Annotated in this window: 61 protein-coding genes (2 of these 61 only partly in view); 19 read left to right on the top strand and 42 right to left on the bottom strand. The window is 67.6% G+C overall.

Features of this window, described 5'->3' with window-relative positions; translation table 11 throughout:
• The 4 genes from ABGB19_RS05345 to ABGB19_RS05360 all read right to left on the bottom strand — a co-directional run.
• Positions 1-177, bottom strand: partial view of a hemophore-related protein gene (locus ABGB19_RS05345; RefSeq protein WP_347684859.1) — the beginning only. It extends 291 nt beyond the left edge of the window; only the first 177 of its 468 coding nucleotides appear in the window; the start codon lies at positions 175-177; its stop codon lies off the left edge, out of view.
• Positions 178-279: 102 nt separating this feature from the next.
• Entirely contained in the window at positions 280-594 is a 315-nt protein-coding gene (locus ABGB19_RS05350) for a rhodanese-like domain-containing protein (protein WP_347684860.1), read from the bottom strand.
• Between the two features lie 93 nt (positions 595-687).
• Positions 688-882, bottom strand: coding sequence for a DUF5302 domain-containing protein (locus ABGB19_RS05355; RefSeq protein ID WP_347684861.1), 195 nt, complete (start codon positions 880-882; stop codon positions 688-690).
• A 9-nt stretch (positions 883-891) separates the two neighbouring features.
• The gene (locus ABGB19_RS05360) at positions 892-1,335 is read right to left on the bottom strand and encodes a PPOX class F420-dependent oxidoreductase (protein WP_347684862.1); all 444 of its coding nucleotides are present in this window, start codon (positions 1,333-1,335) and stop codon (positions 892-894) included.
• A gap of 30 nt (positions 1,336-1,365) precedes the next feature.
• On the opposite strand from ABGB19_RS05360, the gene ABGB19_RS05365 reads away from it, so the two are divergent.
• Genes ABGB19_RS05365 through ABGB19_RS05375 form a run of 3 tightly spaced genes read left to right on the top strand, consistent with a single transcriptional unit; the run spans position 1,366 to position 3,580 of the window.
• Positions 1,366-2,202, top strand: a complete 837-nt coding sequence (locus ABGB19_RS05365) for a class I SAM-dependent methyltransferase (RefSeq protein WP_347684863.1) — start codon at positions 1,366-1,368, stop codon at positions 2,200-2,202.
• Positions 2,202-2,723 (top strand): DUF1697 domain-containing protein, encoded by a 522-nt coding sequence (locus ABGB19_RS05370; RefSeq protein WP_347684864.1) that lies wholly within the window; start codon positions 2,202-2,204, stop codon positions 2,721-2,723. The genes ABGB19_RS05365 and ABGB19_RS05370 overlap by 1 nt, the downstream gene beginning before the upstream one ends.
• Positions 2,724-2,737: 14 nt before the next feature.
• The gene (locus ABGB19_RS05375) at positions 2,738-3,580 is read left to right on the top strand and encodes a class I SAM-dependent methyltransferase (RefSeq protein ID WP_347684865.1); all 843 of its coding nucleotides are present in this window, start codon (positions 2,738-2,740) and stop codon (positions 3,578-3,580) included.
• A 61-nt stretch (positions 3,581-3,641) separates the two neighbouring features.
• Here ABGB19_RS05375 and ABGB19_RS05380 read toward each other — a convergent pair whose 3' ends face one another.
• Complete coding sequence (locus ABGB19_RS05380) at positions 3,642-4,007, bottom strand: GntR family transcriptional regulator (RefSeq protein ID WP_347684866.1); 366 nt, start codon at positions 4,005-4,007, stop codon at positions 3,642-3,644.
• A gap of 36 nt (positions 4,008-4,043) precedes the next feature.
• Between ABGB19_RS05380 and ABGB19_RS05385 the strand changes: the two genes are divergently transcribed.
• Positions 4,044-4,757 (top strand): NAD-dependent deacylase, encoded by a 714-nt coding sequence (locus ABGB19_RS05385; protein WP_347684867.1) that lies wholly within the window; start codon positions 4,044-4,046, stop codon positions 4,755-4,757.
• 54 nt (positions 4,758-4,811) lie between these two features.
• Here ABGB19_RS05385 and ABGB19_RS05390 read toward each other — a convergent pair whose 3' ends face one another.
• From ABGB19_RS05390 to ABGB19_RS05400, 3 genes are read right to left on the bottom strand one after another with little or no spacing between them, the layout of a single operon-like run.
• Complete coding sequence (locus ABGB19_RS05390) at positions 4,812-5,438, bottom strand: class I SAM-dependent methyltransferase (protein WP_347684868.1); 627 nt, start codon at positions 5,436-5,438, stop codon at positions 4,812-4,814.
• Entirely contained in the window at positions 5,419-6,114 is a 696-nt protein-coding gene (locus ABGB19_RS05395; RefSeq protein WP_347684869.1) for a TetR/AcrR family transcriptional regulator, read from the bottom strand. The genes ABGB19_RS05390 and ABGB19_RS05395 overlap by 20 nt, the downstream gene beginning before the upstream one ends.
• Positions 6,111-8,393, bottom strand: a complete 2,283-nt coding sequence (locus ABGB19_RS05400; RefSeq protein WP_347684870.1) for an MMPL family transporter — start codon at positions 8,391-8,393, stop codon at positions 6,111-6,113. The genes ABGB19_RS05395 and ABGB19_RS05400 overlap by 4 nt, the downstream gene beginning before the upstream one ends.
• 159 nt (positions 8,394-8,552) lie before the next feature.
• On the opposite strand from ABGB19_RS05400, the gene ABGB19_RS05405 reads away from it, so the two are divergent.
• Together ABGB19_RS05405 and ABGB19_RS05410 are read left to right on the top strand one after the other, a co-directional pair.
• On the top strand, positions 8,553-9,086 hold the full coding sequence (locus tag ABGB19_RS05405) for a DoxX family protein (protein ID WP_347684871.1): 534 nt from the start codon (positions 8,553-8,555) through the stop codon (positions 9,084-9,086).
• A gap of 92 nt (positions 9,087-9,178) precedes the next feature.
• Positions 9,179-9,334: a hypothetical protein gene (locus tag ABGB19_RS05410; RefSeq protein WP_347685684.1), complete on the top strand. Its 156-nt coding sequence runs from the start codon at positions 9,179-9,181 to the stop codon at positions 9,332-9,334.
• An 81-nt stretch (positions 9,335-9,415) separates the two neighbouring features.
• Here the strand turns inward: ABGB19_RS05410 and ABGB19_RS05415 are convergent, their stop codons facing one another.
• From ABGB19_RS05415 to ABGB19_RS05425, 3 genes are read right to left on the bottom strand one after another with little or no spacing between them, the layout of a single operon-like run.
• Positions 9,416-10,414: a nitronate monooxygenase family protein gene (locus tag ABGB19_RS05415; protein WP_347684872.1), complete on the bottom strand. Its 999-nt coding sequence runs from the start codon at positions 10,412-10,414 to the stop codon at positions 9,416-9,418.
• Between the two features lie 28 nt (positions 10,415-10,442).
• Entirely contained in the window at positions 10,443-11,195 is a 753-nt protein-coding gene (locus ABGB19_RS05420; protein ID WP_347684873.1) for a 3-hydroxyacyl-CoA dehydrogenase, read from the bottom strand.
• An 18-nt stretch (positions 11,196-11,213) separates the two neighbouring features.
• Positions 11,214-12,305, bottom strand: a complete 1,092-nt coding sequence (locus ABGB19_RS05425) for a CaiB/BaiF CoA-transferase family protein (protein ID WP_347684874.1) — start codon at positions 12,303-12,305, stop codon at positions 11,214-11,216.
• 88 nt (positions 12,306-12,393) lie between these two features.
• On the opposite strand from ABGB19_RS05425, the gene ABGB19_RS05430 reads away from it, so the two are divergent.
• Entirely contained in the window at positions 12,394-13,215 is an 822-nt protein-coding gene (locus tag ABGB19_RS05430; protein ID WP_347684875.1) for an enoyl-CoA hydratase, read from the top strand.
• Positions 13,216-13,365: 150 nt separating this feature from the next.
• Positions 13,366-14,619 carry a tetracycline efflux MFS transporter Tet(V) gene (tet(V), locus tag ABGB19_RS05435; protein ID WP_347685629.1) on the top strand — a complete coding sequence of 418 codons (1,254 nt, stop codon included), beginning with the start codon at positions 13,366-13,368 and terminating at the stop codon, positions 14,617-14,619.
• Here the strand turns inward: tet(V) and ABGB19_RS05440 are convergent.
• The 3 genes from ABGB19_RS05440 to ABGB19_RS05450 all read right to left on the bottom strand — a co-directional run bounded on the left by ABGB19_RS05440 (position 14,616) and on the right by ABGB19_RS05450 (position 17,082).
• Positions 14,616-15,320 (bottom strand): type II CAAX endopeptidase family protein, encoded by a 705-nt coding sequence (locus ABGB19_RS05440; RefSeq protein WP_347685630.1) that lies wholly within the window; start codon positions 15,318-15,320, stop codon positions 14,616-14,618. The genes tet(V) and ABGB19_RS05440 overlap by 4 nt on opposite strands.
• A 25-nt stretch (positions 15,321-15,345) precedes the next feature.
• Positions 15,346-16,485 (bottom strand): NAD(P)H-binding protein, encoded by a 1,140-nt coding sequence (locus tag ABGB19_RS05445; RefSeq protein WP_347684876.1) that lies wholly within the window; start codon positions 16,483-16,485, stop codon positions 15,346-15,348.
• A gap of 63 nt (positions 16,486-16,548) precedes the next feature.
• Positions 16,549-17,082 (bottom strand): gamma carbonic anhydrase family protein, encoded by a 534-nt coding sequence (locus tag ABGB19_RS05450; RefSeq protein ID WP_347684877.1) that lies wholly within the window; start codon positions 17,080-17,082, stop codon positions 16,549-16,551.
• Between the two features lie 71 nt (positions 17,083-17,153).
• Between ABGB19_RS05450 and ABGB19_RS05455 the strand changes: the two genes are divergently transcribed.
• Entirely contained in the window at positions 17,154-17,723 is a 570-nt protein-coding gene (locus ABGB19_RS05455) for a helix-turn-helix domain-containing protein (RefSeq protein ID WP_347684878.1), read from the top strand.
• A gap of 157 nt (positions 17,724-17,880) precedes the next feature.
• A complete protein-coding gene (locus ABGB19_RS05460) occupies positions 17,881-18,600 on the top strand; it encodes a fasciclin domain-containing protein (protein ID WP_347684879.1) in 720 nt (239 codons plus the stop codon).
• Between the two features lie 44 nt (positions 18,601-18,644).
• Here the strand turns inward: ABGB19_RS05460 and ABGB19_RS05465 are convergent, their stop codons facing one another.
• The 3 genes from ABGB19_RS05465 to ABGB19_RS05475 are packed head-to-tail and all read right to left on the bottom strand — an operon-like array spanning position 18,645 to position 21,747.
• The gene (locus ABGB19_RS05465; protein ID WP_347684880.1) at positions 18,645-19,787 is read right to left on the bottom strand and encodes an acyl-CoA dehydrogenase family protein; all 1,143 of its coding nucleotides are present in this window, start codon (positions 19,785-19,787) and stop codon (positions 18,645-18,647) included.
• An 11-nt stretch (positions 19,788-19,798) separates the two neighbouring features.
• Positions 19,799-20,596 carry a crotonase/enoyl-CoA hydratase family protein gene (locus tag ABGB19_RS05470; RefSeq protein WP_347684881.1) on the bottom strand — a complete coding sequence of 266 codons (798 nt, stop codon included), beginning with the start codon at positions 20,594-20,596 and terminating at the stop codon, positions 19,799-19,801.
• Positions 20,593-21,747, bottom strand: a complete 1,155-nt coding sequence (locus ABGB19_RS05475; RefSeq protein ID WP_347684882.1) for a thiolase family protein — start codon at positions 21,745-21,747, stop codon at positions 20,593-20,595. The genes ABGB19_RS05470 and ABGB19_RS05475 overlap by 4 nt, the downstream gene beginning before the upstream one ends.
• A 196-nt stretch (positions 21,748-21,943) precedes the next feature.
• On the opposite strand from ABGB19_RS05475, the gene ABGB19_RS05480 reads away from it, so the two are divergent.
• Positions 21,944-22,735: a FadR/GntR family transcriptional regulator gene (locus ABGB19_RS05480; RefSeq protein ID WP_347684883.1), complete on the top strand. Its 792-nt coding sequence runs from the start codon at positions 21,944-21,946 to the stop codon at positions 22,733-22,735.
• A gap of 8 nt (positions 22,736-22,743) precedes the next feature.
• Here the strand turns inward: ABGB19_RS05480 and ABGB19_RS05485 are convergent, their stop codons facing one another.
• Positions 22,744-24,486, bottom strand: a complete 1,743-nt coding sequence (locus tag ABGB19_RS05485; protein WP_347684884.1) for a DUF3556 domain-containing protein — start codon at positions 24,484-24,486, stop codon at positions 22,744-22,746.
• A gap of 59 nt (positions 24,487-24,545) precedes the next feature.
• Positions 24,546-25,067, bottom strand: coding sequence for a DoxX family protein (locus tag ABGB19_RS05490; protein WP_347684885.1), 522 nt, complete (start codon positions 25,065-25,067; stop codon positions 24,546-24,548).
• Between the two features lie 246 nt (positions 25,068-25,313).
• Here ABGB19_RS05490 and ABGB19_RS05495 point away from each other — a divergent pair, with 246 nt between their 5' ends.
• On the top strand, positions 25,314-25,523 hold the full coding sequence (locus ABGB19_RS05495) for a dodecin family protein (RefSeq protein WP_347684886.1): 210 nt from the start codon (positions 25,314-25,316) through the stop codon (positions 25,521-25,523).
• 11 nt (positions 25,524-25,534) lie between these two features.
• Here ABGB19_RS05495 and ABGB19_RS05500 read toward each other — a convergent pair whose 3' ends face one another.
• The 14 genes from ABGB19_RS05500 to ABGB19_RS05565 all read right to left on the bottom strand — a co-directional run bounded on the left by ABGB19_RS05500 (position 25,535) and on the right by ABGB19_RS05565 (position 39,903).
• Entirely contained in the window at positions 25,535-26,818 is a 1,284-nt protein-coding gene (locus ABGB19_RS05500; protein WP_347684887.1) for a WS/DGAT domain-containing protein, read from the bottom strand.
• Positions 26,819-26,823: 5 nt separating this feature from the next.
• On the bottom strand, positions 26,824-27,726 hold the full coding sequence (locus ABGB19_RS05505; protein ID WP_347684888.1) for an alpha/beta fold hydrolase: 903 nt from the start codon (positions 27,724-27,726) through the stop codon (positions 26,824-26,826).
• Positions 27,726-28,448, bottom strand: coding sequence for a hypothetical protein (locus tag ABGB19_RS05510; RefSeq protein WP_347684889.1), 723 nt, complete (start codon positions 28,446-28,448; stop codon positions 27,726-27,728). Before ABGB19_RS05510 ends, ABGB19_RS05505 begins: the two co-directional genes overlap by 1 nt.
• Positions 28,445-29,146 carry an Mce protein gene (locus ABGB19_RS05515; protein ID WP_347684890.1) on the bottom strand — a complete coding sequence of 234 codons (702 nt, stop codon included), beginning with the start codon at positions 29,144-29,146 and terminating at the stop codon, positions 28,445-28,447. Before ABGB19_RS05515 ends, ABGB19_RS05510 begins: the two co-directional genes overlap by 4 nt.
• Positions 29,110-30,612, bottom strand: coding sequence for an MlaD family protein (locus ABGB19_RS05520; RefSeq protein WP_347684891.1), 1,503 nt, complete (start codon positions 30,610-30,612; stop codon positions 29,110-29,112). Before ABGB19_RS05520 ends, ABGB19_RS05515 begins: the two co-directional genes overlap by 37 nt.
• A gap of 1 nt (position 30,613) precedes the next feature.
• The gene (locus ABGB19_RS05525) at positions 30,614-31,768 is read right to left on the bottom strand and encodes an MCE family protein (protein ID WP_347684892.1); all 1,155 of its coding nucleotides are present in this window, start codon (positions 31,766-31,768) and stop codon (positions 30,614-30,616) included.
• On the bottom strand, positions 31,765-33,090 hold the full coding sequence (locus tag ABGB19_RS05530; protein WP_347684893.1) for a virulence factor Mce family protein: 1,326 nt from the start codon (positions 33,088-33,090) through the stop codon (positions 31,765-31,767). Before ABGB19_RS05530 ends, ABGB19_RS05525 begins: the two co-directional genes overlap by 4 nt.
• A complete protein-coding gene (locus tag ABGB19_RS05535) occupies positions 33,087-34,442 on the bottom strand; it encodes an MCE family protein (RefSeq protein WP_347684894.1) in 1,356 nt (451 codons plus the stop codon). Before ABGB19_RS05535 ends, ABGB19_RS05530 begins: the two co-directional genes overlap by 4 nt.
• Positions 34,439-35,470 carry a virulence factor Mce family protein gene (locus ABGB19_RS05540; RefSeq protein WP_347685631.1) on the bottom strand — a complete coding sequence of 344 codons (1,032 nt, stop codon included), beginning with the start codon at positions 35,468-35,470 and terminating at the stop codon, positions 34,439-34,441. Before ABGB19_RS05540 ends, ABGB19_RS05535 begins: the two co-directional genes overlap by 4 nt.
• A gap of 54 nt (positions 35,471-35,524) precedes the next feature.
• On the bottom strand, positions 35,525-36,982 hold the full coding sequence (locus ABGB19_RS05545) for an MCE family protein (protein ID WP_347685632.1): 1,458 nt from the start codon (positions 36,980-36,982) through the stop codon (positions 35,525-35,527).
• Positions 36,983-36,984: 2 nt separating this feature from the next.
• Complete coding sequence (locus tag ABGB19_RS05550; protein WP_347684895.1) at positions 36,985-37,839, bottom strand: ABC transporter permease; 855 nt, start codon at positions 37,837-37,839, stop codon at positions 36,985-36,987.
• Complete coding sequence (locus tag ABGB19_RS05555; RefSeq protein ID WP_347684896.1) at positions 37,836-38,603, bottom strand: ABC transporter permease; 768 nt, start codon at positions 38,601-38,603, stop codon at positions 37,836-37,838. Before ABGB19_RS05555 ends, ABGB19_RS05550 begins: the two co-directional genes overlap by 4 nt.
• Positions 38,604-38,791: 188 nt before the next feature.
• Positions 38,792-39,265: a VOC family protein gene (locus ABGB19_RS05560; protein ID WP_347684897.1), complete on the bottom strand. Its 474-nt coding sequence runs from the start codon at positions 39,263-39,265 to the stop codon at positions 38,792-38,794.
• A 29-nt stretch (positions 39,266-39,294) separates the two neighbouring features.
• Positions 39,295-39,903, bottom strand: coding sequence for a TetR/AcrR family transcriptional regulator (locus ABGB19_RS05565; RefSeq protein WP_347684898.1), 609 nt, complete (start codon positions 39,901-39,903; stop codon positions 39,295-39,297).
• 100 nt (positions 39,904-40,003) lie between these two features.
• On the opposite strand from ABGB19_RS05565, the gene ABGB19_RS05570 reads away from it, so the two are divergent.
• The gene (locus ABGB19_RS05570; protein WP_347684899.1) at positions 40,004-40,867 is read left to right on the top strand and encodes an alpha/beta hydrolase; all 864 of its coding nucleotides are present in this window, start codon (positions 40,004-40,006) and stop codon (positions 40,865-40,867) included.
• A gap of 30 nt (positions 40,868-40,897) precedes the next feature.
• Entirely contained in the window at positions 40,898-43,783 is a 2,886-nt protein-coding gene (locus ABGB19_RS05575) for an aminotransferase (RefSeq protein WP_347684900.1), read from the top strand.
• Positions 43,784-43,844: 61 nt separating this feature from the next.
• Here the strand turns inward: ABGB19_RS05575 and ABGB19_RS05580 are convergent, their stop codons facing one another.
• Together ABGB19_RS05580 and ABGB19_RS05585 are read right to left on the bottom strand one after the other, a co-directional pair.
• Positions 43,845-44,687: a hypothetical protein gene (locus ABGB19_RS05580; protein WP_347684901.1), complete on the bottom strand. Its 843-nt coding sequence runs from the start codon at positions 44,685-44,687 to the stop codon at positions 43,845-43,847.
• A 98-nt stretch (positions 44,688-44,785) separates the two neighbouring features.
• Positions 44,786-45,739, bottom strand: coding sequence for a hypothetical protein (locus ABGB19_RS05585; RefSeq protein ID WP_347685633.1), 954 nt, complete (start codon positions 45,737-45,739; stop codon positions 44,786-44,788).
• Between the two features lie 31 nt (positions 45,740-45,770).
• Here ABGB19_RS05585 and ABGB19_RS05590 point away from each other — a divergent pair, with 31 nt between their 5' ends.
• Positions 45,771-46,553, top strand: coding sequence for an adenylate/guanylate cyclase domain-containing protein (locus tag ABGB19_RS05590; protein ID WP_347685634.1), 783 nt, complete (start codon positions 45,771-45,773; stop codon positions 46,551-46,553).
• On the opposite strand, the gene ABGB19_RS05595 is transcribed toward ABGB19_RS05590, so the two are convergent.
• A complete protein-coding gene (locus ABGB19_RS05595) occupies positions 46,550-46,714 on the bottom strand; it encodes a hypothetical protein (RefSeq protein WP_347684902.1) in 165 nt (54 codons plus the stop codon). The genes ABGB19_RS05590 and ABGB19_RS05595 overlap by 4 nt on opposite strands.
• 42 nt (positions 46,715-46,756) lie before the next feature.
• Here ABGB19_RS05595 and ABGB19_RS05600 point away from each other — a divergent pair, with 42 nt between their 5' ends.
• Positions 46,757-47,434, top strand: a complete 678-nt coding sequence (locus ABGB19_RS05600) for a guanylate cyclase (protein WP_347685635.1) — start codon at positions 46,757-46,759, stop codon at positions 47,432-47,434.
• A 9-nt stretch (positions 47,435-47,443) separates the two neighbouring features.
• On the opposite strand, the gene ABGB19_RS05605 is transcribed toward ABGB19_RS05600, so the two are convergent.
• Both ABGB19_RS05605 and ABGB19_RS05610 read right to left on the bottom strand, forming a co-directional pair.
• On the bottom strand, positions 47,444-48,517 hold the full coding sequence (locus ABGB19_RS05605; RefSeq protein WP_347684903.1) for a DUF2993 domain-containing protein: 1,074 nt from the start codon (positions 48,515-48,517) through the stop codon (positions 47,444-47,446).
• Between the two features lie 29 nt (positions 48,518-48,546).
• On the bottom strand, positions 48,547-49,032 hold the full coding sequence (locus ABGB19_RS05610) for an SRPBCC family protein (RefSeq protein ID WP_347684904.1): 486 nt from the start codon (positions 49,030-49,032) through the stop codon (positions 48,547-48,549).
• Positions 49,033-49,145: 113 nt separating this feature from the next.
• Between ABGB19_RS05610 and ABGB19_RS05615 the strand changes: the two genes are divergently transcribed.
• Positions 49,146-49,919, top strand: coding sequence for a sulfite exporter TauE/SafE family protein (locus tag ABGB19_RS05615; protein WP_347684905.1), 774 nt, complete (start codon positions 49,146-49,148; stop codon positions 49,917-49,919).
• Between the two features lie 14 nt (positions 49,920-49,933).
• Entirely contained in the window at positions 49,934-51,280 is a 1,347-nt protein-coding gene (locus ABGB19_RS05620; protein WP_347684906.1) for an MBL fold metallo-hydrolase, read from the top strand.
• A 50-nt stretch (positions 51,281-51,330) separates the two neighbouring features.
• On the opposite strand, the gene ABGB19_RS05625 is transcribed toward ABGB19_RS05620, so the two are convergent.
• The 3 genes from ABGB19_RS05625 to ychF all read right to left on the bottom strand — a co-directional run bounded on the left by ABGB19_RS05625 (position 51,331) and on the right by ychF (position 53,335).
• Positions 51,331-51,672: a DUF1801 domain-containing protein gene (locus ABGB19_RS05625; RefSeq protein ID WP_347684907.1), complete on the bottom strand. Its 342-nt coding sequence runs from the start codon at positions 51,670-51,672 to the stop codon at positions 51,331-51,333.
• 107 nt (positions 51,673-51,779) lie between these two features.
• Complete coding sequence (locus tag ABGB19_RS05630) at positions 51,780-52,169, bottom strand: nuclear transport factor 2 family protein (protein WP_347684908.1); 390 nt, start codon at positions 52,167-52,169, stop codon at positions 51,780-51,782.
• A 92-nt stretch (positions 52,170-52,261) separates the two neighbouring features.
• Positions 52,262-53,335 (bottom strand): redox-regulated ATPase YchF, encoded by a 1,074-nt coding sequence (gene ychF, locus ABGB19_RS05635; RefSeq protein WP_347684909.1) that lies wholly within the window; start codon positions 53,333-53,335, stop codon positions 52,262-52,264.
• Positions 53,336-53,419: 84 nt separating this feature from the next.
• Here ychF and ABGB19_RS05640 point away from each other — a divergent pair, with 84 nt between their 5' ends.
• Positions 53,420-54,529: a DUF6542 domain-containing protein gene (locus ABGB19_RS05640; protein ID WP_347684910.1), complete on the top strand. Its 1,110-nt coding sequence runs from the start codon at positions 53,420-53,422 to the stop codon at positions 54,527-54,529.
• 28 nt (positions 54,530-54,557) lie between these two features.
• Here ABGB19_RS05640 and ABGB19_RS05645 read toward each other — a convergent pair whose 3' ends face one another.
• On the bottom strand, positions 54,558-54,694 hold the final stretch of the coding sequence (locus tag ABGB19_RS05645; RefSeq protein WP_347684911.1) for a 4-hydroxy-3-methylbut-2-enyl diphosphate reductase. It continues 865 nt past the right edge of the window; 137 of the gene's 1,002 nt are visible here — the last part of the coding sequence; the start codon falls outside the window, past its right edge; its stop codon occupies positions 54,558-54,560.

Raw genomic sequence — 54,694 nt, forward strand, 5'->3', positions numbered from 1 at the left:
ATAGTCGGCCATCTGCATCATCGCGGCGGCGTGGGCACGCATCATCGCCGCCGGAGAACACGGATCCGGTGGCGGCTGGGCGGCCGCGGCCCCCGCTGCCGCCAGCGACATCACTGTCGCGACGCCTGCGGCGGCCATGAAGCGTGGAACCCGTCCGCCCGCACGTCGTTGTGCCATTGTCATCACTCCTCCTCATCACTGCTACTGCTCGACGCCCATGGCTTTCCTGTGCACCGATGGTTCAAACGTCTTATGCAGCAAGCCTGTCGGTAGGCCCGCTCAGCCGGGTTCGGCCGGATGCCCGGCGCGAATCCACCCTTTGGTCCCCTCGGCGACCGATACGGCGCTGCGGCCGGACTCCTCGAGGATCTCCGCCCCGCGCTTGCTACGGTTCCCGGAAGCGCAGATGACATAGACGGTCGTGTCCGCAGGCACCTCGGCCACACGAGCGGGCAGATCGCCGAGCGGTATCCATTGCGCGCCCGGCACGTGCGCCTCTGCGAACTCGTGATCCTCGCGCACGTCGAGCACCGGCGCACCGGATTCCCAGGCGCGCGCCAGGGTGGTGATGTCGACTTCCTTGACTGCCGTCATGGCGACTCCTCGTAATCACCCGAAGCCTACCACGCATACCCATAGGGGTATAGGAACCCAACGCAGTGGTACACGGCGAGATCGTTTCTCCGACTATCCGCTCTTGCGGCGGAACTCCCGACGATTCTCGACCGGTCCGTGCGCCTTCGGCTGCTTGGCGCCGCCGTCCGTGTGGGCCGAGCCGCCGGCCGCCTTGGCGTTCTTGCGCTCCAGCGCTTCCCGGAACCTGCGCTTGGTGTCGTCTTCCGGTGCATCTGCCGAATTTCGGGCTGCGCCCTCAGGTGCCATGACGGGAGCCTACCGCTTCCCGGGAGGCATGCCGTAGACATGCGAAATCGGCAGCGTCATCACCACGCGCCGGTCGTCGACCATGGCCCGCCGGTAATCGTCCCAGTCGGGGTGCTCACCGGCGATGTTGCGATACAACGCAATCAACGCCTCGACGGTGTCGTCGCTCGGCGAAGCGGCCGGCGGGGTGAGTACCGCATCGCCTTCGGCGACCGCATAGGACCAGCCGTCGTCGGAGCTGACGTGAACCGACGCGCGCGGGTCGCGCCGGAGATTGCGCGTCTTGGCCCGCGGTTCGGTGATCGAGACCTGAATGGTCAACGCGCGCGGGTCGAAGTAGTAGGAGACGTTGGACAGCTGCGGTCTACCATCGCGCTTGATGGTGGCCAGGACGCCCAGCGAGTTACCGCCGATCAGCGCCAACAGCTTGTCGTCGAACACGTGACGTCCCATACGGCGAGCCTACGTCTCTACCATCGACATGTGACCAGTCCTGCCCTTCGAATCGACGGCAATGTTCTCGACGGCGTCTCGGCCACGACGCTGTGGACGCTGCACAACCGAGCCAGCGAGGCCAAGCGGTCCGACGGGGTGATCCGCGACCCGTGGGCCGTCACGCTGTTCGACACGATCGACTACGACTACCGCAAGTTCGGCAAGCCGAACCAGTCGCACGGCCTGCGCGCCGTGGCGTTCGACAGCGCCGCCCACGAGTACCTGCGCGCCCACCCGAGGGCGTCGGTGGTGGCGCTGGCAGAAGGACTGCAAACCAGTTTCTGGCGCCTGCAACGGCGCGGTGTCACCGACGAAATCACCTGGTATTCCGTCGATCTCGCGCCCGTGATGGCGCTGCGCGAGAAGCTGCTGCCCCACGACGACCGCATCGTCGCGCTGGCCCAGTCCGCGTTGGACCGCAGCTGGATGGACCGCGTCGACCCGTCGGACGGCGTGTTCATCACCGCCGAGGGACTGCTGATGTACCTCGATCCCGACGACGCGCTGGACCTGATCCACGACTGCGCCAATCGGTTTCCCGGCGGACAGATGATGTTCGACAGCGTCCCGCACTGGCTCAGCAGGCGCACGGTCAACGGCAAGCTCAAGCTCTCCGACCGCTACGTCACCCCGCCCATGCCATTCTCGCTCAGCGCCGACGAGGCAGTTGCGCTGGCGGGCCGGATCCCCGGCGTGCGGGCCGCCCACGACGTGGCCCACCTGCCCGGTCGCGGGTTGTTCAAGGTGCTCGCGTGGCCACCGCTGGACCGGGTCGGTTTGCACCGCCGCGGCCGGCCCAGCATGACGCTGCTGGAGTTCGGCTGATGACCCGCTATGCGGCGTTCCTGCGCGGCGTCAACGTCGGGGGTGTCAACCTCAAGATGGCCGAGGTCGCCAAGGCACTCGAGAGTGCCGGATTCACCTCTGTCCGCACGGTTCTCGCGAGCGGCAACGTCCTACTGGACAGCCGCGCCGGTGTCGACGCCGTTCGCAGGAAGGCCGAGCAGGCGCTGCGCGACGCGTTCGGATACGAGGCCTGGGTGCTGGCCTACCCGATCGACGCGGTGGCGGCGATCTCGGCGGCCTATCCGTTCGAGCGCGAGGTCGAGGGTCACCACTCCTACGTCACCTTCGTGACCGACGAGGCCGTGCTCGACGAACTCGCCGCCCTCGCCGCCGAGGCGAAACCGCAGGAGAAGATCGCGCGCGGCGAGGGCGTCGTCTACTGGCAGGTGCCCCGAACCGGCACGCTGGACTCCACCATCGGCAAGACGATGGGCAAGAAGCGCTACAAGTCCTCGACCACCACCCGAAACCTGCGCACGCTGGACAAAGTCCTGCGCTAGGTAGATTCGGTGACGTGAGTTCCACACCGACCGCTAAAGCCGACGGCACCGTGCTGACCGGCGTCTCCGAGACCGCGCTGATGACCCTGAAGGTGCGGGCCAACGAGGCCCGCCGACCGGACGCCATCATCGACGACCCGATGGCGATCCAACTGGCCGACTCCATCGAGTTCGACTACGCCAAGTTCGGGTTCACCCGCCGCCAGGACATGGCGGTGCGCGCGCTCGCCTTCGACCGGGAAGCCCGCCGCTACCTCGGCGACCACCCGCAGGCCACCGTGGTGGCGCTCGCCGAAGGCCTGCAGACCAGCTTCTACCGACTCGACGAAGCGTCGGTGGGCCACGAGTTCCATTGGCTGACAGTCGATCTCCCACCGATGATCGATCTGCGCCGCAAACTGCTGCCCGCCTCGGACCGGGTGACACTGCTGGCGCAGTCGGCGCTGGACTTCAGCTGGATGGACCGCGTCGACACCGAGCACGGGGTGTTCATCACCGCCGAGGGTCTGCTGATGTATCTGCAGCCGCACGAGGCACTGGGCCTGATCGCCGAATGCGCCGGGCGCTTCCCCGGCGGCCGGATGATGTTCGACCTGCCTCCGGCCTGGTTCGCCAGGGGAATCACCCGTGGTTTGCTGCGGCCGTCGCTGGGCTACCGGGTGCCGCCGATGCCGTTCAGCATGACGCCGTCCGAACTGGCCAACCTGCGCAACGACGTGCCCGGCATCCGCGCGGTCCACGACATCCCGCTGCCGCCCGGCCGCGGGCGGGTCTTCAACGCGGTGACGTGGGCCGTTCAGCGGCTACCGCTGTTCGATCCCGTGCGGCCGGTGCTGACGCTACTGGAGTTCGGCTGACCTAACCGAATCGTCGAACTCCTCAACGCGGCTCGTACCTCACCGCTAGATCGTCGTTCGACTAACCGAACGCCGTCTCGACGTAGCGCAGCGCGTCGGTCTTGTCGACGCCCAGCGCCTTGGCCGCCGAGACGAAGGCGTGCGCGGCCGAGGCCATCGCGGCGTCGGCGGGGTCGGCGCGGGCGACGAACGTGCCGAACCGGCCGCGCGTTTCAAGGATGCCCGCCGCCTCCAGTTCGCGATAGGCGCGCGCGACGGTGTTCACGGCCAGCCCGAGCTGTCCGGCCAGTTCGCGCACCGTCGGCAATCGGGTGCCCGGCGTCAGCCTGCCGTCGCGCACACCGGCGATGATCTGCGTTCTGAGCTGGTCGAACAGGGCCCCCGAAGCGTGCTGGTCGATGCGTACCCAATCCCCCAAATCGGCCACGTGCCTAGTATCGCCCACAGCGGCTAGTTTGGTCATGTGCAGGTAACAGTCGTCAGCGGCGCAGGCATCTCGGCCGAAAGCGGGGTGCCGACGTTCCGAGATGCCGAGACCGGGCTGTGGGCGAAGGTAGACCCCTACGAGATCTCCAGCTCGCAGGGGTGGCGGGCAAACCCGGACAAGGTGTGGGCGTGGTACCTGTGGCGCCACTACATGATGGGCTCGGTGCAGCCGAACAACGGCCATCTCGCCGTCGCGGCGTGGCAGGACTACGCCGAGGTGCACGTCGTCACCCAGAACGTCGACAATCTGCACGAGCGGGCCGGCAGCCGCAACGTCTACCACCTGCACGGCAGCTTGTTCGAATTCCGTTGCGATCACTGTCATTCCGCCTATGCCGGGGAGCTGCCCCCCATGCCGGAGCCGGTCGAGACAGTCGATCCGCCGCGGTGCCAGTGCGGCGGCATGATCCGGCCAAATGTCGTGTGGTTCGGCGAGGCACTGCCCGAGGATGCCTGGCAGCGCTCGGTCGAGGCGGTCACCAGGGCCGACGTCGTGATCGTCGTCGGCACCTCGTCGATCGTCTATCCCGCGGCGGGACTGCCCGAGTTGGCGTTGGCCAACGGCACCGTCGTCATCGAGGTCAATCCGGAGCCCACGCCTCTCTCCGACGCCGCGACCGTGTCACTGCGCGAGACGGCCGCCGGCGCGCTGCCGAACCTGCTGCAGCGGCTACCCGCCCTCCTCGACTAACCGTTCTTCGCCGACGTGAATTGCCGCTCGAATTTCCGGCGCGGTAATTCACGTTCAGCGCACCGCGCGGCCGATCGCGAATTCCGCCACCGGCACCGGCACCCACGACGGCATCGTCCACTCGCGGCGCGCACCGGCCACCCGGAACCCCGCGCCGACGATGGCCTCCTCGGTGTGGCGGTGCGTGTGACAGTTGCCGAGCAGCCGCGGCCACACCGTCGCGTCGGCGAACTTCTGCATGCGGGCTCGCGCCCCGCTGCCCGCGATGTGCTCGAGGTAACGCAGCTCGCCACCCGGACGCAACATCGAATGCAGTTGCCGCAGAACAGCATCGGGCTGTTCGACCGAGCACAGCACCAGCGAGCACACCACGGCGTCGAACGGTTCGCTGGCGGTGAAGCGTTCCACCTGGTCGGTGCTGACGGTGACGGGCACCCGAGCGGCGGCAGCGGCCTGCTGTGCGCGGTCGGCGAGCCGTCGTTCGGGCTCGACGGCGACCACTTCGGTCACCGTGTCGGGGTAGAACTCGAAGTTGGTCCCGGTGCCCGCACCGACTTCGAGCACCCGCCCGGTCAGGCCGGCCAGGTTCTCGCGCCGTAGCCGCTTCAGCGCCTCGGGTTCGTGGCCGGACATCACCGTCCACAACCGGGCGAAGAACGGGTTATCGACCTCGTTGCTCATCCAACAGTCCCTTCAGCCTCGCGACGGCATCCTGGGGGCTGATCGCCGGATCGATCGAGCCCGAGACGATCTGCCCGGTCACCACGGCCCGCAGCATCCGGTCTGCGAACTCCTCGGCGTCCCCCCAGGGTAGATAGGGCCGGGAGATCAGCATCGCGGCGATCCCATGGGCCGCGGTCCACAGCTCCAGCGCCGTCGCGGTCGAGTCACCCGGCGCGAAGACACCCTCGGCCATCAACTGCTCCACCGAGTTCCGCAGGTGCACGAAGGCCGAATTGTTGAGCATCATGTCAACATCGCTTCCCGGCCGGCCCTCCCCCATCGTCGCGATGCGGTACAGCTCAGGGGTTTTCAACGCGAATCGGACATACGCCAGTCCCTGCGCACGCAACACCTCGATCGCCGACCCGGCGTCGGCCGACACCGCCTGCATCTCCTCGTCGAGCTTCTCGAAGTACCGGGCGCACACCGCGTCCAGCAGCGCGTCCTTGTCGGCGAAGTGCAGATAGATCGACGGCGGCGTCACCCCGACCTGCTGCGCGACCGACCGGATCGACACGTCCTTGGCGTGCCCGGTCTTCAACAGCAGGTCGGTGGTCGCGTCGAGGATCTCCTCGCGCAGTTGCTCGCCCGATCCGCGTGGCGCCCGGCGCCGCTTCGAAGGCTCCGCTGTCACGCTGGTCCGTCCGCCACGGACGCCGTCGCTCGTTCGCGTCGGTCCGGTGCGGGCTCCTCACCGTCCCCGGATTCGCTGATCCCGATCCGCTCGTGCAACCGGGCCAGCGGTTTCGGCGCCCACCAGTTCCAGCGGCCGAGCAGATGCATGAACGCGGGCACCAACGCCATGCGCACCAGCGTCGCATCGACGAGGATCGCCAGCGTCAGCCCCACCCCGAACATCCGCATGAAGGCGACCTGTGCGGCGATCAGCGCGGCGAACGAGATCGACATCAGCAGTGCCGCCGCGGTGACGACGCGGCCGGTCTTGGCCAGGCCGAGCGCCACGCTCTCGTCGTTGTCCGCCCGGGTCTTGCCGGACTTCAGCCAGTACTCGCGGATGCGCGAGATCAGGAACACCTCGTAGTCCATCGACAGCCCGAACGCGATGCAGAACAACAGCACCGGCATGTTGGCCACCAGCGTCCCGGTCGGGGTGGTGCCCATCGCCGAGAGGTGGCCCTCCTGGAATATCCACACCAGCGCGCCGAAGGCGGCGGTCAGCGACAGCACGTTGAGCACAAGCGCTTTCAGCGGTAGCACGACGCTGCCGGTGAGCAGGAACAACAACACCATCGTGATCGCTGCGATCACCCCGAGCACCATCGGCAGCCGCGAAGTGATCGCCGACGAACTGTCTCTGTTGATCTGCGCGACGCCGGTCAGCTGCACCGGTACCCCGGCGGGGCTGGGCACCGCACGCAGCGCGTCGAGTTGAGCCTCGGAGGCGTCGCTGAACAACGGTGCGGTGCTGGCCACCGTCAGGAACGCGCTGCCGTCGGCGAAACCGGTCGCGGCCGACGGTGGACCGGCGGGCTCGCCGCCGACGAACGAGCCGCCCGGCGCCGACGCCGACGACACGTCGGCGACCCGGGACAAGTCGGCGGCGTAGCGGCTCAGGTCGGCGGGTGTGACGCCACCCGTGTCCGGTATGACGACGGTGACGTTGCGCGCGGAGTCCACGGCGAAGTTGGTGCGCAGGTCGTCGCCGACCTGGCGCGCCGACGCCGACTCGGGCAGCACCCGGTCGTCGGGGAAGCCCCACTTGGCGCCGAGGAACGGCGCGCCGAGAACGAGCAGCAGCGCCACAATGGCCAATCCAATCGGAATTGCTCGTCGCTCAACGTATTTCGTGGTCCGGTACCAGAACGACTGCTGCACCGGCCTACGCACCGGCTCCGGCCTGCCCAGTACCTTGCGGGCGAAGCGGCGCACGTCCAGCGAATCCAGACGGTCGCCCAGCAGGACGATCGCCGCGGGTGCCACCACGATGGCCGCGACCGCCGCGAACGTCACTACCGCCACACCGGCATAGGCAAACGACTGCAGGAAGTACATCGGGAAGAGCACCATCGCCACCATCGACAGCGCGACCGTGAGCGCCGAGAACAGCACGGTCCGCCCGGCCGTCGCCATGGTGCGCACCAAGGCGCGCTCGCGGTCCGCGCCGTCGGCGAGTTCGTCGCGGTAGCGGCTGATGATCAACAGCGTGTAGTCGATCGCCAACGCCAACCCCATCGCCACCGACAGGTTCAGCGCGAAGATCGACACGTCGGTGAAGAAGGTGATCGCGCGCAGCACCGCCATCGAGCCGAGGATGGCGAAACCGCCCACCGCCAGCGGCAGCGCCGCGGCCAACAACCCGCCGAACACCCACACGAGCACCACGAAGCTCAGTGGGATCGCGATGGCCTCCATCATCAGCAGGTCTTTCTCGCTCTGCCCGTTGATCTGGACGTAGGTCATCGCCTCACCGCCCGCGCGCACGGTGACTCCGTCGCGGTCGTGCACGAGCCGCGCCGTCAGCTCCTTGGCGTGGTCCTGCGCCCCGCTCTCCCCCCCGGTGATGCCGGCGACGATCAGCCCGGTCTTGCCGTCCTGACTGATCAGCGCCGGCGCCGCGGTGGGCGGCGCCGTCCATGCCGAGGTGACGTCGGCGACGTACGGCGCCGCTTGCAGTTGGGCGGCGATGTCGCTGCCGACCGCCCGCGCCGCGGCGCTCCGCGCGCTGTCCTCGGAGCGCACGCTGATCAGCAGCTCCATGTCGCCCTGGCCGAACTTGTCGACCAGCAGCTTGGTGGCCTGCGCCGACTCCGACGTCGGGTCCTGGAAGCCGCCCGCGGACAGATGCTTGGCGACGGGGACCCCGAAGACCCCGCACGCCACCATCACCAGCAGCGCGATGGCGACGATACGGCGAGGCGCCGCGAGGGCCAGGTATGCGATTCGCTGCAGCACGCTGCATCCTTCCGCCGGACCGTTGAGGTATCGCCGATAACTTATCAGCGATAAGTTATGGCGGTCAACACCCTGCCCATGACACGGCGGGGGGACCCGGATTCGTTCACCGACTTGATGCGTCGATGAGTTTCACCTCGTCTGGTAGTCGTATCTGTCATGACGACGACGGACGTGACGGTGTCTCCAGTAACCACCCGCACCACCACCGATATCGGACTGCTCATCCTGCGTATCGGTGTGGGCGCGACGATGCTGCAGGCCGGCCTGATCAAGGCCTTCGACTTCAACACCACCGCCGCCTTCATGGAGCAGGGCGGCTGGCGGTTGCCCAAGTTCGCGGCGTTCATGGTCACCGCCGCCGAGACGCTGGGCGGCATCGGCCTGCTGCTCGGGGTGCTCACACCGCTGGCGGCATGCGCGGTGATCGCCGCGATGATCGACGCCTGGGCGGTCAACGTCTCGGCGGGGGCGTTCTGGTCAGAGCCGTTCAACGTCCCGTTCATGGTCGCCATCGGCGCCACCGCGCTGCTCTTCGCGGGCGCGGGAAGTTACTCCGTGGACGCCCGGGTGCTGGGCCGGATCAACTGGCAGAGTCGCTTACTCACCGGGCTGTTGGTCCTGGCGATCGCGGCGGCGATCCTGACCTGGGTCGCACTCAACGGCAGCAACCCGATCCACATCACGGTTTAGACCAGCTGATCACCTACTGGCCGGTGGCCCGCCAACCTACTTGGCAGTAAGAATTGCCACCAATTTCCGAATCGTGACTCAAAGATTCCTTAATGGTGATCCCTACTGTCGAGTACATGTGGATCGACGACACCAGTGCCGATGTCATCAAGGTTGACTTCGACGCGCTCTACCACGGCGATGTCCTGGTAGAGGGCGACACCTCCGAGCAACTCGACGACGAGCACACGCTGCCAACCGCGGTCTGACCGAACGCGCGCCGAGGGGCCGCGCGTTCGACCGCGACTGTTTGCCCGCAACCGGGCACCCGTCGATGCCCCCGTTAGCTGCTAGGCCACGTTCTCCTCTTCATCCGCGGTGATCATCCCGTTGAGCCGCCCGGTGATGATCTCCTCGGCCTCGTCGACCATCCGCGACACCAGTTCGCCACAGGTCGGGATGTCGTTGATCAGGCCCATGGCCGTTCCGACGCTCCAGATCCCGGCGTCGAGATCGCCGACCTCGTAGACCTTCACCCCGCGCTTGCCCGCGACGAGGTCCTTGACGTCGGAGAACTGGCCACCCTTGTTGAGGATCTCCACCACGTCACGCGACACCGCGTTGCTCGCGACGCGGGCGGTGTTGCGCAGCGGGCGGAAGATCAGCTCGGTGTCGAGTTCGCTGCCCGCGACGATCGCTTCCTTGACGTTCTGGTGGATGGCCGACTCCACCGTGCACATGAAGCGGCTGCCCATGTTGATGCCGTCGGCGCCCAGCGCCAGCGCCGCGACCAGGCCGCGCGCGTCGGCGAAGCCGCCCGAGGCGATCATCGGGATGTCGACCTTTGCCGCCGCGGCCGGGATCAGCACCAGGCCCGGGATGTCGTCCTCGCCGGGGTGACCGGCGCACTCGAACCCGTCGATGCTGATGCCGTCGACCCCGAGGCTCTGGGCCTTAACCGCGTGCCGCACCGAGGTGCACTTGTGCAGCACCTTGATGCCGTTCTCGTGGAACATCGGCAGGTGCGGCGCCGGGTTGGAGCCCGCGGTCTCGACGATCTTGATCCCGGAGTCCACGATCACCTGGCGGTACTCGTCATACGGCGGCGGGTTGATGGTCGGCAGGATCGTCAGGTTGACGCCGAACGGCTTGTCGGTCAGATCGCGGCACTTCGCGATCTCCCTGGCCAGGTCGGCCGGCGTCGGCTGGGTCAGCGCGGTGATGAAACCCAGCGCACCCGCATTGGCAACGGCCGCAACGAGTTCGGCACGGCCGACCCACTGCATGCCGCCCTGCACGATCGGGTGCTCGATCCCGAACGTCTCGGTGAACTTCGTCGTCAGAGTCATCGGTTTTCCTTGCTCTTCGCGCAAGCGCTCATCGCGGGGCCATCCTGATCGCGCCGTCCAGACGGATGACCTCACCGTTGAGCATCGGGTTCTCGACGATGTGCACCGCCAGGGCGCCGTACTCGTCGGGATCGCCCAGCCGCGCGGGATGGGGCACCTGCTTGCCCAGCGAGGCCTGCGCCTCCTCGGGCAGCGAACCCAGCAGCGGGGTCTTGAACAGGCCCGGCGCGATGGTCACCACGCGGATGAACTCGCGGCTCAGGTCGCGCGCGATCGGCAGCGTCATGCCGACCACACCGCCCTTGGACGCCGAGTAAGCGGCCTGACCGATCTGGCCCTCGAACGCCGCGACCGACGCGGTGTTGATGATGACGCCGCGCTCCCCGTTGATGGGCTCGGTCTTGGCGATCCGCTCGGCGCTCAGCCGCAGCACATTGAACGTGCCGATCAAGTTCACCTCGACGACCTTGCGGAACCCGTCGAGCGGGAACGGGCCGTCCTTGGAGAGCGTCTTGATCGCGTTGCCGACGCCGGCGCAGTTGACGTTGATGCGCAGCGGGCCCATCTTCTCGGCCGCGTCCAGCGCCGCGCTGACGGCGTCGGGGTCGGTCACGTTGGCCTCGACGAACTGCGCGCGATCGCCGAGCTCGGCGACGGCGTCGGCACCCTTGAGGTCGATGACGACCACCGATGCGCCCCTGTCGAGCAGCCGCTTGGTGGTCGCCAGGCCGAGGCCCGACGCACCACCCGTGACGACGGCTACGGCGTCCTTGATCTCCACTTGAAGGTGTTCCTTTCTCTAGGCCCAGTCTCGTAAGACGGCTTCGGTGTCGGCCCCGGCTTGACCGGGCGGTGTCGGCGTGGGCGGCTGGCTGCGGGAGAACCGCGGCGCGGGCATGGGCTGCAGGTAGTCGCCGTCGCGATAGAACGTGTCGCGCTCGGTGATGTGCGGCTCGGATTCGACCTCGCCGAAGGACAGCACGGGCGTCACGCACGCGTCGCTGGTCTCGAAGACCTTGGCCCAGTGGTCGCGGTCCTTGGCCGCGATGACCTCCGACAGCCGGGCGCGCAGTTCCGGCCACCGGCTCATGTCGTTCTGGTCGGGCAGGTCCGCGCCCTCGAGGCCCAGTCCCTTGAGGAACTCGGCGTAGAACTGCGGCTCGATGCAACCCACCGCGATGTGGCGGCCGTCGGCGCAGGTGTAGGTGTCGTAGTAGGGCGCGCCGCCGTCGAGCATGTTGACCCCGCGCTCGTCGGACCACAAACCGTCCTGCCGGAAGCCCCAGATCATCTGGGCCAGCACGCTGGCACCGTCGACCATCGCCGCGTCGATGACCTGGCCCTTGCCCGACGTCTGCCGTTCCCACAACGCCGACAGGATGCCGACGAGCAGGAACATCGACCCGCCACCGAAGTCGCCGGTCAGGTTCAGCGGCGGCACTGGCCGCTCACCGGCCCGGCCGATCGAATGCAGCACGCCGTTGAGCGAGATGTAGTTGATGTCGTGGCCGGCCTGCAGCCGCCGCGGGCCGGCCTGCCCCCATCCAGTCATCCGCCCGTAGATCAGCCGCGGGTTGACCTTCGCGCAGTCCTCCGGACCGAGACCCAGACGCTCGGTCACGCCGGGGCGCAGGCCCTCGATCAGCACGTCGGCCTTCGCGACCAACCGCAGCACCAGTTCGCGGCCATCGTCGGACTTGAGGTCGGCCGTCACCGAACGCCGGTTGCGCAAGGTGGCCTCGCGCTTGGTGGTGGGGATGCCGCCGAGCTTGCCGGGGCGTTCGACGCGGACGACGTCGGCGCCGAGGTCGCCAAGGATCATTGCGCCGTGCGGGCCGGGCCCGATGCTGGCGAGTTCGATGACTCGCAGTCCCTGAAGTGGTCCCGCCATGGTCGTTCCGCCCTTCGTCCGACTGTCGCTGTCGATCGCCGACATAGCTTACTTGTATAACCAAGTGGGGCCGCTCTAGGGTGCGATCATGACTTCACTCGATTCGGGAGCACCCACCTACACCGACATCGACGCCTTGTCGGTCGACCTCGCCGACGGTGTGCTCTCGGTGACGATGAACCGGCCCGACAGCCTCAACTCGCTGACGTCCTCGATGCTCGCCGCCATCGCCGACACGCTGACCGAGGCGGCCTCCGATCCCCGGGTCAAGGTGGTGCGGCTCGGCGGCGCGGGCCGCGGCTTCTCCTCCGGGGCGGGCATCAGCGAGGAGGACCACGCCAACCCGGGTGCGAACGGAACACCGGCCGACGTGCTCGACGCCGCCAACCGCGCCGTGCGCGCGATCGTCAACGTGCCGCAGCCGGTCGTCGCCGTCGTGCACGGACCCGCCGCGGGCGTCGGGGTGTCGCTGGCGTTGGCCTCCGATGTCGTATTGGCCTCGGACAAGGCGTTTTTCATGTTGGCGTTCACGAAGATCGGGCTCATGCCCGACGGCGGGGCGTCGGCCCTGATCGCCGCGGCGGTCGGGCGGATCCGGGCGACGCGGATGGCGTTGCTGGCCGAGCGCATTCCGGCCGACCAAGCCTACGAGTGGGGCCTGGTGACGGCGGTCTACCCGGCCGACGAGTTCGACGCCGAGGTCGACAAGGTGATCGTCACGCTGAAATCCGGGCCCGCCGTCGCGCTGCGGAAGACCAAGCACGCCATCAACGCCGCCACGCTCACCGAGTTCGAAGGTGCACTCGGGCGCGAAACCCAGGGCCAGCTCGAGTTGCTCGTCGCCGACGACTTCCGCGAGGGCACCAAGGCCTTTCAACAGCGCAGGCCCGCCAAGTTCACCGACAGCTAGTTTTCTTCCGGCGCGAGCGCACATCGTTGTACGGTTTCAGGCTTCAAAACCGTACAAGGGCGTGCGCTCGGCGCCGGGGAAATTCGGTGGACTGCGCCGCATCGGTTCGGCGACCATCGATGGGTGAGTACGCAATTCGAGACCGCGCCGGTGCACGACACCGGCGGCTGGCGCGTACTCGCACCCTTCCGGATCCGTGAGTACCGCCTGCTGATCGCGGCGGTGTCGCTGTCGATCTTCGCCGAGGGCATGTGGGCGGTCGTGATGGCCATGCAGGTCATCGAGCTGTCCAACGATCCCGCGTCGCTGTCACTGGTGGCCGCCTGCCTGGGCGCCGGCCTGGTGGCGTTCGTATTGGTCGGTGGCATCGCCGCCGACCGGATCGATCAGCGAACGATCATCATCGCCGTCGAGGCCGTCAACATCGCCGCCGTCTCTGTGATCGCGGTGCTGGGAATGCTTGACGCGCTGCATATCTGGCATATGGCGGTGGCCGCCGCGGCGCTCGGTATCGCCGCGGCGTTCTTCTTCCCCGCGTACAGCGCGATCCTGCCGCGGATTCTGCCCCCCGAACAACTGCTGGCCGCCAACGGCGTCGAAGGCGTCGTGCGACCGGTATTCCAGCGCGCCGTCGGACCGGCCGTGGCCGGCGTGCTGATCGGCGCGACCTTTCCCGCGCTCGGCGCGGTGACTGTGGCCGCGCTGTTCGCCGTCGGCCTGGTGCTGCTCATCGCGACCAGGCCCACGAGAAACACTGTGCCGCAACCGGACCGGGAGCGTCGGCAGGTGCTGTGGGATCTGCGCGACGGCTGCGTGTTCGTGCTCGACACCCCGTGGTTGTTGTGGACGCTGTTGTTCGCCAGCATGTTCGTTCTGGTGGTGCTGGGCCCGATCGAGGTGCTGCTGCCGTTCATCGCCAACGACCGCTTCGCCGAGGGCGCCCGGATGTACGGGTTCATCCTGGCGTTCTTCGGTGTCGGCAGCGCGCTCGGCGCACTGGCGGTGTCGTCGGGCCGGCTACCGCGCCGCTACCTGACGGTGATGATGGCGATGTGGGGCCTGGGGGCGGTCCCTCTGATCGTGTTCGGCTTCACGTCGTCCTTCGCGGTGATGGCGGTGGCGACTTTCGTCATCGGTGTGACAGACGGTGCAGGCATGGTCATCTGGGGCACACTGCTGCAGCGGCGGGTTCCGACGGCGATGCTGGGCCGGGTGTCGAGCCTGGACTTCTTCGTGTCGCTGGCGTTCATGCCGGTGTCGTTCGCGATCGTGGGGCCGCTGTCGAAAGTCGTTTCGATGCAGACGATTTTCCTCGTCGCGGGCATCGCCCCGGTGCTACTGGCCGCGGTCGCGATGTGGGCGGCCGGGATGCGCCGCGACGAGATCACCAACCCGCTGCGTTAGACGCCGAAGATCGGCGGCAGTGCGAGCACCATCACCAGGCCCCAGAAGAAGTGGGTGAGCATCGGTGCGAGCACGCCGCCGGTCACCCGGCGCTCGAACGCGCAGACGGTGCCGAGGATGATCGCCGCGAACCCCAGCATCGGGTTCGCGGTGGTGGCCGCGGTCGCGAACACGTAGAAGACGGTGGAGATCAGCATCGGCCGCATCGTGCCCAGCGCGGTGTACAGCGCGCCGCGGAAGAACATCTCCTCGGCCAGGCCGTTGATCACCGTGATGAACGCGACCAGCGCCAGCGGTCCGTAGTCGGCGTATTCCAGTACCCGCGTGATGTATTCGCGCACCCCGGGTATCTCGCGGGCGATCAGCCCACCCACGATGAAGACCGCGCCCAACAGGAGGCCGACCGCGGCACCCGTGATGACCGGGCGTTGGTTGCGGCCGCGGACGCGGATGCACCCGAGATGCAAGGGCCCGGACAGGAATGCGCCGGCGGCCCACACGCCGGCCAGCGCGAGGGTCAGCCAGTAGAACGACGAGTCGCCAGGCGGCCGCGTCAGCGAATAGCCCAGCAGCGCAGCGCCGATGACAAGGACCACCGCGACGATGATGCGCCGGCGTCGGACGAGGCTCGGTGGCTCGTGATGGGGAACGGGGCACGCGCCGACGATGTCCTTGGCCTCGGCCAGCCAACCAGGGCGCATCCTGGCCGATTGCGTCATGCCGGGCTCACCCCTTCGGCACCAGATGGATCAGCGTGTCCAATCCGGTCCGCACAGCGCCGGCGACGGGTCCCGGCACCGCACCGATGAGCCCGAGCGCGGGCCGGGCGATCGCCGGGGTGACCGCGCCAGCCACCTGCTGGATGCGCTGCGTGTCGCCGCCCGCCCACTCCGGGTCGGTGTCGGCGAGGTGGTGGGGGTCGGCCAGCCTGTCGACGGGCCCGCGCCGCCTGCTGGCCAGTGCCAGGGTGATCGCGTCCTCGACGCCGATCAGCCCGCCCGGCGGATCGGGTACGAGATCGCGCAATCCGGCGCCCGAGGCCACCATCGGATGGTCAAGGGACTGAACCAGATCCGACGCGAGCCCGCCCGGCACCGGCAGCACGACCCCGGTCACCAGCGACACCAGCCCGGTGTCGACGCCGTTGACCGGCAGCTCGGCGCGCCACTGGCCCGAGATGCGCGCGTAGGTCCGCAGCAGGTCGCCGTAGGACGTCGTCTGCGGCCCGGCGATGTCATAGGCACCGGCGGGGACGCGGTCACCGTCGGCGGCGGCGACGAGGTAATGCAGCACGTCGCGGATCGAGATCGGGTCGATCGGGTTCGTCGACCACGACGGCATGGGAATGACGAGAAATCGGTCGCTGACGTAGCGCAGCATCTCGAACGACGTCGACCCGGCACCGATGATGATCGCGGCTCCGAGCCACACCACGTCGGGCCCGTCATCCACGCTGAGCGCGTGGGCGACCTCCGCGCGGCTGGTCAAGTGCTCGGAGAGATCGTCGCCGTCGGGCACGAAGCCACCGAGGTAGACGATGCGCCGGACACCGGCCTCCTTCGCGGCGTTCGCCACGGTGGCCGCCGCCCGGTTGTCCGCCTCGCGGAAGTCCGGTTCGCCGATGCCGTGCACCAGGTAGTAGACGACGTCGACGGGGCCGGCTTCGGCGAATGCGGCGCGCACCGAGGCTTCGTCGTGGGCATCCAGCGCGACGCCGCTGACGCGGTTGTGCCAGCCGAAGCGGGACAGTTTCGCGGCGTCTCGGGTCGCGGCGACGACGTCATGGCCCTCGTTGAGCAGGGCCGTGACGAGTCGCGAACCGACATACCCGGTGGCGCCGGTGACCAGGGTTCGCACGTTCTTCACGGTACGGCTGTACCCAATCGGCCCGCGTTGACCACCAATCGTGATCTGATACGCAGGATTCCGTCAGCTGCTCGCGTCGCGGTGCAGTTCGATGAGCCGCTGGTAGACCTGCGCGTTGTGCTTGTTTGCGGCCACCTCGGTGTCGCTGAGCTCACGGCGGATCCTGCCCGGCACCCCGGCGACCAGTGATCGCGGCGGCACGACGAAGCCCTGAGGCACCACGGCTCCCGCGGCGACCAGCGACCCCTGCCCGATCGTCGCGCCGTTGAGGATCACCGCACCCATGCCGATCAGGACGCCGTCCTCGACGGTGCAGCCGTGCAGGACCGCGTTGTGCCCGACGCTGACCTCGGCGCCGATGCAGATCGGGAACTCGGGGTCGACGTGGATGGTGACGCCGTCCTGGATGTTGGTGCCGAAGCCGATCTCGATGGGCTCGGCCTCGGCGCGCAGGGTGGCGGCGTACCAGACGCTGACCCGAGCGGCGAGTGTCACCCGGCCGATCACGCTCGCGTTCGGCGCGACCCACGCTTCGGCATGCAGTTGCGGGGCGCGGCCGCGGATGGACAGGATCAGCGGTTCAGGCATGCGCGACATCGTATTCACCTGCTGTTCTCCGACCGGTCGCCCGGGCGAGTAGCGTGGCAGCGTGACCGTGGGTGCCGCGGATGGCTGACCTCGTTTACCTGCGGTCCTACGACGACCGCGGGCGGGTCGACGACACCGACGCGCGCAAGGCGCTGGACGCCACCGTCGAGTTGCTCCGCGAGGTGCCCTACGACAGCGTCACCCTGCGGATGATCGGCAACCGGGCCCGCATCACCCCACGCGATCTGCGCGCGCACTTTCCGTCCAAGGACGCCATCGTCGCGGAGATCTATCTGCAGCGGCTGCGCGCGGCGCCCCTGACCGTCGATGTGGAGCAGGATGTCCGGTCCCGCATCGCCGACCAGTTCCACGAACTCGTGATGCTGCTGGCCGACGAACCCGGGCTCGCCGCCGCCTGCTCGGCCGCGCTGATCGGCGACGAGCCGGGTGTGCGGTCGATCCGGCACCGCATCAATGCGGAGTACCGCCGGCGGGTGTGCACCGCGCTGCGGTCCGGGGCGTGGCCCGAGGTCACCGAGACACTGCACTTCGGGCTGATCGGTGCGCTGGTGCAGGCCAGTTGCGGCGCGGGCGGGTTCCGCGAAACGGCCGACGAGCTCGCCGGTGCGGTCGCCGCGGTGCTGTCCTGACGCTGTGGGCTCGCGTCGTCTTCGCGGCACGGTGTGCTCAGATTGGCAAAGCCCAGGTCAGTGCCCCTGCGGGGGGACGTCCGCGTGGTCGTGACTTTGAAGTTGGGCAACGACTGCCTCTAACATGCAGACGACCTGACTAGCTGAGGAGCCGTACGTGAAGACTCGCGCCAGCAAAACCATCGGGGCCGCCGCCGGCGTCGCCGCGATCGCCGTTTCGATCCCGCTCGCGGTGACCGCCTACGCGCAGCCCGCGGAGCCGACCACCGAGCCGACCGTCGAGATCCCCAATCCGGAGGGCTCGGGCTGCGACGCCTTCAAGGAGGCGGTGCCGAACTGGAAGTCGCTCAACGCCCTGCCGCTCGGCCAGGCGCTGCAGGCGATCCCGGACGCCAGCACCTTCTACTCCGCGATCTCCGGTGGCCTGAACCCCGCGGTCAACGTGCTTCCGGTGCTCGAGAACGGCCCGTACGTGGTGTTCGCCCCGACCAACGAGGCGTTCGCCGCGCTGCCGCCCGGACAGCTCGAGGCGCTGAAGGCCGATCCCGCCGCGCTGACGGACCTGGACTACTACCACGTGTTCCTCGGCATCCTCGGACCCAAGGACGTCGAGGGTCAGCGGCCCACCCAGCAGGGTGCGGACGTCAAGGTGACCGGCGAGAACGCCGACGTCAAGATCAACGACACCGCCAAGGTGGTCTGCGGCGGCATCCAGGCCGCCAATGCGCGGATCTACCTGATCGACACGGTGCTCGACCCGAAGACCCCGCCGGAGGCTGTCACCCCGTCGGCGACCTCGACCAGCGAGACCACCACGACGACGACCACCACGACCACGCCGGAGCCGACGCCGGCCGCGGACGCCCCCATCGGGTAGCGTCCGGGCCCGGCCCTGGGCTCAGCGGCCGAGCGCCCCGGGCCTTACAGCCCGAGGTCGCGGCCGATGATCTCCTTCATGATCTCGGTCGTACCGCCGAAGATCGTCTGGATCCGCACGTCGACGTAGTCGCGCGCGACCTTGTACTCATTCATGTAGCCGTAGCCGCCGTGCAGCTGCACGCAATTGTCGACGACCCTCTTGCCGAGCTCGGTGCACCACCACTTGGCCTTGGACGCCTGCACCGCGGTGAGCTCACCGTCGACGACGGCGCGCAGGCACCGGTCGATGTACTGTTCGGCGATCTCGAGTTCGGTGTCCATCTCGGCCATCAGGAAACGATTGTGCTGGAAGCTGCCGATGGGCTGACCGAAGGCCTTGCGGTCCTTGACGTACTGCAGCGTCTCGTTGAACGTCGCACGGGCCCCGGCGATCGCGGCGATAGCGATCGACAGCCGCTCCGAGGGCAGGTTCTGCATGAGGTGGTAGAAGCCCTTGCCCTCTTCGCCGAGCAGGTTGTTGCCCGGCACCCGAACGTTCTCGAAGTGCAGCTCGGCGGTGTCGGCGGCGTGCAGGCCCATTTTGTCGAGCTTGCGACCGCGCTCGAAGCCCTCCATGCCGCGCTCGACGACCAGCAGCGAGAAGCCCTTGTGCCCCGCGTCGGGATCGGTGCGGGCCACCACGACGACGAGGTCGCTGTTGATGCCCGCTGAGATGAACGTCTTGGATCCGTTGAGGATCCAGTCGTCGCCGTCGCGCACCGCTGAGGTCTTGATACCGGCCAGGTCGCTGCCGGCACCCGGCTCGGTCATCGCGACGGCGCCGATGAGCTCACCGGTGATGTAGCCGGGCAGCCACCGCTGCTTCTGCTCCTCGGTCGCCAGATGCGCGAAGTACGGGCCGACGATGTCGTTCTGCAGGCTCAGCCCGGGCGTGGCCGGTCCGAACTTCGAGAACTCCTCCACGATCACCGCGTTGAACCGGAAGTCGTCGACGCCGCCGCCGCCGTACTCCTCGGGCAGGTTGAACCCGATCAGGCCGTATTTGCCCGCGGCGACGTACGCTACGCGGTCGACGAGCCGGTTGGCCTCCCACTTCTCGGCGTTCGGCGCGCATTCCTTTTCCAGGAACTGGCGCGCGGTCTCGCGCAGCTGCTCGTGTTCGGGCTCGAATACCAGTCGTTTCATGGTCACTTTGCTTACTTGGCTTTCCATACGGGCCGGCGCTTCTCGGCGAAGGCCAGCGGTCCTTCCTTGGCGTCCTCGGAGCGCATCACGGCGACGATCTCCCGCAGGGTCCGCGCCCAGCCGGGCTCGTCGCCGACGATCACTCCCTTGTCGACGCCCATGGCCACCCGCTTGCTCGCCCAAACAGCAAGGGGCGCATTGCATGTGATGCGCTCGGCGAGTGCCAGCGCCGCATCGACGGCGGTGCCGTCGGGCACCACCTGGTTGATCAAGCCCCACTGCAACGCATCGGCCGACGACATCGGCTCGCCGGTGAACAACAACTCCATCGCGACCTTGCGGGGCAGGTGGTCGACGATGCGGAAGACGCCTCCAGCGGCCGCGATGAGGCCACGCTTCACTTCGGGCAGGCCGAACTTCGCGCGCTCCTCGGCTACCACCAGATCACTGGCCAGCGCCAACTCGGTGCCGCCGCCCAGCGCGGTGCCGTTGACGGCCGCGATGGTCGGCTTGTCGATGTAGTGGTGCACGTAGCCCGCGAAACCCCACTCGGCGTGGCCGGGGTGGAAGAGGTTCTCCCGTCGCGAGATGGCCTTCAGATCGGCTCCGGCACAGAAGGATTCGCCGGCACCGGTCAGCACCACCGCGCGCACCTCGGGGTCGTCCTGCGCCTCGGCCAGCGCCTCACCCACCGCGGTGCTCACCGCGGCGTTGACCGCGTTGCGCGCTTCGGGCCGGTTGATCGTGATGAGAAGTACGTTGCCCCGCCGCTCGGTGAGAGCGGCGGGGGCGGTCACGTCTGCGGTCACAGCAGTTCGATGATGGTGGCGTTGGCCTGGCCGCCGCCCTCACACATCGTCTGCAGGCCGTACTGGATTCCCTTGTCCCGCATGTGGTACAGCATCGTGGTCATGATGCGGGCGCCGGAGCCGCCGAGCGGGTGACCCAGGGCGATCGCGCCACCGTTGGGGTTCAGCTTCTTCTCGTCGGCGCCGATGTCCTTCAGCCACGCCATCGGCACCGGGGCGAACGCCTCGTTGACCTCGAAGACGCCGATGTCCTCGAGCCGCAGGCCGGACTTCTTGAGCGCCTTCTGGGTGGCGGGGATCGGGGCGGTCAGCATGATCACCGGGTCGGCGCCGGCCAGGGTGGCGGTGTGCACCTTGGCAATCGGCTTGAGCCCCAGTTCCTTCGCCTTCTCGGCGGACATGAACAGGATCGCGGCCGAGCCGTCGGAGATCTGCGAGGAGTTGCCGGCGTGGATGACGCCGTCCTCCTTGAACGCCGGCTTGAGCTGACCCATCTTCTCGATGGTGGTGCCGCGGCGAATACCCTCGTCCTTGAGCACCGTGCTTGTTTGTTGCTCGTCCTTTACCTTGATGCCGACGATCTGGTCGTCGAAGGCGCCGGAATCCTGTGCCGCGGCTGCTTTGTCGTGTGACGCGAGGGAGAACTCGTCGACCATGGTGCGGTCGAAGCCCCACTGCTCGGCGATCATCTCGGCGCCGATGCCCTGGTTGGGTGTGCGGTCGTAGCGCTGCTTGAAGCTCGCGGGGTAGGGGTTGCCACCGTTGGCCAGCGAGGCGCCCATCGGGGTGCGCGACATCACCTCGACACCGCCGGCGACGGCGACGTCGTAGTGCCCGGCGATCACGCCGGCAGCGGCGAAGTGGACGGACTGCTGGCTCGACCCGCACTGGCGGTCGACGGTCACGCCCGGCACGCTCTCCGGCCAGCCCGCCGCGAGCAGCGCGGTGCGGCCGATGTCGAGGGCCTGCTCACCGGCCTGCATGACGCAGCCCCAGATGACGTCGTCGACCAGCGCCGGGTCGACGCCCGCCCGCTGCACCAGCCCGTTGAGCACCTGCGCGGACAGTTCGGCGGGGTGGACGCCCGACAGCCCGCCGTTTCGCTTGCCGACCGGCGACCGTACGGCCTCGACGATGACGGCTTCAGCCATGACACTTCTCCTTCGAAGACGAATGGTTCACCCACGCTGGGGTGTCACCCCCGAACGTAAACGAACATGGTTTACTAGGTCAACCTACTGGTTGGTAGGCCCTCGGTGGTCATCGACCCGCCGCAACCGATGGTCCACATGGTTTACTGAGTTGCATAGCTCACCCACCACCGGGTGGCAATTCGCAGGAGATGTGGTGACTCGAAGCACGCCGTTGGCGCCGATGATCGGCCCCGATGCCGTCGGCGCGAGCAGGGCGGTCCGGTCACCCAAGACTGCCGAGCTCGTCGCGGGCACGCTGCGCCGCATGGTCGTCGACGGCCAGCTCAAGGACGGCGACTTCCTGCCTAACGAGGCCGAGTTGATGGCGCACTTCGGGGTCAGCAGGCCGACGCTGCGCGAAGCGGTGCGGGTGCTGGAGTCCGAACGCCTCGTCGAGGTGCGCCGCGGCTCACGGACCGGCGCGCGGGTGCGCGTGCCCGGACCCGAGATCGTCGCCCGCCCGGCCGGCCTACTGCTGGAGCTGTCCGGCGCGACGATCGCCGACTTGATGACGGCGCGGGCCGGCATCGAACCAATGGCCGTGCGACTGCTGGCGGAAGCCGGAAACACCGAGGCTTTCGACGAGCTCGAGAAGATGCTCGAAGACCATGTGCCGTCCGGCTGGCAGAACGACACGCTCGCCGAAACCACGGGCGACTTTCACCTGCGCGTCGTCGAGCTGTCCGGCAACGCCACCCTCGGCATCATCGCCGGGATGCTGCACGAGATCACCGTGCGCCACAACGCATTCCTGTTCAAGGAACGACGCCCGGTATCCAAGGCCGACTATGACAAGCTCATGCGGTCGTATCGAAAACTGATGCAGCTGCTCCGATCCGGAGATGGCGCGGCGGCCGAGGCCCATTGGCGAAAGCACCTCGACACCGCGCGCGATCTGCTACTGCAGGGCCTCGAGGACGTCAAGGTGCGCGACGTGATGGGGTAACCCCCGAGTCAACGAGCGTCAGCGCTGTCCTTCTTCCACGTGACGTGCACCGGCACGGTGTCGTCCCACGGCTGCCGCGTCACCATCTCGGCGACTTCGACATAGCCCCTCTCGAATTCACCGGTGGAAGCGTCGACCAACCGGTACTGCTGGGTCTGCCGGTGGATCGGTTGGCCGTCGATCAGCACCACCCGCACCTCGCCGGGCTCGAATCCGCAGCGCTTCTGCAGCGCCTCGATCAGCTGCTCGTTGTGCATGTGGCCGTCGCCGAAGTTCCAGCCGATCGCGGTGCTGCAGATCCGTTCGCCGTCGGTGAGCACGTAGTCGTCCTCGTTATGACCGGCCATCGCACGATGTGCGAGCGTGAACATCGCACGACCGTGAGTGTTGAAGGCGCGGAACGCATATCCCATGTAGAGGTACATCTGCGCGGTCTCCGGGCTGCCGTAGTACCGCTCCATCTGCGCCTGGGGCATGCTCGCGATCGAGACGATGTTTTTCTCGATCTTCTCCGACGCCGACGGCTTGACACACCACAGCCCGGTGTCCCAGTTGCCGGCGTAGTACCGCATGCCGGGCAGGAAGGACACCTTGCGCGGGAACAGGTTCCCCGTCACCACGGTGCCGGCGACGACGGCGAACAGCACGATCGGCCAGGGGCTCTGCAGGTCGCCGAGGCCGATATCGGCGTGGCCGACGAAAAGCGCCAGCACCGAGAACATCATGAACACGTTCCACTCCAGCGGCACGCCCATCGGGATCGACGACAGGATGCCGAAGTGGAACACCAGCATCACGAACGCGGCGATGTAGGTGGGCCAGCCGCCGCCCGAGAAGAACAACACCAGCGGCACCAGTCCCTCGACGGCGGTGCTGAAATGAGCGAGCCATCGCGACAGCCGGCCGGGCCGTAGATCGTCCGGGAAGTGTTCGAAGAACTTGCGTTTGATCCACCGCGGCCGGAACACCGGGTTGTTGCTCATCATCGTCGAGATGACGAACGGGAAGTGCTTGTTGAGCTTCGATGTCGCGGCGCCCAGCCAGATCACCAGGCACACCAGCTTGGCCGCGATCATGATGTCGGGTCCCGCGAACAGGAAGCACACCGCCAGCGAGGCGTACACCTCGCCGCGCGCGGCCAGGAAGATCACCTTGTCGCGCAGGCCGAGCACTGCCAGGACACCGAGGATCGCCCAGATCTGCCACACCGGCAGCACACCCGCGGTCGTGCCGAGTTCGGGGATCGGCCCGGTGCCGTCGGAGAACAGCGCCACGACGAGCAGCACCAACAACGCGGCGTACAGCAGCACGTCGAATGGGGTGCGGGTGTTCCCCTTCGTCAGCGGGATGCGGGTCGGCCACGGTGGCAGCCGGATCGTCTTGGGCCGCAGCCAGTACAGGATCGAGCCCATCGGCGGGAAGAACCGGTTGTTCAGCGGCCCGAAGCCACAGCCGAGGCCGACGACCTCGAACAGCATCGTGTAGAGCACGACCTTCTCGAACACGATCGGTTCGTTGTACCAGGAGGTGACGTTGGTGAACCCGTCGATCCCGGTAGTGGTGAGCACGACCAGCCATGCGCCCAGGATGTAGAGCAGAATCTTCACGACGTAGAAGAGGTGCAGGACGACCGGCGTTCCGAACCCCACCTCGGCCCAGTGCCGGGCCATCGGCACGATCTTCTCGGCGCGAGTGCCCTTGCTCCATTCCTCGAAGTCGACGACGGGTGCGTCCTGCTTCAGAAACCCCATAGCGTGACAGATTAGAACGTGTTCTAGCTATTCAGGTCCGGTTCGGCGCGGTGGCCGGGCTACGCGTCGGTCTTGGCAGGCGGACGGTAGAAGATCAGCAGCTGACCGACGCCGCCGACCAGTCCGAGCACGACCGCCACGGCCAGTCCGCCCCAGCCCTGGACGTAGTCCCACAGTGCGGTGTCGGAGAACAAGGCGTAGTCGAGGCTCAGCTTGCCGGCGCCGAGTCCGGCGATCGCGACGGCGGTGACCGCGAGGATCAGGTTGTACTCCCAGCCCTCCTTGACGATGAAGAAGCCGTTCTTGCGGTGCACGGTCCACGCGGCGGTCAGCATCAGCGCCAGGAAGCCGGCCGCGGGGATCGGCGTCAGCAGACCGACGGCCAAGCCCAGGCCGGCGGCCATCTCCGTGGTCGCGGCGACGCGCGCGTGGAAGACGCCGGGCTTCATGCCGATGCTCTCGAACCACCCCGCGGTCCCCGGGATGCGGCCTCCACCGAAGAACTTGTTGTAGCCGTGCGCGGCCATCGTCAGGCCGAGCACGACACGCAGTACCAGAAGTGCGAAGTCGTAGGCAGTCATGCAACAAAACTTAGGCCATCTGTTAAGCCGCTGCCCAGCCCCGTCCACGCTGAGCACGGTGCCGTGGATGTTCGCGGCGTGACGGGACGCCTGGGAGTTCCCATGCTCCGCGCGATAAGGCCCCTGGCGGTGTTGAAACAAGTGGCGGATAGCCCTCCGGCTTCGGGTACATCGTCCCTATTTGCCTCTGTCACGCGCGCAGTTGAATGACCACATCCGAACCAACATCGACTCCGGGAGGTCGTCATGTCAGGAGGCACCGTCGCTCGCGTCACCGAGATCAGCGCGAGGTCCGACACCAGTTTCGAAGACGCCGTGAAGATTGGCCTTGCCCGGGCCGAGCAGACGCTACGTGGCGTCAAGTCGGCCTGGATCAAGGAACAGTCCGTGGACGTGGAGAACGGCGGGATTGTTGCCTACCGCGTCAACATGCTGGTCACATTTGTCCTCGAGTAGCGCAGTCATCCCTAGCTCGTGGGGGAAGGAGGGCTGGTTCCAACGGCCAACGCCGCATCCAATCTCTCGACATAGGCGTCGATGTCGCCGATCGCCGACTCTGCCGCATGCACGCTGACCGCGATGGTGTCGCCGATACCGTGCACACCGTGCGTGAGGCCCATCATCGGGGACAGACTGGGGAGGCCGGCTGTCAGCACGACGGTGGCGTCACCGAACACCAGATCCGCCGCGCCGCGGTTGACGCTCGACACCACGGTGTTGCCGATGGCCGTCGGCGAGCGCACCGTCGGATCGAATTGCGCGATCCCCCAACGTAACAAGGGCGCAGGCACGGACGCAGCCGCCCGATCGGCCGCCGCCATGGCCGGATGCGATGCCCTCCGGCGGCGCTGCTCGAGGTCCTCGGCGATCCGATCCATTCGCTCTTCGAACGGCAGATCCGGGTACAGGCCTACGCCGACATTGCCGAAGTGATTGTGCGAGGTCCGTTCACCGGCCTTCGCCATGGGCACCTCTGCGCGCAACCGCGACGGGTCGTCCCCTAGTTGGCGCAGATGCGCAGACAGCGCCGTCGACACCGCGGCCAGCACCCCCACTGTCACCGTCGGCCCAGAAAGCTGCGACCGCTTCCTGACCAGAGTGCGGACGCCGCAGGCACCTTCGGGACGGGCATTGCTACGCAGCGCCGGACCCGGATCCGCCTGTGGGGCAACCAGTCCAGCCTCGGTATCCCGCACCAGCTGCCGATGTGCGCGGGCGGCTCGATACCCGCGCCACGGTAGCGCCGCGCCCAGCAACGGCCGCGGGCCCGCAACCGCTGGTACCCATTCATCGCGCCCGAACAGCCACGCCGCCAAGGCCGACGACCGGATCCCGTCTGCGAGCGCGTGCGCCATCTGCAACACCGCCACCGTGCCTCGTCCAGCGCCCGGCATCCCCCCGACCGACGGGAAAACGTGCAGCCGCCAGGCCATCACTCGCGGGTCGAGCTGGTCGTCGTTCAGTCGAACGACCGCCGCCAGACAGCTCGACCAGTCATCGGCTGGGTGCACGATGAACTGGTCGGCCGCCACCTCACCGCCCACCCACGAGGGGTATGCCAAGGGGCCGTGGTCGCGGATCCGGAGCCCGAATTCCGGGCAACGGCGCGCGCGATCGCCAACGCGCCGCAGCGCGTCCTCCAGATCTGACGCGATACCGCCGAAGCCGTAGAGCAGGAACTGGTCGTTCGGGATCTTCGCCGAAGTCCAGTACGTCTGCGCGTCCACCGCAGACAGCCGGCGGACCAACATGCCCCCTAGGCCGGTCCGACGAAGTCGACGATGTGTCCGGCCACCGCCTCGGGCTGCTCGAGTTGCAGGAAATGCCCGGCCCTCTCGACCTCGGCGACTCTGCTGCCCTCCGGTAACACCCGCTGCACCCACCGCGCGTATTCCGGTGAGGCACAGCCGTCGTCGGTGCCGTGCAGATACAGCGTCGGCAGCACGGGTGCGGACAGCCAGTGCTTGTGCAACTCGGAGTACTGCGCCGGCGGCTTGGTGTTGCGAATGGTCGCCCGGTAGTAGCCGAGTGCGGCGCGCCAGTGCTCGGGAGCGCCGATGGCGGCGTCGACGTGGGCGACGTCCTCGGTGGCGTCGTATCCCGGCGACCACTGCCGCCACAGCCGCGGCACCACCCACGCCTCGGAACGTTCTGGCAGCGCGGGCAATTGGAAGAACATGATGTACCAGCTGCGCAGCAGCTGGCGAGGCAATTGCGCGGCCAGCGCGAGACCATCGGGCACCCGGCCCAACGGCCGGAACGCCGCGGCCAGGGGCACCGACATGATCACGGCCTTGTCGAACGGGCTGTCGGGCATCGCAGCGAGACCCGCGCCGGCGATCGCGCCCCAGTCGTGCCCGATGACAACGTCGCGTCCGGTCGGCCCGGCCGCGTCGAGTGTCCGCAACGCGTCGTCCATCAGGGCCCCGACGTGATAGCTCCCGTCGGACGCCCGCGACGACGGCGCGTATCCGCGCATGAACGGCGCGACCACCCGGTATCCCGCCTCGACCAGCAGCGGCGCCACCTTACGCCAGCCGTGGGCGGTGTCCGGAAAGCCGTGCAGGCACAACGCCACTGGCGCACCGGGAGGGCCCCAGGACAGCGCGCGCAACCGAACGCTCGGCGCCTCGACGTCGATCAGTTCGGGCTCGGCCATCAGACCGGGTCGAATTGGGAGATCAGCCAGCGGCCGTCGATCTTCTCCAGAGTCACCCGCACGCTCGAGGCGGTGTCCGTCGGTGTGTCCTGCCCGACCACCACGGTCTGATTGACGAACACCAGTACGACGGCCTTGTTCGCTTCTGCCGACACCGATGCCGCAGCCGGAACCGAGGCGACGGCGGAGATCTGCTTCTCCTTGGCGCCGGGGATCACCACGTCGTTGATCAGTCCGGTGTAGGACTCCTGGAATTCACCGGTCAGCAGGCCGCGCGCGTCGTTGAGTTGCTGCTCGACGGTGTCCGGCTTGTAGGACAGCATCGCGACGGTGCTGTCCTTGGCGGCCTGCACGGATTCGATGGCGGCGGTGTCGGCGTTGCGCACCGAGTTGTCCATCCACTTCAGGTATCCCGCACCAGCGGCCAGCAGCAGCGCGACCGCAGGGATGACACCGAACGCGAACACCCGCGCCCAGTCGATCCGCCGCTTGGGCGCGGCCGGTTCGGGGTCCGAATCGTCGGTCACGGGCTCGGCAGCGTTCACCGGCTCGGCAGCGTCCACCGGCTCGGCAGCTTCGGTGGCGACGTCGGGCTCCGACGGCTCCACCGGCGAGTCGGTCACCTCGACGGCTTCCGAGGAGGCTTCGGTCGTCTCCTCGGCGCTCTCGGCATCGCCCTCGACCTTCTTGCTGCGATTCGGCAGCCTGTGCCTGTTGCTCACGGTACGAACTCCACGTTTGACACCTTCGCCTCGTCCTCACCCGTCTTCTGCACCGTCAGCCGCATCCGCCAGGATCGCGGCTGTTGTTCGGGCGCACCGGCATTCGACGTCTGCACGGTGACCGCGACCAGCACCCTGGCCTCCTCCCCCGACACGGACTCCAGCCCCGCCTCGGCGATGGTGCCCACCGACTTCGACTGCGCCTGCTTGACGACCTCGACGAACGGCGCCGACCGCTGCTGGAAGTCGTCGTAGAACGTGCCCGTCGCCGAGTCGAGGACCCGCTGCACGTCGCCGTCGGCCTGCTGCCAGTCGATCGTGGTCAGGTTCAACGCCCCCTGGCGACCGACCTGAAGAAGCAATTTGTGCAGTTCTTCGGTCTGGTTCGACTGATAGGCGCGGAACCCGAGCCAGCCGGTCAGCCCGGCGAGCGCGACCACCAGCACCAGACCGACGATCGTCGCCAGACGGACGTGCGACATCGGCGGCTTCGCCGGCGCAACCGCTTCGGCCTCGGAGTCGTCGTCATCCCCCTGGTCGTCATCGGCCTCGTCAGATGCCTCGTCGATCGCCTCAGCCTCGGTGCTGGACTGCTCGACGGAGTCATCCGCCGTCACATCCGTGGCGACGGTGTCTCCCGACGGTTCCGACGACGATTCGGTCAGTTCCCCTTCGGGGGTATCAGCATCGTCTGCCATGTTTGCTCCTCTGCGGCGCTGTGGGCCAGGTTGGACTGCGTGTAGACGCGCCCGTCCGGTCCAACGTACGTGCCAGTCGTCGGATCATATTCGGCGGCCGCGACGGGTAGCGGCGGCGTACCCGGCGGAGGAGGCGTCACCGCGACGGGCACATCCGGCGGCACATGCGGAATGTCCTGCCCCGACAGCGTGGCGTTCGGGTCGCCCTTCCAGTTGTATCCGTCGTTGAGCGGCACGTAGTTCTCGCCGCTCTCGCACTGCTGCCAGGTCGGGGCGCGTTTGCCCGGGACGGTGATACAGGGCAGGTTGCGCGCGCCGCGCACGTTGAACGGCGCGTCCTGTGGCGTTCGGCAATAGAGATCGCCCGGCGGACGCTCGGGGTAGTCCTCGAAAGTCGGCACCCGTCGCTGCTGGGCGGGCAGGAACCCGGTCGTGCACGGCGGAGGCAGATTCTGCGGCGGCAGCGGCAGCGGCGCAGGAAACGCGGGCAGGATCGCGTTGAGGTTGAAGACCAGGGAATCACCCTCGTAGTCCTGCTTCGTGTTCCGCTTGTGCACGCCGACGGCCTGCGTGACCGCGGTGCCCTGGGGCAGCAGCACCAGCAGCTGCTCGAGGCTCGGCTGGTAGGTCACAGCCACCTCGCCGATGCTGACCAGGTTGGCCAGCACGATCGGCAGGGTGGGCTGCAGCCGCTCGAACAGCGCGCGCACCTCGTCGGCGGCACCCGGGCCCTTGGCGAGAATGCCCGCGACGGCCGGATCCTGGCTCTGCAGCTGACCGCTGATGCTCGCCAGGTTCGCCGCCCAGGCCTGGATCGAGCCTGCGGTGTCGGTCTGGGTGTCCAGCACCGGCTTGGACTGGTCGATCAGGGTCGTCAGCGAGTCGAGGTTCTTGCGGGCGTCGATGGCCAGCGTGGTGCTTCCGGTGACCAGCCGGCGCAGTTCGGGCCCGAGCCCGCCGACCGCGACGTAGGCCTCGTCGATGACGGTCTTGAGGTTCTCTTGCGGGATCGCCTCCAGGCCGCGGTTCGTGGCGTTCAAGACCGCGTTGATGTCCGTGGGCACCGTCGCGCGATCCAGCGGGATCACGTCCCCGTCCTTCAACTCCGGACCTTCGCCGCCGCGCGGGAGCAACTGGACGAACTGCTCGCCGACGGAGGACACGCTGTGCACCTCGGCTTCGAGGTCGGCGGGGATCGTGACGCCGGAGTCCAGCGTCAGCACCGCCTCGACGCCGGTGTCGGTGAGATCGACGCTTTTCACCTCGCCGACCGTCACACCGCGGTAGGTGACGTTGCTCCTCGGATACAGCCCACCCGTCTCGGGCAACTCGAGGGTCACGCGGTACTGCCCGATGCCGAGAAGGTCGGGCAACCGCATGTACCCCAGCACCATGATGGTGAGCGCGGTGGCCGCGATGACGGAGAAGATCGCCATCTGAATGAGGATTTGCCGGGTCATTCGCATGCTACGGCCCCTGGTCCCAGCGGTACGGCGCGACCAGCGGGTTGCCCGCGGTCCCCGGCCCGCCTGCGATGCACGGGTTGGGGAACTGGCCGATGGTGCGGCCCCACTGCAACTCCAACCAGGTCAGGTGGCACTCCCACCGCGTGCCGGTGAAGAACCCCGAATCGATCCGGCTCAACGTCAGGTCGACGACCAACGTGAGGTTCGCATAGTCGCCGCGCATCCAATTGGTGAGCGTCTCCTTGGGGAACGGGAAGGTGGGCAGGAAGCTCAGCGCGCGGGTCAGGGCGGGACCGGCGTCGGCCAGCTCCTCGAGCACCACGCCGAGGTCCTTGAGCTCCTGCACCAGCGCATCCTTGGTCTGGTCGACCGAGTCGGCAGCGAGCGCGCTGAACCTGCCCAGCTGGGTCAGCGCGTCGGCCAGGTTGGTCCGCTGGTCCCGCAGCACCGCCACGGCATCGGGGATTGTCCGTAATGCCCGGTCCACCACCGGCTTTTGCGCCGCGAACTGACCGATCAAATTGTTCAGGCTCTCAGTGGCGGCGATGATGTCCTGCTTCTGGTCGTCGAGGTGCCCGATCGCGATGTCGAGCTGCTCGATCAGGCTGCGCAAGTCGTTCTCGCGACCGGTGAACGCGACGCTGAGTGCCTCGGTGATGTCGCTGATGTTGCTGATGCCGCCGCCGTTGAGAAGCAGTGCAACAGCGGCCAGCGCCTGCTCGGTGCTCGGGTAGGAACTCGACGACGACAGTGGAATCAGCGAGCCATCGCGCAGCTTGCCTTGCGGCGCAGCGTCGGTCGGCGGCGCCAGCTCGATGTGCAGAGACCCCAACAGACTGGTCAGGCCGAGCTTGGCCGTCGCATTCGCGGGCAGCTCGACGTCGCCGTTGAGCTCCATCGTCACCAGTGCGTGCCAGCCCTGACGCTCGATCCTCTTGACGTGGCCGACATTCACATCGGCCACCCGGACGCGGGAATTCGGCTCGATGTTGTCCACGTCGGGCATCTGCGCCTGGATGGTGAACGCGCCCGGCCCCGTGCCCTCGACTCCCGGAAGCGGGATGGAGTTCAGCCCTCGCCAGCCGGCACAGCCGGACAGCACCGCAGCCGACATGACGATGACGGCCACTGTGCGAAACACCTTGCCCCGCATCATGGTCCCACTCCCTGCGGCACCATCAGGCCCTGTAGACCGTCGGCGGGATTCGGCGTCATCGGCGCCTCTGCAGGCAACGGCGGACCCGGCGGCGGCGCCGGTGGCTGCGCCTGAGCCGCCTGCGGTGGAGCGGCTGGCGGAACGGGTTGCGGCGGAATGTAATTCGGCCGAAGCCAGTCCTCACTGTAGGTCAACTCGTTTGGCCGGGTCGAGGCGCCGACGAAGACGTTCTGCATGATGGGCAGGAAGTTGTACTGGCGGTTCTTGAGGATCGGCGCCATGTATTGCACGCACAGCTTCGCCGACTGCTCAGCGCCCAGCCGTGACGCCGCCTGTACTGCGCCGCACAGGAACGAAAGCGGATTGGCGAAGTTGTTGAGCATCGGCACGCTGCTCACCGCGCCCTGGGCGGGTTGCCAGATGTTCACGTAGTTCTGCAACGTGTTGGGCGCCACATGCAGGAACTGCTTGACGTCGGCGAGGCTGTCGGTCAGCGCTTGTGTCACCCCGGCCAGTTTGTCCGATGTGGTGCCCAGCGCTTCGCGATTGTCGGCCACGAATGTCTGGACCTCGCCGACGACGTCGTTGAGGTCGCGGACCGCGTTGGCGACCTCGTCGGGATCGTTGGCCAGCAGCCCGGTCACGCTCGCGAGATTCTGGTTGAGCTGGCGCATCACGTCGGTGCTGTCCTGCAGCGCCGACACCAGGATCGCGAGATTCTTGACGGTGGAGAAGATGTCGGTGCTGTGATCGCTCAGCGCGGTCACGGCCTGCGACAGCTTGATGACGGTGTCACGAATGTTGGCACCTTCGCCACGCAGGTTGTCGGCGGCGGTGTTGATGACCGAACCCAGCGGGCTCACCCCGCCCGGCTCGGTCGGCTGCAGCGTCTCTGCCAGCTTCTCCAACTGCTGGCGGACCTCGTCCCACTCCACCGGAACGGCGGTGCGGTCCCGCGGAATGACGGCGTCGTCCTTCATCACGGGGCCGCCGGTGTAGACCGGGGTGAGCTGGATGCTGCGTGCGGTCACCAGCGTCGGCGACAGGATCGCGGCCTTCACGTCGGCGGGCACCTCGTACTTGCTGTCGTACCAGAACGAGATCTTCACCCGCTCGGGCTGCGGTTCGATGGACTCGATCCTGCCCACGGGCACACCGACGATCCGGACATCATCGCCGGGGTAGATGCCGTTGGCATTCTCGAAGTACGCGACGACGTGCGTGCGGTCGGTCCGGTCGATGGAGCGCAACAACACGATCGCGCCGCCCGCCAGGATCACGACCAGAGCAATGGCCAGAAAGATGCGGGCGGTGCGCGTCATTGTCCGGCCTCCGCGGTCGAAAGGTGGGGCACCCCACCGGGAGCGGGCATGAAGGCCGGTACCGGCGTGGGGCCCGGGGTCGACTGCAGACCCGGCGGCGCCTCGGCGGGCGGTCCCGGCGGCGGGCCACCGGGCGGCGGCGCCGGCGGCGGCTCGCGGTAGGGATAGCACCCAGTGGGGCCGGGTAACGGCAGTCCGGGCGGACCGCAACCCTGCTCACCGGGATTGCCGGTGATGGCGTCGGGAATGGTCAGCCGCGGATCGCCGCCCTGGCCGGTCCGCGGGAAGGGCACCGGAAGCGCGGGTGTCCCCGGTTGACCGACCTGTGGATCGTTGAGTTCGGACGGCAGCAGCACGTTGGGATCCAGCCCCAGGTCGGAGAAGGCGGCGTCGATGAACGGCTGCAGGAACTGGCCCGGCAGCAGGTTGGCGACGTAGGTCTTGAAGAACGGACCACCGGACACCGATTCGCCCAGCGACATCGAGTAGTCGGTGAGCAACTCGAGCGACTTCTGCAGTCGTTCCTTGCGGTTGTCGACGATCGTCAGCACGCCGTTGAGCTTGTCCAGAGCAGGTCTCATGGTCTCGCGGTTCTCCGCGATGAAGCCCTGTAACTGCTCGCTGAGCGCCGAGATGTTGCCGGAGACCTGATCCAGTGCGGCGCTCTGGGTCTCCAACTCGGCCAGCAGCGCGTTGGTGTTGGTGATCAGGCTGACCACCTGGCCGCTGCGCTCGGCGAGCACCGTGGTGGCCTTGTCGGCGTTGACCAGCAGACCTCGCAGCTGCGCGTCACGTTCGTTCAGCGTCTCGGAGAACCGCGCCACGCCTTCGACCGCGATCCGCAACTCCGGCGGGGTGTCGGAGAACGTCTCGGCCAACACCCGGAGTGAGTCCGACAACTGATTGGTGTTCAGGCCGCTGATCGTCGTCGCCAACTCGCCCAACGCATCCGGCAGTTCATAGGGCGACGTCGTGCGTTCAAGGGGAATCGTGCCCTCCAGTTCGCCGTCGCCGCGGGAGGCGACCTCGAGGACCTTCGTGCCCAGCAGACCCCTGGTCTTGATCGCCGCCTCGGTGCGATCGCCCAGCCGGATGTCTTTGGCGACGGTGAACGTCACCAGTGCGTGCGGCCCGTCCAACTCGATGGACTTGACCTGGCCCACCTCGAATCCCGACACCTGCACGCCCTCGCCGGTCGTCAGCCCGCCTGCGTCGGCGAAGTAGGCCGAGTACTCGGCGCCCTGGAGGAACGGCAGCCGCTCGTAGTTCAGCGACCCCAGCACGATGGCGATCGTCAGCGCCAGCCCGACCAGGCCGATGACGAACTGATTGCGTTCGGAGAAGGACTTCACCTCGGCGCACACCTCCCGCTGGACTGCCCAGCGACCTTCACGAACACCGGCTGGCCGCCCTTGCCGTTGAGCTTGAGCACGATGTCACACAGGTAGAAGGTGAAGAAGTCGCCGTAGATACCTTGCCGCGCAAGCGCTTGATAGGCATCGGGCAAGGTGTTCAGCAGGTTGTCGAAGTACTCATGGTCGGCCACCACGATCCCCGCCGCGCGGTCCGTCTCCCGAATCGTCTTGGCGAACGGCGGCCGGGCCTCGGCCAGGAGGTCGGTGATGGTTGCCGCCGCGGCGTTGGTGTAGGCCAGCCCGTTGCTGACGTCCTCCTTGCGCTCCTGCAGTGTCCCCACCAGTTCGGAGAGCGCGTCGACGGCCTTTGCGAACTGGTCGCTCTGGTCCCCGAGCGATCCCAGCACGACGTTGAGGTTGATGAGGACCTCCCCGATCAGCCGGTCCCGGTCGGCCAGCGTGCTCGTCAGCGCGGCGGTCTGGGCAAGGAACGAGTTGATCGTCGCGCCCTGACCCTGCAGGGCCGCAATCAGCTGGCTCGACAACGCATTCACCTGATCCGGATCCAGCGCCCGGAACAGTGGCCGGAAGCCGCCGATCAACGCGTCGAGGTCGAGCGCGGGCGAGGTGCGGGCCAGGGGGATCGTCGCACCGGGCGCGAGTCTCTTGGTCTCCCCGGCGCCCTCCTCGAGCGCCAGGTACCTGCCGCCGATGAGATCGTCGTAGCGGATGACGACCCTGCTGCCCTCGGTCAGCACCACCGACTCGTCTGCGGTGAACTCCACCCGCGCCGTGGTATCCGGTTGAATGGCAACCTTTTCGACCTTGCCGACCTCGACGCCGGCGATGCGGACGAAGTCGCCGTTCTCCAGCCCGGTGACATTGGTGAACAAGGCGTTGTAGCTCTTGCTGACCTCCCCGAAGCGCATCTCCCCGAACACCGCGAACAACCCGAACACGCCGAGCACGCACACAGACAAGAACACGGCAAGACGCACGGCGTCGTGCCGGATCTTGGCTTTCATGCCTGCCACGGCTGGTCTCCTCTCATGGCGTCGTCTGTTGGGGGTCGCTGGCGATCATGGGAACGGCGGGCCCGGCCGTGCCGGGGTGGGCAGGGGTGTCGGCGGTAGGGGTGTGGGCTGCATCTGCGCGGGCGAGTGCACGATGAACGGCTCCGAACCCGGCGTCGGCCCGGGTTCCCGCGGCGCCATCGGCGGCGGTGCGGCAGGCAGGCCCGGCCACAGCGGGGTGCCGTCGTCTGCGTACAGGTCCGCACCGTAGGCCGGGGCCCCCGGATACGGGATCGGTCCGATCGCGGGCCCACCGAACAGGTTGCGGATGCTCGGCGGTTCGGGCACGGCGCGGGTGACCGGAAGGTAGTTGGCATAACCGGGGAACCCGATGCCGGGGTTGGGGCGCCAGTCGAGCCCGGTGCCGAACCCGGTGTTCGTGACGAGGTTGCGCACGGGCCAGTTCTGTGCGACATCGGGCAGCGAGCCGCAACTCGGTTTGCCGCCCGGGCCGCCCTTGGCGCCGACGATCGGCAGGTGGTTGGGGTACTTGTACGGGTCGTCGCCCAGCGTCAGGGCCACGTCCAGCACCAGCGTCCGGCCGTTGCCTCCCGGCGCGTCGTACCCGCCGGTGTCGAGCAGGGTCTTCGCGCCGGTCAGCAGGCAGGTGTATTCCGGGCTGTACTTGTAGAGCAGGTTCGTCGTCGGCTCGAGCACGTTGATCGCCTTGATGAGGTTGGCCTGATTCGGCGCGAGCAGACTGATGCCGCTGTTGGAAAGACCAATGGTGGCCAGCAGCAACGCGTCCAGTTGGCTGGCGCGGCCGGCGATCGTGGTGCTCGTTGTGCTGAGCGCGTCCAACGTGGTCAGGATGGCCGGCGCCGCAACGCTGTACGTGTCGTTGAAATCCCTGAGCGCGCGCAGGTCGGCGGTGATCGTCTCATTCCGCGGATTGAGTTCCAGCAGAACCTGATTCGCGTCGGTGGTGGCCTGGCCGATCTGCTCGCCCTGACCGCGGACACCCTCGGCGAGCGCGAACAGGGTGCTGTTGAGCTTGGCCGGGTCGATCTGCTCGAGCACGTCGACCACGTTCTGGAAAACCGTGTTGGCTTCGACGGTGACGTTGCGCGACCTGATCACCTGACCGGCCTTCAGCTGACCTCTGGGATCGCTGGGGTAGACCAGATCGACGAATTTGGCGCCGAACACCGTGGTGGCCCGGATCTGCGCCTCGACGTTCGCCGGGATGAACTCGATCTTGTCCTTGTCGATCTCGAGCTTCAACGCCACCGGCTCGGAGCCGCCCTGGATGGCAGAAACCCGACCCACCTGGACGCCGCGCAACTTGACCTTGGCGTTCTGTTCCATCACCAGGCCCGACCGGTCGGAGGTCAGCGTGACGGTCTCGGTCCGCTTGAAGGTGCCGAGGAACAGCGAATAGGTCAGCCAGAGCGCGACGACGATCAGGATCACGAGGATCAACGTCCACCAGGCGGGGTGCAGGCCTTCGTCTTTTCCTTCCATCGTCACCCGGCCAGGTTGAAGTTGCCGGATTGGCCATAGACCGCGAGCGAGAGCATGACCAGGACGAAGGCCGAGACGATCAGCGAGGAGCGCACCGCCCGCCCGACGGCCTCCCCCACCCCAGCCGGCCCACCTCGTGCGGTGAAGCCGTAATAGGTGTGCACGAGCATGATGACGACGGACAGAGCGATGCATTGGCCGAAGGACCACATCAGGTCGGTCGGGTTCAGGAACGTCTTGAAGTAATGGTCGTAGACACCCGTCGATTGCCCGTAGATGACGGTGGTGCCGAACCGCGCCGCCCAGAACGCCATCAGCACGCCGACGCAGTACAGCGGGATCACCACGAGGAAGCCCGCGATGACCCGCGTCGAGGCGAGGAACGCGATGCTGCGGATGCCCATCACCTCGAGGGCGTCGATCTCCTCGTTGATTCGCATCGCGCCGAGTTGAGCGGTCGCTCCGGCGCCGATGGTGGCGGACAGCGCGATCGCGGTGGTGGCCGGTGCGATCAGGCGCACGTTGAAGTAGGCCGACACGAATCCCGTCAGGGCCTCCACGCCGAGTTCGGAGAAGTCGCTGTAGCCCTGCACCGCCACCAGTGCGCCCGTGGTGACGGTCAGGAAGCCGACGATCGCGACCGTGCCGCCGATGATGATGAGCGCCCCGGCCCCGAGGCCCATCTGAGCGATGATCCGTATCAGCTCGACCCGGTAGTGGATCAAGACGTAATGGATGGAACGCATGGTGCGGCCGTAGAACTTGGTCTGCATCCCGATGCGGTTCCAGGGGTCGGCCACACTGCGGAACCGGCTCTTCAGCCAGGGGAACTGGGAGTGGGGCCTCGAGACCGTCATAGCGTGATCTTGATCGCTACGGCGGTTGCGACGATGTTGATCGCGAACAGCGCCATGAAGGTGAACACCACGGTTTCGTTCACCGCGTTACCGACACCGGCCGGGCCGCCCCGCACGGAAATCCCTTTGTAACAGGCGATCAGGCCGGCCGAGAGCCCGAACAACGCCGCCTTCACCAGCGCGATGACCACATCGGTGGCCCCGATGATCAGCGTCAGACCGGCTGCGAAGGCGCCCGGCGAGACGTTCTGGATGTAGACGACGAAGAAGTAGGCACCGGAGAGACCGACGAGGATCACGGTGGCGGACAGCGCCAGCGACACGACGGTGGCGGCCAACACCCGGGGAACCACAAGCGCCTGAATGGGATTGACGCCCATCACCCGCAGCGCGTCGAGCTCCTCTCGAATCGTCCGCGCACCCAGATCAGCGCACATGGCTGTGGCGCCGGCACCGGCGACCACCAGAACCGTAACGATGGGCCCGATCTGCCGCACGGTGCCGAGGGCGGCCCCCGTACCCGAAAAGTCCGCGGCGCCGATCTCGCTCAGCAGGATGGTTTCGATGAAGGTCAGCAACACCGTGTACGGAATGGTCAACAGAAGCGTCGGCACGATCGACACCCGCGCGACAAACCAAGCCTGAGCGATCAACTCTCGCCACGCGAAGGGCGGCTTGAACATCTGCACGAACGTGTCGAGCGCCATCGAGTAGAAGCCGCCGAAGGCGCGCACCGGCGTGGCAATTGCGTTGACAGCGACCATCAGTCGGCTCTCATCCGCGTGCACTGCACTGCCATAGCCCGCCGACCTTCCCTGACACCAACAACCCGCGCCCGTGATGGTTGTGGCGCAAGGTTACACACGGGCGGACGCCGGGGAACCGTATATCAAGAATTTGCGGCCGGGCAACAGCACAGCCGGAACCGGGGGGTTCTGTCACAATTCGGGTGTCAAGCGGTGCCCACCGCGTCCTCCAGCTCCGCGATGACGATCTTGCGCATTCCGAGCATCGCCTTGGTCGCAGCCGCAGCACGGGCGGGATCGGGATCGTCGAGCAACTCGTAGAGGCGGTCGGGCACGATCTGCCAGCTAAGGCCGAACCGGTCCTTGAGCCAGCCGCACTGCGATTCCTCGCCGCCGTCGACCAGGCGGTCCCAGTAGTGGTCGACCTCCTGCTGGCCCCGGCAGTGCACCGTGAACGACACGGCTTCGGTGAAGGCGAACGCCGGGCCGCCGTTGATGCCGATGAAGCGGTTGCCGTCGAGCACGAAGGTGCCCGAAACGACGTCGCCGGGAGTGCCGGGTCCGGCGTCGGTGTAGCGGTTGAGCTTCTCGATCGACGAGTTCGGGAAGATCGCCGTGTAGAACCGCGCGGCTTCTTCGAGGTTGTTGTCGAACCAGAGGGAGGGGGTGATTGCAGGCATGCCGGGTAGACCTGTGAGACGGCCGAAAGTCATCGAGGCGTGGGTGGGTCCGCTCCCAGCGCCCGCAGTGCGAAGTCGAGGATGTCGCGTTTCGCCCTGGTCAGGCCGTCGTGGTCGTCGTAGGACTGGGCGATCATGACCCTGCTGATCACCGCGTTGATGGCCATGGCGTCCATCTCGGGCCGGGCCAGCGGGAACGAACCGTCGTCGCGACCGCGGCGCAGGATCTCCACCAGCGAGCGTTCCCGGTCGGCGTGGGCCTGCTCGCGGGTCTCGCGATACCCCCTGGCGGCGCGGACCTCGTCGGAGTCGATCACGGTGAAGTGCTGGCGCGTCCGGTCGTCGTGAATCAACCCGAACATGCCCTCGATCCAGGCTTCGAGTTGGCGGACGGCGTCGCCGGGGTGGCTCTCCAGCACCCGGTTCAGGCGTTCGGCCAGCGCGTCGGTTTCCTTGCGCAGCATCGCAAGGAACAGCTCGTCCTTGGATTCGAAGTGCCGGTAGAAGGCTCGGGTGGACACCCCGGCGCGCTGCAAAATGGCAGCGACGGGGATAGCCCCACTGTGCGGCTCGGACAGGCAGTCGTAGGCAGCGTCGATGATGCACCCGCGATCGTCGTCGGCGGATTCGGCGTGCACGAGAGCAAAGTATATTGACGCGCTCATCAATGAGCCCGGAATCGATGCAAAATCCCCTGCTGAGTAACGTGAGGCGCCGGGGAAAGCCGAGAGGACGTCCGTGACCATTATCGGAAGCCAACCGCAGACCGTCACGTTCCGCGGATCCGAGGACCTCACCCTGGTGGCCGACGAGTGGAACCGCGGCGCGGCCACGGCAGCGGATCGGCCCACCGTGCTGATGCTGCACGGCGGCGGACAGAACCGCTTCTCCTGGAAGAAGACCGGCCAGATACTCGCCGAGCAGGGCCTGCACGTGGTGGCGCTGGACAGCCGGGGGCACGGCGACAGCGATCGGGCGCCGACGGCGGACTACACCGTCGACGCACTGTGCGCGGACACACTCGCGGTGGTCGAGCAGATCGGGCGCCCGGTGGCGCTGATCGGCGCGAGCATGGGCGGTATGACGGGCATGCTGGTCGCCGACGCCGCCGGCCCGGACACGGTGACGAAGCTGGTGCTCGTCGACGTGGTGCCCCGCTACGAGAAGGACGGCAGCGCCCGGATCCGCGAGTTCATGGCCAGTGGCATCGACGGTTTCGAAACGCTGGACGACGCCGCCGACGCGGTCGCCGCCTACCTGCCGCACCGGGAGCGGCCGCGCAGCACGGAGGGACTCAAGAAGAACCTGCGGCGCCGCGGCGGCCGGTGGTTCTGGCACTGGGATCCGGCGTTCCTGACCGCTCCGATGGACGACCCGTTCGTGCGGGTGGAGAAGTTGGAGCACGCGGTGATGAACTTGACCATCCCCATCCTGCTCATCCGTGGAAAGCTCTCCGACGTGGTGAGCGCCGACGGCGTCAAGGACTTCCTGCACAAGGTGCCGCGTGCGGAGTTCGTCGAACTCGCCCAGGCCGGCCATACCGCCGCGGGCGACGACAACGACGCGTTCTCCGAAGTCGTGGTGCAGTTCGTCAGCCGGTGACCGTCGACCGCCGCACCGTCGGCTTCAATTTTGGCCGAGCCCGAGCTGCCTGCGCCCGCGGTCGGTGAGCGGCAGGCCGAGCAGGTCCTGGCCGACCACTACGGCGTCACCGCCCGCGCCACCTCGTTGGGCAGCCAGCAGGACAAGAACTTCCTCGCGACCGCCGCCGACAGCACCGTCATCGGGGTGCTTAAGGTCGCCAATCCCGCGTTCAACGCCACGGAACTGGCAGCCCAGGACACCGCGGCCGAAGCGATCGCCGAGGCCGAGCCGACCCTGCGCATCGCGGTGCCGCTGCCCAACCGCGCGGGTGAGAAGTGCACGCCGGTCGACGGTCTGGTCGACGGCACGGCGTACGTGCGACTGTTGCGCTACCTGCCCGGAGGCACCCTGCTGGACTCGGGATACCTGCCGCCGACCGCCGTCGCAGGCCTGGGCGACGTGGCGGGCCGGGTCAGCCGGGCGCTGGCGGGTTTCACGCATCCCGGGCTGGACCGGGTCCTGCAGTGGGATCTGCGCTACGGCGCCGACGTGGTGGCCCACCTGGTCCCGCACGTCGGCGACGCGGTGCTGCGGGCGCGAATCCAGGCGGCCGCCCGCGCGGCGTGGACGCGGATCGCACCGCGAGCCGACGCATTGCCGCGCCAGGCGGTGCATCTCGACCTCACCGACGCGAACGTGGTGGTGTCGGCCGGCCGGCATCCGGACGGGGTCATCGACTTCGGCGACCTCACCGACAGCTGGGCGGTCTGCGAACTGGCGATCACGGCGTCGTGCGTGTTGGGTCACGCGGGCAGCGGTCCGACGTCGGTGCTGCCCGCCGTCCGTGCCTTCAACAGCATTCGACCCCTGTCCGTCGCGGAGGCCGACGTGCTGTGGCCGCTGCTGGTGCTGCGCACCGCGGTGCTGATCGTCAGCGGTGCGCAGCAGGCGGCCCTCGATCCCGACAACGACTACATCACCGGCCAGTCCGATGACGAGCGCCGGATGTTCGAGCAGGCCACGTCGGTGCCGATGGACGTCATGACCGCGGTGATCAAGGCCGACCTCGGCCTGGCTGATGCCGTGGAAGCCGTTGTGCCACAGGGCCGGTTGGCAAAAGTGGACGCCCACTCGGTGGTGATGCTGGACCTGTCGACCGCGTCGGACCTCTACGACGACGGCCGGTGGCTGACGCCGGGCGTCGAGGACGAGGCGGCCTGCGCCGCGCTGCGTGCCGGCGCGTCGGCCGCGATGACACGCTACGGCACGCCGGTGCTGAGCCGGGCCCCGAGGCTCAGCCAGGAGACCCCCGACGTGGTGGCGACGGGCATGACGGTGTGGTTCGCATCGGACACCGCACTGCTCGCACCGTGGCACGGTGACGTGACGTCGTCGGCCGACGCCGTCACGCTGCGCGGTGCCGACTACGAGGTGACGGTGTCCGGTGCCCGGGTGACCGCGCAGCCCGGAAGGGTCGGCGCCGGTGAGCAGTTGGCGTCGGCGCAATCGCAGCAGCGGATTCAGGTGAGCGTGCGGCCGGTCGGCGCGGCGGTCGCACCGGCGTTCACCTCCGCCGAACTGGCTCCGGGCTGGCTGGCGCTCACGCGCGACCCGCGCCCGCTTGTGGGCCTGTCTCCGCTCATGTCACCGACCGAGCCGGATCTGTTGGCGCGGCGCGACGCGAGTTTCGCTGCGGTGCAGGAGCACTACTACCGGAGTCCCCCGCAATTCGAGCGGGGATGGCGAAACTACCTGCTGTCCACGGCCGGCCGCTGTTACCTCGACATGGTCAACAACGTGACGGTACTGGGTCACGCGCACCCCCGCGTCGCCGACGCCGCCGCCCGCCAACTGCGCAAGCTCAACACCAATTCGCGGTTCAACTACGAGGCGGTCGTCGAGTTCAGCGAGCGGATGGCGGCGACGCTGCCCGATCCGCTGGCCACCGTGTTCCTGGTCAACTCCGGCTCGGAGGCAAGCGATCTGGCGATCCGGCTGGCGACAGCGGCGACGGGCAGACGCGATATGGTCGCGGTGCGCGAGGCGTACCACGGGTGGACCTACGGCACCGACGCCGTGTCGACGTCGATCGCCGACAACCCGAATGCGCTTGCGACGCGGCCGGAGTGGGTGCACACGGTCGAATCGCCGAACAGCTTCCGCGGTAAGTACCGGGGCGCCGATGCGAGTCGGTACGCCGGCGAGGCGGCACGCCAGATCGAGGAGTTGATCGCGGCGGGCCGGCCGCCCGCGGCGTTCATCTGCGAGAGCGTGTACGGCAATGCGGGCGGGCTGGCGCTGCCCGACGGATATCTGAAGCAGGTGTACGCGGCGGTGCGCGCGGGCGGCGGCCTGGCGATCTCTGACGAGGTGCAGGTCGGCTACGGCCGTCTCGGCGAGTGGTTCTGGGGCTTCCAACAGCAGGACGCCGTTCCCGACATCGTGTCGGTGGCCAAGTCGACGGGCAACGGTTATCCGCTCGGAGCGGTGATCACGAGTCGGGCGGTGGCCGAAGGCTTTCGGTCGCAGGGCTACTTCTTCTCGTCGACCGGCGGAAGCCCGTTGTCGTGCGCTATCGGGATCACGGTGCTCGACGTGCTCCGCGACGAGGGGCTGCAGCAGAACGCCAGACGAGTCGGGGCGCACCTGAAGAGCCGGCTGCTCGGGCTGCGCGACAAGCACCCGATCGTCGGGACGGTGCACGGGATCGGGTTGTACCTGGGCGTCGAGATGGTGCGCGACACAGAGACACTCGAGCCGGCCACCGAGGAGACCGCGGCAATCTGCGACCGCATGCTCGAACTGGGCGTGATCATTCAGCCGACCGGTCACCACCAGAACATCTTGAAGACCAAGCCACCGTTGTGCATCGACGCCGAGGGCGCCGACTTCTACGTCGACGCCCTGGATTGTGTGCTGGCCGAAGGCTGGTAGCCCGCTAATCCGCGCGAGCGTGAAACCACTGCGAGAAATCAGCCGAAATCTCGCAGCAGGTTCACACTCGGCGGGCGCGGGCGGCCGCGATGCGCTGAACGATCGTGGCTTCCGTATCCCGCGCCGTCACTCTCACGTCGATCCAGCCCAGTGCGGTGACTTCGTCGAAACGCCGGATGTCGCGGTCGATCTGACTCCTCGTCGACCAGTGATGCTCACCCTCATAGTCAGCGCCCACCTTGATGTCCTCCCAGCCCATGTCCAGCACGGCCACCAGAACGCCGAACTCGTTGCGGACCGGGATCTGCGTCTGGGGCCTTGGGAAGCCGGCGCGGATGAGGAGCAGCCGCAACCACGTCTCGCGCGGTGACTCGGCTCCGCCGTCGACGAGGTCGAGCGCTTGCCGGGCACGCCTGATTCCCCGCCGGCCGGAGTGGCGCTGCACCAGCAACTCGACATCGGCCATCTTGAGGTTCGTCGCGCGAGCGAGAGCATCGATCTTCGCCACGGCGGACTCCATCGGGTATCGGCATGCGAGATCAAGTGCCGTTCGCGCGGGTGTCGTAACCGCCATTCCCGCGACAGTCTCGATCTCGTCGGCAATCAGTCGGTCCGCCCAGGTCGTGATGTGCTGTGGTGGATGACGATTGTCGTAGATCAGCTGCGCGGGCGCCTGGCCGTCGATCCACTTCGCGCCGTGGACGGCCGCTGCGGACTGCCCTGCGATGATTCCGCGGCGCCGCGACCACAGCCAAGCCGATTTCGCACGAGTGGCCGCCGTGAGCTGCGCATCGGCCGCGACGTACACGTCTCGATGAACGGCGACGAACCTGCTTCTCAACGTGTACGGGCTCAACCGACCCGCCGCGACGGCCTCACTCCCGATGAACGGCTCCGCTCCCATGCGGCCAGTTTGGTTTCGACCACCGACAGGTTCACGACTGTGAAACTACGGCGAAAAATCCGGCGAATTTCCGCGACGGTTTCACACTCGCGTATGAATCACGCCAGCAGCGGGACCGCCTCGTCGCGGGCGTCGGTCAGGATTTCGAACATCGCTCGTCGGGTCGCGGTCAACTCTGCGCGCTCGAACGCTTTGCCCGCCAACTGAATCCGGCACGTCGCAATGGCCGAGTTGTAGCAGAACTTCGTCGTGCCGTCGGTGTCGGTGTACGTCAGCCCGATGACATCGGCGGGCTCGGTGACGATCTCGCCCTCGACCATCTGCTCCCCCACCCGGCCGCCGAAGGTCCACGAGAACGGCCGGTAGCGCCCGTGCGTCTGCATACTGCCGAGGATCGAGCGCACCGCGAACTCCTGACCGGCATGGCGGAACACGAACAACGTCGCGCCGGGCAGTAACACCGGACCCACTCTGGCACGGGCTGTGACGATCTCCAGCGACGAGTCGGGGTGTTCGTCGAAACCGCAGACCTGCCCGTACGCGTACGCAGGCGTGTGTCGCGTACCCCAGTTGTGGTTGACGCTGCCGGTCCAGCCGTCGAGCGCCACCCGGATGTCGTCGACTTCGAGCAGCCCGTCGAACCGGGCGAGCGGATGGCGCACCGTCGTCTTCGCCGTCGGGAAGCGCGCTCGGTATGCGCGCTCGGTGAGCAGCTTGACCGGGTCCGCGGAGCCGGGGGTGATCCGAAGGTCCCAGCGCGCCGAGCGGTCGCCACCGGTGACGACGCCCTCGGCCGATTGGTCGTCGAGGAAGGTCGCGCCGATGCGCGCCGTCCACTCGTCGTAGCGGTAGTCGGCCGCGGCGATGGGATAGGGCTCCTTGAGCGCCCGGTTGCCGGCGCCGTCCGGGTCGAAGACCATCACCCACACGTCGGCGACGGGTTCGCCGGCGGTCGGCAGCAGCAGCGTTTCGCGCAGCCACAGTGCCTTCGGCAGGTCAGGGTGGTTGGCGCGGAGGTAGCGACTCTCGTAATACGGGGCCTGCGCGGGCATCACGGGACCAGCATCCAATACTTGACCCGTGATGGGAGCGCAGATCGCGGCTTACGTGTTGGCAGTCGTCGCGGCGGCGGAGGCCGTCGCGCTCGGGATCCTGTGGATCCGCTATACCCGCCAGCGCGACGAACTCCTCGAGGCCCGCAAGCGCGTCGACACCAGGAACATGCTGTTCACCGGTGGCCGTGAGGCCGTCAAGCAGGTGTGGCAGACGGCCAACATCCTGCGCAAGGACGGCCTCGGCGCCGCGGTGCGGTCCTCGATCGAGGACCTCGCCGACTGGGCCGAGGTGGAGCGGCCGGACCTGGCCCGGCTCTCGCCGAGCGGCAAGACGGTGATCCTGTTCTCCGACATCGAGGAGTCGACGGCACTCAACGAGCGCATCGGTGACCGCGCCTGGGTCCGGCTGATCGGCCGGCACGACAAGATGGTGCGCCGACAGGTGAACAAGCATTCGGGTTACGTCGTCAAGAGCCAGGGCGACGGGTTCATGGTGGCGTTCGCCCATCCCGAGCAGGCGGTGCGCTGCAGCATGGACATCCAGCGCTCACTTCGACGGCAGGCCAACGGCTTTCGGGTCCGCATGGGGATTCACATGGGAAGGTCGGTTCGCCGCGGTGACGACCTGTTCGGCCGCAACGTCGCGATGGCCGCCCGGGTCGCCGGCGAGGCCGACGGCGGCGAGGTGCTGGTCAGCGAGGTGGTGCGCGACGCGCTGCGCGAGGCCGACGACATCGCGTTCGACGAGGGCCGCGACGCCGAGCTCAAGGGGTTCAGCGGCGCGCACCGGCTGTACGCAGTCGCGAGCTAACCGTCGGTCGTGTTGGCCTCGGCGACCCGCTGGTGCAGCCGCGCCCGGATGTCGTCGGGGGTGTAGGAGTTTCGCCGTCGCTGGTCGCGCGCGACCAGCACACCGCCCGCCACGACGCCGGCGACTCCGGCCAGCCCGACCCATTTCCAGATGCCCCGCATGGCGGCCAGTCTGCCTAAGCTGCGGGGGTGAAACCAACCACGGTGTCGCTGGAGCGCGCGCTCGACGCGACACGGACCGGTGACCTGTGGCTGTTCCGGGGCCGGTCAGGGCCGGACCGGGCGATCCAGTCGATGACCAACGCGCCGGTCAACCATGTCGGGATGACGATCGCGATCGAGGATCTGCCGCCGTTGATCTGGCACGCCGAACTCGGGGACAAGCTGACCGACTTGTGGACGGGCGACCATCATCGCGGCGTGCAACTCAACGACGCGCGCCTGGCGGTGGAGCGCTGGGTCAACAACTACCACCAGCAATGCTGGCTGCGGCAGTTGATGCCGGAAGCCAGTCGCGAGCAGGAAGATCGCGCGCTCAAAGTGGTGGCGCGGATGGACGGGACACCGTTTCCCAGCACCGCGCGGTTGACCGGCCGCTGGTTTCGCGGCCGCTTCGCCGCCACCGACTTCACCCGCGGAATCCCGTTCGTGCACCGGCGTGTTCGCGATGCGACGCAACGCAGGAAACAGCAGAAGCTACAGGTCGGCCTGGAGACGACGTACTGCGCGGAGACCGTCGCCATCACCTACGAGGAGATGGGGCTGCTGACCACCGAGAAGCACTACAGCTGGTTCGATCCGGGCAAATTCTGGAGCGGCGACGACCTGCCGCTGACACCGGGCCACCGGCTCGGCGCCGAGATCGCCGTGGTGCTGGACTGATTGGCCGCGCTAGAGCCGCGCGAAGCAGGGATTCGCGTCTTCCTTGGGAATCGACGCGTTCTGGCTGGAGAACGTGCCGACGACCCCGATGTCGGTGACCTCGACGCTGTCGGCGTGGATTCCGAGCGGGTAGTTGTCGTTGAGCTTCTTGGTCAGGTCGTTCAGCGCTGTCTGCACAGCATCTTTCGGAAGCGGGCCGACGACGTCGAGCACCTGCAGGTTCAGGTCGCCGTCGGTGACGACGGGCTTGGCGGTCACCCTGTTGTCGCCCGCCTCCAGGATCACGGTGCCGGCGTTCGGGTCGGTGCGCACACCGGTGATCAGGTTGCCCACGCCGGGCAGGTTGGCGGCAACGGTGTCCTTGATGCCCGCCGACTTCCAGCTGAGCGTGGCGTCGAGCGATCCGATGGTCCCTTTCGAGTCCGCGGTCTCCCGCAACCGCACGTCGGCGAGGGTCACTTCCGCCGTCATCCCGTCGGCGCTCTGCACGCGGTCGCCCGCCGTGGTGACCGAGATATTGGTGTAGTGACCGGTGACGTGCTGCCAGAGGAACGGTGGGTTCACGCCGAACGAGATCGACACACCGTCTTCGGTGACGCACTCGGCGACTTCGGTCAGGATGCCGTCGGCGCGGTGCCGTGCGTAGAGTTCGCCACCGGCCAGCCCCCCGGCGAGCAGCGCGACCACGATGACGGCGGTCAGGGCGATCATCTTCTTGTTGAATCCGCGTGCCCGACGCGGCTTTTCGTCGGCACCCGGAGTCGGGCCGAACGTCGGCGGTGGCGGCGGTGCCGGCGGCTGCCGGTACATCTGCTCCGTTGGCCGCGCATCGGCCGGCGAGGGAGGCTTCGGGAAGCGCTGGGTCGGGCCGGTGACCGGCCGAGGATGCTGGCGGATCTGTTCGGTCGGCGGTTCGGGACGCCTCGGCGCTGGCTGCGTCGGTGGCTCGGGCTGCGCAGGCGGCGGCCGTCGCGGCGGCTCGGGCCGGGGTGGCGGTGGCGGTCGGCGCTGCCCCGGGTGGGGTGGCGGCGCACCCCTGCCGCGCCAGTCGGGCTGGCCGGGGCGCTGCGGCGGCTGGGTCACCTGCGCGATTCTGCCCTATCCGGCCCCGATCAGGAGCCACGGAAGGTGGTCTGCCGCCTCGCGAGGTAAGCGGCGAGGTTCTGCAGCGACGAGTTCATCCCGTCCTCGTGGTCCTTGGCGGATACCCCGGGCGGGACATCGTCGGCGCGGAACTCGACCCGGGTGCCACCGTCCACCCTCGAGACGGTCCACGTCATCGTCATCGTGCCGCCGAACGAGGGATCCTTCGAAGCGAAGTCGACCGCTTGCACGACGCGGTCGTCGGGCTCGATCTCGACGAAACGCGCTTCGACCACGTCGGTGTCCGCATCGCTCTTTCCGCCGTCGGCCGGCGGCACCGTGTACGTCAGAACCAGGCGGTACGACCCACCCGGACGGGCGTCGAAGTGCTCGAAGCGACCCGTCATCCCGGACGGCGGCAGCCATTCGACGAGCGCCTGCGGATCGATGAGAGCCTCAAACACACGAGTGAGCGGCGCTTTGACCACCGTTGAGGCGGTATCGGTGCGGGTCATGTCACCAGATTGAACCCGAGCCCGACCCTGCACGGCAGGACTCCGACACTTGCCATGGTTAGACCCATACCCCATTGGGTATAGGCTCGCCCGGGAGGAGGAGTCCAAACACCATGGCGATGCTCGTCAGTCTGCTCTCAGGGGCAGTCATCGGTGTGCTGCTGGGACTGCTCGGGGGCGGGGGATCCATCCTCGCCGTGCCCGCACTGGTCTACATCGTCGGGCTGGACATCAAACAGGCCATCCCGATGTCCCTGATCGCGATCGGTGTCGCTTCCGCTGTCGGCGCACTGCCGAAGCTACGAGCCGGTCATGTTCAGTGGCGCCTGGCGGCGATCTTCGCGACCGCCGGAGTCCCAGCGACGTTCGCCGGGACGGCCATCGGCAGACACCTGTCGCAGTCGGCCCTGCTGATCGGGTTGGCCATCGTGATGGTGGTCGCCGCCTGGCGCATGCTCCGCGATGACGGCGAGACCGGCTCGGCCTGCACCGTCGGCGATTCCGGCATCAACTGGCGGCGGTGCGCACCCCGCTCCATTTCCGCGGGCATCCTCGTCGGCCTGCTCACCGGTTTGTTCGGCGTGGGCGGCGGATTCCTCATCATCCCCGCGTTGGTGCTCGCGCTCGGCGTGGAGATGCCGATCGCCATCGGTACCTCCCTGCTGATCATCGCGGCCAACTCGGCGGCGGGCATCGTGGCCCATCTCAGCGACGCGAGCATCGACTGGTCCATCACCGGCGCGTTCGTCGGTGCGGCGATCGTCACCTCGTTGGTCGCCGGTCATCTCGGCACGAAGATCGAAACCGACCGGCTCCGACGATGGTTCGCCTACCTGGTCTTCGCCGTCGCCGCATACGTCCTTGTCGATACGACCCTGTTGCACTGACCGAAGGAGAACTCATGAACGTATCCATCATCGAAACCTCCGGGCTCGGGGACCGCAGCTACATCGCCGACGAGGACGGCGTCGCGGTCGTCGTCGACCCACAACGCGATATCGACCGTGTCCTCGAGCTCGCCGACGAACTCGGCGTGCGGATAACGCACGTCCTCGAGACCCACCTGCACAACGACTACGTCACCGGCGGTCTCGAACTGTCCCGGGTCACCGGCGCCGAGTACGTCGTGCCCGCCGGCGACGACGTCGACTACCTACGGCGCGCCGTCGCGGACGGCGACATCATCGACGCCGGACCGATGCAGCTGCAGGCCGTCCACACCCCCGGCCACACCCACCACCACATCAGCTACGTGCTTCGCGATCGCGACGGCGCGACGGTCGGGGTGTTCACGGGCGGATCGATGCTGCACGGCACCACGGGGCGCACCGATCTGCTCGGCGAGGAACACACCCAGGAACTCACCCACGCCCAGTTCCGATCCGTTCATCGCCTCGCCGACGAACTGCCCGACGACACACAGGTCTACCCCACCCACGGCTTCGGCAGCTTCTGCTCGGCCACGCCCAGCAGCGGTGACTCCTCGACGATCGCCGAACAGCGCCGGAGCAATCCGGCGCTGACCAAGGACGAGCAGACCTACGTCGACGAACTCATCGCCGGCTTGTCGGCGTACCCCGCCTACTACGCGCACATGGGCGTCATCAACAAGCAGGGACCGCCACCGGTCGACCTCTCCACACCCGAGCCGGTCGACCCGGACGAGCTACGTCGCAGGATCAACGCCGGCGAGTGGGTCGTCGACCTCCGCAACCGCACCGCCTTCGCCGCCGGACACCTCGACGGCACGCTCGCCTTCGAGCTGTCCGACTCGTTCGTGAACTACCTCGGCTGGCTCTACCGCTGGGGCGCTCCGCTGACGCTGATCGGCGACGACAAGCAGCAGATCGTCGACGCCCGCAGGGAGCTCGTGCGCATCGGGGTCGACAACGTCACCGGATCGGCGGTCGGGGAGGTGTCGCGATTCAGCGACGGCGTACCGCTGCGCTCCTATCGAGTCGCCGACTTCGGCGAGCTGGCGGGCGTTCTCGGACGCGACGACCTCGTGGTGCTCGACGTCCGTCAGCACGGTGAGCACGAGGAGGGCCACATCGCCGGCGCCGTCAACATTCCGCTGCATGAGCTCGCCGATCGAATCAACGAGGTGCCTGCCGGCGAAGTCTGGGTGCACTGTGAATCGGGCTACCGATCGTCGATCGCGGCCTCGATGCTCGACCGTGAGCATCGAGACGTCGTCCTCGTCGACGACTCCTTCGACACCGCAAGGGAATTGAAGCTCGCCGAGTAGCGGCTGATCAGTCGGCCTGCTCATCTGAGGGCGGCGCCGTCCTCGATGCGCTACCTGCGGTTGACCCTGACGGCCTCGCGGATCAGGGCTTCGAACGCGTCGGCGTCCAACTCGTCGTCCTCACGCAGATCAATGGCACGCCCCACGGGGGCTTCCAAACTCGCGTTGAACAGGTTGTCCGGATCACTGATGGACGAACCCTTGGCGAAGTTCACCTTGACCTTGCCCTTGTACATCTCCAGCGTGCAGATCAGGCCATCCAACGAGAACGCCGGCACGCCATCAGGGTTGGATGGCTTGCGCCATTTGATCTCCTCGACGACGTCGGGTTCGGCTTGCTTGATCAACGACCGAATCTGCTCGACCCGGCCGATGCGCCAATCTTCGGTCATGCCCCGAATCTACCGACGTTGAGCCGAACTCCACCACGTGTGCAAAGGATCGCTCGTCTTGGGTTGCCGTCTACACGTTGAACCGGAACTCGACCGTGATGCGGCCGTCACTCAAGCGCGGCGGAAAGCGCCTTCGGATCAGGCAAGACTCGTTCTTCGACGAGCTTGCCCCAAGCGATGCGCGTGAACTGCACGCCGCGGTAGACCAACTTGCCGTCTCGCTTTGCCGCATATCGGGTGGCCATACGGGTCGACCACGGGCCGCCCTCGACGAGGATCTCTTCCACCTCAAAACGAATACCTGGAAGGCGGCCGAATAACTCAGTTCGCAACCAGTTCCGCATCGCATCCGCACCCTGCAACTCGGTCGCTAGCGGGTGGTCGCCGAAGTATACGAAGTGCACATCCTTTGCGATGGGGATGTCATCGAAGCGTTGATCGTTCAGCCGGTCCCACAGTGCCAGCGCCTGTTTGCGGACGAACCATCGATACAGCATTACGCGAGCGTAAGCCGGTTCGAAGTGGGATGAAACGAAAAAACCGAGTTCGACTGCCACCGCGATTCGCTAACGCCCGGCGGCCTTGCCGTCTACACGTTGAAGCGGAACTCGACCACGTCGCCGTCGGCCATGACGTAGTCCTTGCCTTCCATCCGCACCTTGCCCGCCGCCTTGGCCGCCGCCATCGAGCCGGCCTCGATCAGGTCCTCGTAGGAGACGATCTCGGCCTTGATGAAGCCCTTCTCGAAATCGGTGTGGATGACCCCGGCCGCCTTCGGCGCGGTGTCACCCTGGTGAATCGTCCACGCGCGGGCCTCCTTCGGGCCCGCCGTGAGGAACGTCTGCAGCTTCAACGTATGAAAGCCGGCCCGCGCCAACGCATCGAGGCCGCGTTCGGTCTGGCCGATCGACTCCAGCAGCTCGGCGGCGGACTCGTCGTCGAGTTCCTGCAGTTCGGCCTCGATCTTGGCGTCGAGGAACACCGCGTCCGCAGGCGCCACCAGATCTCGCAACTCCGCCTTGCGCGCCTCGTCGGTGAGCACCGCCTCGTCGGCGTTGAAGACATAGAGGAACGGCTTGGTGGTCAGCAGGTTCAGCTCGCGCAACGGCGTCGCGTCGATGCCCGCGGCGAACAGCGTCGTGCCGCCGTTGAGGATCTCCTGCGCAGCCGCGGCCGCGTCGTGGGCCGGCCTGCGGTCCTTGTGCGTCCGCGCCTCCTTCTCCAGCCGCGGCAACGCCTTCTCCAGCGTCTGCAGGTCCGCGAGGATCAGTTCGGTCTCGATCACCTCGATGTCGGATTTCGGGTCGATGCGGCCGTCGACGTGCGCGACGTCGTCGTCACTGAACACCCGCACCACTTGGCAAATCGCGTCGCTCTCGCGGATGTTGGCCAGGAACTTGTTGCCAAGCCCCGCGCCCTCGGAGGCGCCCTTGACGATCCCGGCGATATCTACGAAGGTGACCGGCGCATGGACGATCTTTTCCGACTCAAACATTCTGGCGAGTTCGGCCAGTCGCGGATCGGGCAGCGCCACGACACCCTCGTTCGGCTCGATCGTCGCGAACGGATAGTTCGCCGCCAACACGTCATTGCGCGTCAACGCATTGAACAGCGTCGATTTCCCGACGTTCGGCAGTCCGACGATTCCCAGGTTCAGGCCCACAGGGTCCAGAGTCTAGGAGACTGTGACGGGCGCGCCAGCACCGCGCTGACGGCCCTTTCCAGCGAAAGCCGGTACGGTCTACCTGTGTCAGCACAGCGCGCACGGTCGGCGGTGGCCGCCGACCACAGGTCCGCGCATCCCAACCTACCGGGAGTCCCGTGGTGGGGTGCTGTGCTCATCGCCATCACTGCGACGGCGATCGGCTTCGCGTTCGACGCGGGGTCCGGCAGCAAAGAACTGGGCATGGTCTTCGCCGGGTGCTACGCGATCGGCTGCATCGGCGCCGTGCTGGCCGTCCGGCAGGCGGCGGTGTTCACCGCGGTCATCCAGCCACCCCTGATCCTGTTCGCCGCGGTGCCCTCGGCGTACTTCTTGTTCACCGGTGCTCAGTCCAGCGGGCTCAGGGACATCCTGATCAACTGCGGGTATCCGCTGATCGAGCGCTTCCCGCTGATGTTCTTCACGTCGGCGGCCGTGCTGCTGATCGGGATGTTCCGCTGGTACTACGGCGTGTCCGCCCGCCGCGGCGTGTCCCGGGCGACCGACGAGGACGAGCCCACGACGAGCGTCGCGTCGGCGTTGACCGCCAAGATCTCCTCGCTGCTCAGTCGTGATACCGACGACGAGGACAACCAGGAGGTCGTCGAACCGCCGCGGCGCCGGCGCCCCTCCGAGGGCCGCCCGACCCGCTCCACCAGGTCGACGTCGGCTCGCGGCGAGCGTGAGCGCGCGGCCCGCCGCAGCACGCCGTCGCGGTCGCGCCACGTCCGCCCGCCCGAGACCGAGATCATCGAGCCCGTTGCCGAACGGCCGCGCCGGGCGCGCAGCGGCAGGCAACAGCCGTCGTCGGCCGAACCGCGCGAGTCCCGCCAGCCGCGAGAACCCCGCGAGCCGCGCCGCAGGCCCCGCCCGCCGCGCCAGTCGGGTCCACCGCCGTCCGAGCGGCGCAGCGGCTACGACCGCGCCGAACGGCGCCGCCGCTTCGACGACTACGACATCCAGCCGCGAGAGCCCCACGGCCGCAACGGCAACGGGGCTGGCAACGGGACTGGCAACGGGACCGGCAACGGCACGCACCATCCGATCTCACGGGTGCGCTACCGCGGCGAGGAGCACGAGGACCGCGCGGAGTACCGCACGCGACGCCGCACCCCACGGGCGCGCGAGGCCGACAGCTGGGAGTACGACATCTAGCAGCGCGAGCGGGCAGAAAGAAGAATTTCTACGCGCGGGCGGGGCGGATCTCCCGCGGCAGTGCGAACACCAGCGTCTCGTTGGCCGTCGTCACGGGCTGGACGGTGTCGTAGCCGTACTCGGCGAGCCGCTCGAGGACACCGCGCACCAGCACCTCGGGTACCG

It is taken from the genome of Mycobacterium sp. B14F4, assembly GCF_039871645.1.
Classification (GTDB): domain Bacteria; phylum Actinomycetota; class Actinomycetes; order Mycobacteriales; family Mycobacteriaceae; genus Mycobacterium.

Bases quoted from the DNA above. Each gene is read 5' to 3' on its own strand.
- ABGB19_RS05530 (WP_347684893.1), bottom strand. From the start codon at position 33,090: ATGACGCGCACCGCCCGCATCTTTCTGGCCATTGCTCTGGTCGTGATC.
- ABGB19_RS05610 (WP_347684904.1), bottom strand. From the start codon at position 49,032: ATGACCCGCACCGATACCGCCTCAACGGTGGTCAAAGCGCCGCTCACT.
- ABGB19_RS05370 (WP_347684864.1), top strand. From the start codon at position 2,202: ATGACCCGCTATGCGGCGTTCCTGCGCGGCGTCAACGTCGGGGGTGTC.
- ABGB19_RS05390 (WP_347684868.1), bottom strand. From the start codon at position 5,438: ATGAGCAACGAGGTCGATAACCCGTTCTTCGCCCGGTTGTGGACGGTG.
- ABGB19_RS05415 (WP_347684872.1), bottom strand. From the start codon at position 10,414: ATGACTCTGACGACGAAGTTCACCGAGACGTTCGGGATCGAGCACCCG.
- ABGB19_RS05490 (WP_347684885.1), bottom strand. From the start codon at position 25,067: ATGACTGCCTACGACTTCGCACTTCTGGTACTGCGTGTCGTGCTCGGC.
- ABGB19_RS05410 (WP_347685684.1), top strand. From the start codon at position 9,179: ATGGTGATCCCTACTGTCGAGTACATGTGGATCGACGACACCAGTGCC.
- ABGB19_RS05505 (WP_347684888.1), bottom strand. From the start codon at position 27,726: ATGGCCGAGCCCGAACTGATCGACGTCGAGGCGCCGAGCGTTCGGTTG.
- ABGB19_RS05405 (WP_347684871.1), top strand. From the start codon at position 8,553: ATGACGACGACGGACGTGACGGTGTCTCCAGTAACCACCCGCACCACC.
- ABGB19_RS05425 (WP_347684874.1), bottom strand. From the start codon at position 12,305: ATGGCGGGACCACTTCAGGGACTGCGAGTCATCGAACTCGCCAGCATC.
- ABGB19_RS05475 (WP_347684882.1), bottom strand. From the start codon at position 21,747: ATGGCTGAAGCCGTCATCGTCGAGGCCGTACGGTCGCCGGTCGGCAAG.
- ABGB19_RS05495 (WP_347684886.1), top strand. From the start codon at position 25,314: ATGTCAGGAGGCACCGTCGCTCGCGTCACCGAGATCAGCGCGAGGTCC.
- ABGB19_RS05620 (WP_347684906.1), top strand. From the start codon at position 49,934: ATGAACGTATCCATCATCGAAACCTCCGGGCTCGGGGACCGCAGCTAC.
- ABGB19_RS05360 (WP_347684862.1), bottom strand. From the start codon at position 1,335: ATGGGACGTCACGTGTTCGACGACAAGCTGTTGGCGCTGATCGGCGGT.
- ABGB19_RS05580 (WP_347684901.1), bottom strand. From the start codon at position 44,687: ATGGGAGCGGAGCCGTTCATCGGGAGTGAGGCCGTCGCGGCGGGTCGG.
- ABGB19_RS05440 (WP_347685630.1), bottom strand. From the start codon at position 15,320: ATGCGCCCTGGTTGGCTGGCCGAGGCCAAGGACATCGTCGGCGCGTGC.
- ABGB19_RS05450 (WP_347684877.1), bottom strand. From the start codon at position 17,082: ATGTCGCGCATGCCTGAACCGCTGATCCTGTCCATCCGCGGCCGCGCC.
- ABGB19_RS05430 (WP_347684875.1), top strand. From the start codon at position 12,394: ATGACTTCACTCGATTCGGGAGCACCCACCTACACCGACATCGACGCC.
- ABGB19_RS05555 (WP_347684896.1), bottom strand. From the start codon at position 38,603: ATGGTCGCTGTCAACGCAATTGCCACGCCGGTGCGCGCCTTCGGCGGC.
- ABGB19_RS05560 (WP_347684897.1), bottom strand. From the start codon at position 39,265: ATGCCTGCAATCACCCCCTCCCTCTGGTTCGACAACAACCTCGAAGAA.
- ABGB19_RS05515 (WP_347684890.1), bottom strand. From the start codon at position 29,146: ATGGCAGACGATGCTGATACCCCCGAAGGGGAACTGACCGAATCGTCG.
- ABGB19_RS05485 (WP_347684884.1), bottom strand. From the start codon at position 24,486: ATGGGGTTTCTGAAGCAGGACGCACCCGTCGTCGACTTCGAGGAATGG.
- ABGB19_RS05630 (WP_347684908.1), bottom strand. From the start codon at position 52,169: ATGCTGTATCGATGGTTCGTCCGCAAACAGGCGCTGGCACTGTGGGAC.
- ABGB19_RS05350 (WP_347684860.1), bottom strand. From the start codon at position 594: ATGACGGCAGTCAAGGAAGTCGACATCACCACCCTGGCGCGCGCCTGG.
- ABGB19_RS05550 (WP_347684895.1), bottom strand. From the start codon at position 37,839: ATGACGGTCTCGAGGCCCCACTCCCAGTTCCCCTGGCTGAAGAGCCGG.
- ABGB19_RS05590 (WP_347685634.1), top strand. From the start codon at position 45,771: ATGGGAGCGCAGATCGCGGCTTACGTGTTGGCAGTCGTCGCGGCGGCG.
- ABGB19_RS05520 (WP_347684891.1), bottom strand. From the start codon at position 30,612: ATGCGAATGACCCGGCAAATCCTCATTCAGATGGCGATCTTCTCCGTC.
- ABGB19_RS05465 (WP_347684880.1), bottom strand. From the start codon at position 19,787: ATGAAACGACTGGTATTCGAGCCCGAACACGAGCAGCTGCGCGAGACC.
- ABGB19_RS05625 (WP_347684907.1), bottom strand. From the start codon at position 51,672: ATGACCGAAGATTGGCGCATCGGCCGGGTCGAGCAGATTCGGTCGTTG.
- ABGB19_RS05545 (WP_347685632.1), bottom strand. From the start codon at position 36,982: ATGGAAGGAAAAGACGAAGGCCTGCACCCCGCCTGGTGGACGTTGATC.
- ABGB19_RS05355 (WP_347684861.1), bottom strand. From the start codon at position 882: ATGGCACCTGAGGGCGCAGCCCGAAATTCGGCAGATGCACCGGAAGAC.
- ABGB19_RS05585 (WP_347685633.1), bottom strand. From the start codon at position 45,739: ATGCCCGCGCAGGCCCCGTATTACGAGAGTCGCTACCTCCGCGCCAAC.
- ABGB19_RS05455 (WP_347684878.1), top strand. From the start codon at position 17,154: ATGGCTGACCTCGTTTACCTGCGGTCCTACGACGACCGCGGGCGGGTC.
- ABGB19_RS05540 (WP_347685631.1), bottom strand. From the start codon at position 35,470: ATGAAAGCCAAGATCCGGCACGACGCCGTGCGTCTTGCCGTGTTCTTG.
- ABGB19_RS05595 (WP_347684902.1), bottom strand. From the start codon at position 46,714: ATGCGGGGCATCTGGAAATGGGTCGGGCTGGCCGGAGTCGCCGGCGTC.
- ABGB19_RS05615 (WP_347684905.1), top strand. From the start codon at position 49,146: ATGGCGATGCTCGTCAGTCTGCTCTCAGGGGCAGTCATCGGTGTGCTG.
- ABGB19_RS05525 (WP_347684892.1), bottom strand. From the start codon at position 31,768: ATGATGCGGGGCAAGGTGTTTCGCACAGTGGCCGTCATCGTCATGTCG.
- ABGB19_RS05500 (WP_347684887.1), bottom strand. From the start codon at position 26,818: ATGTTGGTCCGCCGGCTGTCTGCGGTGGACGCGCAGACGTACTGGACT.